This window comes from Mycobacteriales bacterium (genome assembly GCA_036497565.1).
In the GTDB taxonomy this organism is placed as follows: domain Bacteria; phylum Actinomycetota; class Actinomycetes; order Mycobacteriales; family QHCD01; genus DASXJE01.
Map to the genome: position 1 here is coordinate 1 of DASXJE010000068.1, position 45,085 is coordinate 45,085.

Annotated in this window: 43 protein-coding genes and 1 tRNA gene; 23 read left to right on the plus strand and 21 right to left on the minus strand. The window is 71.1% G+C overall.

From position 1 onward, the window contains the following. Positions 1–666: hypothetical protein (locus VGH85_05760; protein HEY2173303.1), on the plus strand; the 666-nt coding region annotated here is incomplete at its 5' end. Positions 667–766: 100 nt separating this feature from the next. Here the strand turns inward: VGH85_05760 and VGH85_05765 are convergent. Together VGH85_05765 and VGH85_05770 are read right to left on the minus strand one after the other, a co-directional pair. Beyond that, on the minus strand, positions 767–2,890 hold the full coding sequence (locus VGH85_05765) for a RecQ family ATP-dependent DNA helicase (protein ID HEY2173304.1): 2,124 nt from the start codon (positions 2,888–2,890) through the stop codon (positions 767–769). A 94-nt stretch (positions 2,891–2,984) separates the two neighbouring features. Beyond that, a tRNA-Leu gene (locus VGH85_05770) sits at positions 2,985–3,067 on the minus strand. Between the two features lie 192 nt (positions 3,068–3,259). Between VGH85_05770 and VGH85_05775 the strand changes: the two genes are divergently transcribed. The 6 genes from VGH85_05775 to pknB are packed head-to-tail and all read left to right on the plus strand — an operon-like array spanning position 3,260 to position 10,677. Next, positions 3,260–4,096 (plus strand): DUF3662 and FHA domain-containing protein, encoded by an 837-nt coding sequence (locus VGH85_05775; protein HEY2173305.1) that lies wholly within the window; start codon positions 3,260–3,262, stop codon positions 4,094–4,096. Positions 4,097–4,118: 22 nt separating this feature from the next. Beyond that, positions 4,119–4,592: an FHA domain-containing protein gene (locus VGH85_05780; GenBank protein ID HEY2173306.1), complete on the plus strand. Its 474-nt coding sequence runs from the start codon at positions 4,119–4,121 to the stop codon at positions 4,590–4,592. A 40-nt stretch (positions 4,593–4,632) separates the two neighbouring features. Next, entirely contained in the window at positions 4,633–6,030 is a 1,398-nt protein-coding gene (locus tag VGH85_05785) for a protein phosphatase 2C domain-containing protein (GenBank protein ID HEY2173307.1), read from the plus strand. Beyond that, positions 6,027–7,424 (plus strand): FtsW/RodA/SpoVE family cell cycle protein, encoded by a 1,398-nt coding sequence (locus VGH85_05790; GenBank protein HEY2173308.1) that lies wholly within the window; start codon positions 6,027–6,029, stop codon positions 7,422–7,424. Before VGH85_05785 ends, VGH85_05790 begins: the two co-directional genes overlap by 4 nt. Next, positions 7,421–8,884 carry a penicillin-binding protein 2 gene (locus VGH85_05795; protein ID HEY2173309.1) on the plus strand — a complete coding sequence of 488 codons (1,464 nt, stop codon included), beginning with the start codon at positions 7,421–7,423 and terminating at the stop codon, positions 8,882–8,884. The genes VGH85_05790 and VGH85_05795 overlap by 4 nt, the downstream gene beginning before the upstream one ends. Beyond that, a complete protein-coding gene (gene pknB / locus VGH85_05800; protein ID HEY2173310.1) occupies positions 8,884–10,677 on the plus strand; it encodes a Stk1 family PASTA domain-containing Ser/Thr kinase in 1,794 nt (597 codons plus the stop codon). The genes VGH85_05795 and pknB overlap by 1 nt, the downstream gene beginning before the upstream one ends. 9 nt (positions 10,678–10,686) lie before the next feature. Here pknB and VGH85_05805 read toward each other — a convergent pair whose 3' ends face one another. From VGH85_05805 to VGH85_05820, 4 genes are all read right to left on the minus strand, one after another. Continuing rightward, positions 10,687–11,265, minus strand: a complete 579-nt coding sequence (locus VGH85_05805) for a hypothetical protein (GenBank protein HEY2173311.1) — start codon at positions 11,263–11,265, stop codon at positions 10,687–10,689. Between the two features lie 4 nt (positions 11,266–11,269). Further along, a complete protein-coding gene (locus VGH85_05810; GenBank protein HEY2173312.1) occupies positions 11,270–12,733 on the minus strand; it encodes an alkaline phosphatase family protein in 1,464 nt (487 codons plus the stop codon). 175 nt (positions 12,734–12,908) lie between these two features. Beyond that, on the minus strand, positions 12,909–13,565 hold the full coding sequence (locus VGH85_05815) for an aminodeoxychorismate/anthranilate synthase component II (protein ID HEY2173313.1): 657 nt from the start codon (positions 13,563–13,565) through the stop codon (positions 12,909–12,911). A gap of 9 nt (positions 13,566–13,574) precedes the next feature. Beyond that, entirely contained in the window at positions 13,575–14,561 is a 987-nt protein-coding gene (locus VGH85_05820) for a Gfo/Idh/MocA family oxidoreductase (GenBank protein ID HEY2173314.1), read from the minus strand. A gap of 87 nt (positions 14,562–14,648) precedes the next feature. On the opposite strand from VGH85_05820, the gene VGH85_05825 reads away from it, so the two are divergent. After that, positions 14,649–15,560 (plus strand): polyphosphate kinase 2 family protein, encoded by a 912-nt coding sequence (locus VGH85_05825; GenBank protein HEY2173315.1) that lies wholly within the window; start codon positions 14,649–14,651, stop codon positions 15,558–15,560. Here the strand turns inward: VGH85_05825 and VGH85_05830 are convergent. Together VGH85_05830 and VGH85_05835 are read right to left on the minus strand one after the other, a co-directional pair. Continuing rightward, the gene (locus tag VGH85_05830; protein HEY2173316.1) at positions 15,550–16,497 is read right to left on the minus strand and encodes an NADP-dependent oxidoreductase; all 948 of its coding nucleotides are present in this window, start codon (positions 16,495–16,497) and stop codon (positions 15,550–15,552) included. The genes VGH85_05825 and VGH85_05830 overlap by 11 nt on opposite strands. A gap of 37 nt (positions 16,498–16,534) precedes the next feature. Next, the gene (locus VGH85_05835) at positions 16,535–17,329 is read right to left on the minus strand and encodes a DUF881 domain-containing protein (GenBank protein HEY2173317.1); all 795 of its coding nucleotides are present in this window, start codon (positions 17,327–17,329) and stop codon (positions 16,535–16,537) included. Between the two features lie 92 nt (positions 17,330–17,421). Here VGH85_05835 and VGH85_05840 point away from each other — a divergent pair, with 92 nt between their 5' ends. Both VGH85_05840 and VGH85_05845 read left to right on the plus strand, forming a co-directional pair. After that, positions 17,422–17,691 carry a cell division protein CrgA gene (locus tag VGH85_05840; GenBank protein HEY2173318.1) on the plus strand — a complete coding sequence of 90 codons (270 nt, stop codon included), beginning with the start codon at positions 17,422–17,424 and terminating at the stop codon, positions 17,689–17,691. Positions 17,692–17,800: 109 nt separating this feature from the next. Beyond that, positions 17,801–18,217: a PH domain-containing protein gene (locus tag VGH85_05845; protein ID HEY2173319.1), complete on the plus strand. Its 417-nt coding sequence runs from the start codon at positions 17,801–17,803 to the stop codon at positions 18,215–18,217. Between the two features lie 8 nt (positions 18,218–18,225). On the opposite strand, the gene VGH85_05850 is transcribed toward VGH85_05845, so the two are convergent. Continuing rightward, a complete protein-coding gene (locus VGH85_05850) occupies positions 18,226–19,113 on the minus strand; it encodes a rhomboid family intramembrane serine protease (protein ID HEY2173320.1) in 888 nt (295 codons plus the stop codon). Between the two features lie 71 nt (positions 19,114–19,184). Continuing rightward, the gene (locus VGH85_05855; protein ID HEY2173321.1) at positions 19,185–19,715 is read right to left on the minus strand and encodes a peptidylprolyl isomerase; all 531 of its coding nucleotides are present in this window, start codon (positions 19,713–19,715) and stop codon (positions 19,185–19,187) included. Between the two features lie 171 nt (positions 19,716–19,886). On the opposite strand from VGH85_05855, the gene VGH85_05860 reads away from it, so the two are divergent. Continuing rightward, positions 19,887–20,510: a hypothetical protein gene (locus VGH85_05860; GenBank protein HEY2173322.1), complete on the plus strand. Its 624-nt coding sequence runs from the start codon at positions 19,887–19,889 to the stop codon at positions 20,508–20,510. A gap of 8 nt (positions 20,511–20,518) precedes the next feature. Here the strand turns inward: VGH85_05860 and VGH85_05865 are convergent, their stop codons facing one another. Beyond that, a complete protein-coding gene (locus VGH85_05865) occupies positions 20,519–21,628 on the minus strand; it encodes a LacI family DNA-binding transcriptional regulator (protein ID HEY2173323.1) in 1,110 nt (369 codons plus the stop codon). Between the two features lie 96 nt (positions 21,629–21,724). Here VGH85_05865 and VGH85_05870 point away from each other — a divergent pair, with 96 nt between their 5' ends. The 5 genes from VGH85_05870 to VGH85_05890 all read left to right on the plus strand — a co-directional run bounded on the left by VGH85_05870 (position 21,725) and on the right by VGH85_05890 (position 27,236). After that, entirely contained in the window at positions 21,725–22,876 is a 1,152-nt protein-coding gene (locus VGH85_05870) for a Gfo/Idh/MocA family oxidoreductase (protein HEY2173324.1), read from the plus strand. Further along, entirely contained in the window at positions 22,873–24,033 is a 1,161-nt protein-coding gene (locus VGH85_05875; GenBank protein HEY2173325.1) for a dihydrodipicolinate synthase family protein, read from the plus strand. The genes VGH85_05870 and VGH85_05875 overlap by 4 nt, the downstream gene beginning before the upstream one ends. Continuing rightward, complete coding sequence (locus VGH85_05880) at positions 24,030–24,866, plus strand: sugar phosphate isomerase/epimerase (GenBank protein ID HEY2173326.1); 837 nt, start codon at positions 24,030–24,032, stop codon at positions 24,864–24,866. The genes VGH85_05875 and VGH85_05880 overlap by 4 nt, the downstream gene beginning before the upstream one ends. Before the next feature lie 72 nt (positions 24,867–24,938). Next, complete coding sequence (locus VGH85_05885) at positions 24,939–25,964, plus strand: aldo/keto reductase (GenBank protein HEY2173327.1); 1,026 nt, start codon at positions 24,939–24,941, stop codon at positions 25,962–25,964. A 60-nt stretch (positions 25,965–26,024) separates the two neighbouring features. After that, complete coding sequence (locus VGH85_05890; protein ID HEY2173328.1) at positions 26,025–27,236, plus strand: MFS transporter; 1,212 nt, start codon at positions 26,025–26,027, stop codon at positions 27,234–27,236. On the opposite strand, the gene VGH85_05895 is transcribed toward VGH85_05890, so the two are convergent. Further along, entirely contained in the window at positions 27,237–27,446 is a 210-nt protein-coding gene (locus tag VGH85_05895) for a TOBE domain-containing protein (protein HEY2173329.1), read from the minus strand. A gap of 124 nt (positions 27,447–27,570) precedes the next feature. Between VGH85_05895 and VGH85_05900 the strand changes: the two genes are divergently transcribed. After that, positions 27,571–28,890, plus strand: coding sequence for an aromatic acid exporter family protein (locus tag VGH85_05900; GenBank protein HEY2173330.1), 1,320 nt, complete (start codon positions 27,571–27,573; stop codon positions 28,888–28,890). A 240-nt stretch (positions 28,891–29,130) separates the two neighbouring features. Next, positions 29,131–29,505, plus strand: coding sequence for a hypothetical protein (locus VGH85_05905; protein ID HEY2173331.1), 375 nt, complete (start codon positions 29,131–29,133; stop codon positions 29,503–29,505). On the opposite strand, the gene VGH85_05910 is transcribed toward VGH85_05905, so the two are convergent. From VGH85_05910 to VGH85_05935, 6 genes are all read right to left on the minus strand, one after another. Next, the gene (locus tag VGH85_05910; GenBank protein ID HEY2173332.1) at positions 29,502–29,750 is read right to left on the minus strand and encodes a hypothetical protein; all 249 of its coding nucleotides are present in this window, start codon (positions 29,748–29,750) and stop codon (positions 29,502–29,504) included. The two genes, VGH85_05905 and VGH85_05910, sit on opposite strands and share 4 nt — an antisense overlap. 342 nt (positions 29,751–30,092) lie before the next feature. Then, positions 30,093–30,638, minus strand: coding sequence for a pyridoxamine 5'-phosphate oxidase family protein (locus tag VGH85_05915; GenBank protein ID HEY2173333.1), 546 nt, complete (start codon positions 30,636–30,638; stop codon positions 30,093–30,095). Positions 30,639–30,672: 34 nt separating this feature from the next. After that, on the minus strand, positions 30,673–32,340 hold the full coding sequence (locus tag VGH85_05920; protein HEY2173334.1) for a SpoIIE family protein phosphatase: 1,668 nt from the start codon (positions 32,338–32,340) through the stop codon (positions 30,673–30,675). 63 nt (positions 32,341–32,403) lie between these two features. Beyond that, positions 32,404–33,408 carry a hypothetical protein gene (locus VGH85_05925; GenBank protein HEY2173335.1) on the minus strand — a complete coding sequence of 335 codons (1,005 nt, stop codon included), beginning with the start codon at positions 33,406–33,408 and terminating at the stop codon, positions 32,404–32,406. Between the two features lie 212 nt (positions 33,409–33,620). Continuing rightward, a complete protein-coding gene (locus VGH85_05930) occupies positions 33,621–34,868 on the minus strand; it encodes an ROK family transcriptional regulator (GenBank protein HEY2173336.1) in 1,248 nt (415 codons plus the stop codon). A 107-nt stretch (positions 34,869–34,975) separates the two neighbouring features. After that, complete coding sequence (locus tag VGH85_05935; GenBank protein ID HEY2173337.1) at positions 34,976–35,875, minus strand: helix-turn-helix transcriptional regulator; 900 nt, start codon at positions 35,873–35,875, stop codon at positions 34,976–34,978. A gap of 67 nt (positions 35,876–35,942) precedes the next feature. Here VGH85_05935 and VGH85_05940 point away from each other — a divergent pair, with 67 nt between their 5' ends. The 4 genes from VGH85_05940 (at position 35,943) to VGH85_05955 (ending at position 41,484) form a co-directional block, all read left to right on the plus strand. Beyond that, entirely contained in the window at positions 35,943–38,066 is a 2,124-nt protein-coding gene (locus VGH85_05940) for an ABC transporter substrate-binding protein (GenBank protein ID HEY2173338.1), read from the plus strand. Positions 38,067–38,098: 32 nt separating this feature from the next. After that, positions 38,099–39,127 (plus strand): Gfo/Idh/MocA family oxidoreductase, encoded by a 1,029-nt coding sequence (locus VGH85_05945; protein HEY2173339.1) that lies wholly within the window; start codon positions 38,099–38,101, stop codon positions 39,125–39,127. After that, positions 39,124–39,972 carry a phytanoyl-CoA dioxygenase family protein gene (locus VGH85_05950; protein ID HEY2173340.1) on the plus strand — a complete coding sequence of 283 codons (849 nt, stop codon included), beginning with the start codon at positions 39,124–39,126 and terminating at the stop codon, positions 39,970–39,972. Before VGH85_05945 ends, VGH85_05950 begins: the two co-directional genes overlap by 4 nt. 120 nt (positions 39,973–40,092) lie before the next feature. Beyond that, a complete protein-coding gene (locus tag VGH85_05955; protein ID HEY2173341.1) occupies positions 40,093–41,484 on the plus strand; it encodes an MFS transporter in 1,392 nt (463 codons plus the stop codon). On the opposite strand, the gene VGH85_05960 is transcribed toward VGH85_05955, so the two are convergent. From VGH85_05960 to VGH85_05970, 3 genes are all read right to left on the minus strand, one after another. Then, a complete protein-coding gene (locus VGH85_05960) occupies positions 41,471–43,177 on the minus strand; it encodes a helix-turn-helix domain-containing protein (protein HEY2173342.1) in 1,707 nt (568 codons plus the stop codon). The two genes, VGH85_05955 and VGH85_05960, sit on opposite strands and share 14 nt — an antisense overlap. 201 nt (positions 43,178–43,378) lie before the next feature. Next, positions 43,379–43,813 (minus strand): PaaI family thioesterase, encoded by a 435-nt coding sequence (locus VGH85_05965; GenBank protein HEY2173343.1) that lies wholly within the window; start codon positions 43,811–43,813, stop codon positions 43,379–43,381. Positions 43,814–43,857: 44 nt separating this feature from the next. Then, a complete protein-coding gene (locus tag VGH85_05970; GenBank protein HEY2173344.1) occupies positions 43,858–44,637 on the minus strand; it encodes a helix-turn-helix domain-containing protein in 780 nt (259 codons plus the stop codon). 115 nt (positions 44,638–44,752) lie between these two features. Between VGH85_05970 and VGH85_05975 the strand changes: the two genes are divergently transcribed. Further along, positions 44,753–45,085 (plus strand): enolase (locus tag VGH85_05975; GenBank protein HEY2173345.1); only part of this gene is annotated, 333 nt, incomplete at its 3' end.

Consider the following 45,085-nt stretch of genomic DNA (forward strand, 5'->3'; position numbering starts at 1 on the left):
TTCGACAGCATCACCCTGCTGCTGCTCATCCTGGCGCCGGTGCTCTTCCTGTTGACGCTCGCGCTGTCCCGGACCCGGCGGCGCACGCTGCTGCAGCTCACCTTCGCCAGCGCTTTCACCCTGGTCGTCGTACGGCGGCTCACTTACTACATGGAGGGCCGGCTCGCCGGCGCGGCCAAACCGCAGAACCGCCCCGCGGTACGCGAGATCATCAGCACCGTGCTCGGCGGATACTTCACCCTCACCGCGTGGCTGCTGGCCGGTGCGCTGATCATCGCGGCCATCGCCCTGGTGACCGGTCCCTACCGGTGGGCCCGCGCCCTCCGGCACTGGATCTACGTCGCCGCAGTGGCGGTCGGCCACGCCGTCGCGGGGGTCTCCCGCGCCCTCTCCGGCCGGGCCAAAGACGACGGCACCCGCCGGTGGGTGGCCGCGCACAAAGGCTGGCTCTACGCCGGCGGCGCTGTCCTCGGGCTCATCCTGCTCCTCGCGATCGATATGACGCCGGTGTGGATCCTCGTCACCGTCGTCCTGGTCGGCGCCTACGAGTTCGGGGTCTACTGGCTCGCGAAGAGCCCGCCACCGGTGCCCGCGGAGCACAACGGCCACGGCGGGCCACCGCCGACGGTGGGGGTCGGCGCCCACCGGGGTGACGGGCAGCCGTAGCGGGAGCACCTCCGCCCGCCTTCGCGACCTTGATCGTGATCGGAAAGAGCCGCGGAACGCCGTACAAATCCGATCACGATCATGGAAATCGGGGCGGCGGTCAGCCTTCGACGCCGAGCACGAGCGGATAGACCCGCCCGGCGCCGGCGCGCCGTAACTGCCGGGCGATCACCGCGAGCGTCCAGCCGGTGGATCGGTAGTCGTCCACGAGCAGGACCGGCGCGCCGTCGAGACCACCGACCGCGCGCGCCAGATCGTCGGGCAGCTCGTAGGCGTCGTGGACGGCACGTAGCCTCTGCGCGCTGTTGGACCGGGTCGGCGCGGAGGCACCGACATGCGCGACGGTGCCGAGGTACGGCAGCCGGCCGATCTCGGCGATCCGGCCGGCGAGGCTCGCGACGAGCTGGGGCCGGGTGTGCGAGCCGACGCCGACGACCGCGGCCGGGCGCTCCTCCCATCCCCAGGCGGCGAGCACCTGCACCGCCGCGCCGAGCAGGTCCGCGGACAGGTCGCCGTCGGGACGGTCGGCGGCGAGGGCGTCGCGGACCCGGGGGCCGTAGCCGAGATCGGTGAAGCGGGCGACTGCGCGGCCCGGTTCGGTCGTCTCCTCGGCCGGGATCTTGCCCTTGAGGTCGATCCCCAGGGCCGTCATGGCCGTCGGCCATTGCCGTCGCGGGTCGATCGTGACGCCCGGGCGGGCCAGCCGGTCGGCCGCGGCCTGCACCGTGACGTCGGTGACGCCGGTGGGGAGCGCGATCCCGCCACAGTTGTCGCACCGCCCACACGCCTGCGCGTAGGGGTCGTCCAACTGCTCACGCAGGAAGAGCATCCGGCACCGGTCGGTACGCAGGTAGGCGCGCATCGCGGCCTGTTCGTCCCGGCGGACCTGCGCCACCTTCGCGTAGCGATCGGCGTCGTATTGCCAGGTCTCTCCGGTCGGCTCCCAGCCGCCACGCACCCGGCGGACCGCACCATCGACGTCGAGCACCTTCAACATCGTCTCGAGCCGCGTCCGCGATAGGTCGACGTAGGTCTCCAGCGCGGCGGTCGAAAGCGGCCCGCCGGCGTCGGCGAGCGCGGAGAGGGCGACGCGTACCTGACCCTCCTGCGGGAAGCCGGCCGAGGCGAAGTAGTCCCAGATCGCCTGGTCCTCGTGGCCCGGCAGCAGGATCACGTCGGCGCTGGCCACACCCCGGCCGGCCCGGCCGACCTGCTGGTAGTAGGCGATCGGCGATGCGGGCGCGCCGAGGTGGATGACGAATCCGAGGTCGGGCTTGTCGAAGCCCATCCCCAGCGCGGACGTGGCGACGAGCGCCTTGACCCGGTTGTTGACGAGGTCGTCCTCGGCGGCCAGCCGCTCGGTCTGCTCGGTCTGCCCCGAGTAGGCGGCGACGTCGTAGCCGTGGCCGCGCAACTGGTCGGCGACCTCCTGCGACGCGGCGACGGTCAGCGTGTAGATGATCCCGGATCCCGGCAGCTCGCCCAAGTGATCGGCCAGCCAGGCCAGCCGGGTCGGCTCGTCGGGCAGGTCGAGCACCGCGAGGCGCAGCGACTCGCGGTCGAGCGCGCCGCGCAGCACGAGCACATCGGCGTCCTCCTGGCCGAGGCCGAGCACGTCGGCGACGTCGTCGACGACCCGGCTGTTGGCCGTCGCGGTCGTCGCGAGCACCGGGATGCCGTCCGGGAGCTCGGTCAGCAGGGTGCGCAGCCGCCGGAAGTCGGGACGGAAGTCATGCCCCCAGTCGCTGATGCAGTGTGCCTCGTCGACGACCAGGAGCCCGCAGGTGGCGGCCAGCTGCGGGAGCACGTTGTCCCGGAAATCCGGGTTGTTCAGCCGCTCGGGGGACAGCAGCAGCACGTCGATGTCGCCGCGGCGTACGGCGTCGTAGGTCTCGTGCCACTGCTCGGTGTTGGTCGAGTTGATCGTCGCGGCGTGGATTCCGGCCCGCTCGGCCGCCGCGATCTGGTTACGCATCAGCGCCAGCAACGGGCTGATGATCACGGTCGGTCCGGCGCCGGCGTCGCGAAGGAGCCCGGTCGCCACGAAGTAGACGGCGCTCTTGCCCCATCCGGTGCGCTGCACGACCAGCGCCCGCCGGCGGTCCGCGACCAGCGCCTCGATCGCGGTCCACTGGTCGGACCGCAGCGTCGCGTCGTCGCCTGCAAGCGCCCGCAGCAGCGTCTCGGCCTGAGGTCGCGACGCAGTGCTGCTGTGAACCGGCATACGACCATCGTCCCAGCCGGCGCCGACAACCCAACACCGGCGGCCGGCACCGGCGGCATTCCGAGGGGGAGAACCCGAAAGGTGCGACCCGGAGTGGGCGAGGGGGGAGTTGAACCCCCACGTCCTTGCGGACACACGGACCTGAACCGTGCGCGTCTGCCATTCCGCCACTCGCCCGAGCGGTCTCCGACACTAGCATGCAGCGACCGGACGCCCGGACCCGCGATCGGTCGCCGATACCCCCGCTGACCTGGCGTCGAGCACCCGCCCGGGTCCGCCTCGGGGTCCCCGGCACCGGCCAGGGCGACGCGCAGAGAGCCCGGCCCGACCGGCCCGGATACGATCAGCCCGAGGAAACGGAGGACGACCGTGGGTGTGCTGCAGCGCTTCGAGCAACGGCTCGAAGGCCTCGTGGGTGGCACCTTCGCGCGCCTGTTCAAGGGCCAGGTCGAGCCGGTCGAGGTCGCGAAGGCGCTCCAGCGTGAGGCCGAGGACAAGAAGGCCATCCTCGGCGCCAACCGGGTCCTCGTGCCCAACCGCTACACCGTCGAGCTCGGCCCGGCCGATCACGACCGGCTCTCCCCATGGGCCGGGCAGCTGACCCGCACCCTCGCCGAGATGGTCCAGGAGTACGTCGACGACGAGGGCTGGTCGGCCTACGGCGACATCGAGGTGGCCTTCGCCCGCAACGATGCGCTGCGCACCGGGGTGTTCCGCGTGAGCAGCGACGTCGACGTCGACGTCGGCCCCCGCCGGCGTCCGCACGACTCACTCTCCATGCCGGCCGTGCCGAGCGAATCCCCGAGCCAGCCCGCCGGCACGCCGCGCAGCGCACCCGGTCCGGCACCCACCCAGGCCGTGCCGCCCGTGCCGGCCCAGACACCGGCCGCGGCGACCGCCGCTCCCCGCCGGCCGACCCCGTCGCCCGTGCTGATCGTCGATGACTCCGGCCGGCGGTTTCCGGTGCGGCCCGGCTCGACCCTCATCGGCCGCGGGCAGGACGCCGACATCCGGCTCGCCGACACCGGCGTCTCCCGCCGCCACGCGGTGGTCCGGTACGACGGCCAGGCGGTGCTGATCGAGGACCTCGGCTCCACCAACGGGACGCTGGTCAACGGCCAGCGGGTGCGCACCTCCCGGCTCCAGCAGGGCGACGTGATCCGGGCCGGTCACAGCGTCATCGTCTTCCGGATCGAACCGTCGTGACCCCGCCGAGGCAGGGGCCGCGATGAACGCCCCCATCGTCATCCAGGCCATGCGCTTCGGCTTCCTCGTGCTGCTCTGGCTCTTCGTCTACGCGGCACTGCGGGTGGTCCGGTCCGACGTCTTCGGCCACTCCCGGCCGCGGCCGGCACCGAGTACGGCGCGGACGACGCAGGCCAGCAAGGCCAAGCCGAAGAAGCGCGGGCGGGCCGCGCGCCAGCTCATCGTGACGGCCGGTTCGCTGCAGGGCACCAAGATCCGCCTCGACGAGCAGCCGGTCACGATCGGGCGTGCCAACGACTCCACCCTGGTCCTGACCGACGACTACACGAGTTCCCGGCACGCCCGGCTCACCGCCCGCGACAACGACTGGTACGTCGAGGATCTCGGCTCGACCAACGGCACCTACCTCGACCGGACGAAGGTGGCCGGGCCGACCCTGGTGCGCCCCGGCGTACCGATCCGGATCGGCAAAACGGTCCTCGAGTTGCGCTCATGATCTCGACGGCCCCGTCGTCCGAGCCGTCCCGGAGTGCCCAGTGACCCTGGCACTGCGATACGCGGTGCGGTCCGATCGCGGCCTCACCCGCAGCAACAACGAGGATTCGGTCTACGCCGGTCCGCGGCTGCTCGCCGTGGCCGACGGCATGGGCGGCCACGTCGGCGGGGCGGAGGCGAGCCGCACGGTGATCGCGGCGATCACCCCGCTGGACGACGACAACCCGCACGGCGATCTCATCTCGCAGCTGCGCGATGCGGTCGACGGCGCCAACGCCGACCTGCGCCAGGTCGTCGCGGCGAAGCCCGAGCTCGACGGCATGGGCACCACCTTGACCGCCATCCTCTTCGCCGGCAGCCGTCTCGGTCTGGTGCACGTCGGCGACTCCCGCGGCTATCTGCTGCGCGGCGACCAGCTCGCGCCCATCACCCGCGACCACACGTTCGTGCAGTCGCTGGTCGACGAGGGCCGGCTCACGGCCGAGGAGGCGAGCACCCACCCGCAGCGCTCACTCATCCTGCAGGCCCTGACCGGCCGCGAGGTGGAGCCCGACCTGTCCATCCGCGAGGCCCGCCTCGGCGACCGCTACCTGATCTGCAGCGACGGCCTGTCCGACGTCGTCTCGGCCGAGACCATGGTCGAGGCGCTGCGGATCGAAGACCCGCATGGGGCCGCCGACCGGCTGGTCGAGCTCGCCCTGCGCGGCGGCGGCCCCGACAACATCACCTGCATCGTGGCCGACGTGATCGACGTCGAGTACGGCGACGACGAGCCGGTCGTCGACGGCGCGGCCGGCACCGGCGGACGCCGACGCCCACTGAGGCCCGACAGCGCAGCGGCGCGGGCCGCGATGACCGAGGCGGCGGCCGCCCCGCCGGACGACGACGGGCCCTCGGGTCCGGACGACGACGCGGACGACGAAGATGAGCCGCCGCGCCGGAGTCGCGCCCGGCGCAGGGTCGTGATCGGCTTGGCCGTGCTCATCGTCCTCGCCGGAGGCCTCTTCGGCTTCTACCGGTGGACCCAGACGCAGTATTTCGTCGGCGTGCAGGGCAACCGGGTCGCGGTCTACCGCGGTCTGCACGTCTCGCTCGCCGGGCTGCGGCTCTACCACCGGGTGGACACCAGCGCCCTGCGCCGCCAGGACCTGGTGCCGGTGGCCCGCAACCAGGTCGACAGTGGCATCAGCGCCGACAGTCGCGGGCAGGCCGACGCGATCCTCGCCAACCTGGTCAGCAACCAGACGCTCCCGCCCTGTCCGAAGCCGACCCCGAGTCCCACACCCACGCCGCGGCCGACACCGAGCGCGCGGTCCACCAAGCACACCCCGCCGGCCCGGTCGGGCCGACCCACCCCGAAGTCGACACCGACCCGCACCCCCTCGCCCAGCCCCGCGGTGCCGCTCCCCACCCAGGTGCGCGGGAGGGATTGCCGATGACCACGGCGATCCGCCAGGTGCCCCAGCGGCGCGGGGTCGAGTTGGCGATGCTGCTCTTCGCGGTCCTCGCCGTCGTGGCCGCCGACGCGATCGTGGATGAAAACACCCGGGGCCACCTCGAGAAGGACATCGTCTATTACGGCGTCGGGTTCGCGGTCATCTGGCTGATCGCCCACGTCGTGGTGCGCCTCGTCGCGCCGTACGCCGATCCGTTGCTGCTGCCCGCCGTCGCGCTGCTCAACGGTCTGGGTCTGGTGCTCATCCACCGGCTCGACTTCGCTGCCGAGGAGCAGGCGAGGCAGAGTGGTCAGCCGGTGCCGTCGTCGGACGCCCGGCTGCAGATCGTGTGGACCTGCATCGGATTGGCGTTGTTCATCCTCGTCCTGGTCGTCGTCCGCAACCACCGGGTGCTCTCCCGCTACGCCTACACCCTGGCCCTGGCCGGCCTCCTGCTTCTGGTGCTGCCCGCCGTGCTGCCGGCCCGGTTCAGCGAAGTCAACGGCGCCCGGGTCTGGATCCGGGTGGCCGGCTTCTCGATCCAGCCGGGCGAGTTCGCCAAGCTGACGTTGATCATCTTCTTCGCCAGCTACCTCGTGGCCAAACGCGACGTGCTGTCCCTGGCCAGCCGCCGGGTCCTCGGCATCGACCTGCCGCGCGGCCGCGACCTCGGCCCGGTCCTGGTCGGCTGGGTGATCAGCCTGCTGATCCTGGTGCGGGAAAACGACCTGGGTCAGTCACTGCTGCTCTTCGGCCTGTTCGTCGTGATGCTCTACGTCGCCACCGAACGCACCTCCTGGCTGCTGATCGGTATCGTGCTGTTCGTCGGCGGCGCCTACACGGCGTACATCGCATTCGCACACGTGCAGGAGCGGGTCGAGATCTGGCTGCACCCGTTCAAGTACCAGGCCGACCAGGGCTACCAGATCGTGCAGGCGTTGTTCGGTCTGGGCACCGGCGGTCTCTTCGGGACCGGTCTGGGTGCCGGACGTCCGGAGACCGTGCCGTTCGCGGCGACCGACTTCATCGTGTCCACGGTCGGAGAGGAGCTCGGGATGTTCGGCCTGGTCGCGATCCTGGTGCTCTACGCCGTGATCTCGATCCGCGGCTTCCGGATCGGCCTCGCCGTGCGCGACCCGTTCGGCAAGCTGCTCGCCACCGGGCTGGCCTTCTCCTTCGGCCTGCAGGTCTTCATCATCGTCGGCGGGGTCACCAAGCTGATCCCGCTCACCGGCCTGACGACCCCGTTCCTCTCCTACGGCGGGTCGTCGCTGGTGGCCAACTTCGCGCTCATCGCCCTGCTGCTGCGCATCTCCGACGCGGCCCGCCGGCCCGGGTCCGAGCCGGCCCCGCGGACGCCGACCGCGGAGGCGGCGACCGAGGTGGTGCGTCGATGAACAAGCCGATCCGCCGCATCGTGGTCGCCGTCCTCGTCCTGTTCGGCGCGCTCATCGCCAACCTCACCTACGTTCAGTTCGTCGAGGCCAACTCGCTGGCCACCAACCCGGCCAACTCCCGGGTGCTGCTCGGCGAATACGAGCACCCGCGCGGCAACATCGTCGCCGACCAGGTCGCGATCGCCTCGTCGAAGGCGACCAACGACCGGCTGAAGTATCTGCGTACCTACTCCCAGGGCCAGGTCTTCGCGCCGACGACCGGCTTCTATTCGCTGGTCTACGGACCGGCCGGCATCGAACGGGCCGAGAACAGCGTGCTGGCCGGCACCGACGACCGGCTCGCGCTGCGCCGGCTCTCCGACCTCTTCACCGGCCGCGACCCCAAGGGCGGCAACGTCGTCCTGACGATCTCGCGCAAGGCGCAGGAGACGGCCTACGAGGCGATGGCCAAACAGACCGGCGCGGTGGTCGCACTCGACCCGCGCACCGGTGCGATCCTGGCCATGGTGAGTACGCCGTCCTACAACCCCAACCTGCTGTCGTCGCACGATCCGGACAAGATCCGGGCGGCGTACAACCGGTTGATCAACGCACCGGGCGACCCGCTGCTCGACAAGGCGATCGCGCAGACCTACCCGCCGGGATCGACGTTCAAGACCGTGATCGCCGCGGCCGCCTTGAAGGCGGGCCGCACCCCGCAGACCCAGCTCCAGGCGCCTACCGCGCTGACACTGCCGCAGACCAGCCACCAGCTGCACAACTTCGACGGCGAGCAGTGCGGCAACGGCCAGACCGACAGCATGATCGACGCGCTGACGATCTCCTGCAACACCGCCTTCGCCAAGCTCGGCATGGACCTCGGCGAGAAGGCGGTCCGGCAGCAGGCGGAGGCCTTCGGCATCGACGATCAGAGCTTCCAGATGCCGCTGACCGTCGCGGGGAGCAGCATCGGCGACATCCCGAGCGCCGCCGCGTTGGCGCTGTCCTCGATCGGCCAGCAGGACGTGCGACTCACCCCGCTCCAGGCGGCGATGATCGCGTCGGCGATCGCCAACAAGGGCGAGCTGATGTCGCCGTACCTGGTCAAGCAGATCCAGGCCCCGGACCTCACCGTCGTCGACACCACCAAGCCGCAGTCCAAGGGCCAGGCGGTGTCGCCGAAGGTGGCCGGTGAGCTGACCACGATGATGAAGAGCGTCGTCGACAACGGCACCGGCAAGCCGGCGCAGATCCCCGGCGTGCAGGTCGCCGGCAAGACCGGCACCGCCGACAACGCGCCCGGCAAGGCGCCGCACGCCTGGTTCATCGGCTTCGCACCGGCCAACAACCCGAAGGTGGCGGTCGCGGTCATCATCGAGCACGGTGGTGTCGCCGGCAACGAGACCACCGGTGGTCTGGCGGCCGCTCCGGTCGGCAAGGCCGTCATGCAGGCGGTCCTCTCGCAGCGGGGTGGTCACTGATGACCACTCCTCGCCGGCTCGGTGAGCGCTACGAACTCGGCGACCCGCTCGGGCACGGGGGCATGGCCGAGGTCCTGCACGGCCGCGACGTCCGACTCGGCCGCGAGGTCGCGATCAAGCTGCTGCGCGCCGATCTGGCCCGCGACCCGTCGTTCCAGACCCGGTTCCGTCGGGAGGCGCAGGCCTCGGCCGCGCTGAACCACCCGTCGATCGTCGCGGTCTACGACACCGGCGAGGACCGCAGCGGCCCGAACGGCGCGACGCCGTTCATCGTCATGGAATACGTCCAGGGCCGGACGCTCCGCGAGATCCTGGCCGACGAGGGCCGGCTCATGCCGGACCGCGCCATGGAGGTGACCGCCGACATCTGCGCGGCGCTCGATTTCAGCCACCGCAACGGCATCATTCACCGCGACGTCAAGCCCGGCAACGTGATGATCACCCGCACCGGCGCCGTGAAGGTGATGGATTTCGGCATCGCCCGTGCCGTCACCGACAGCGCGGCGACCGTGACCTCGACCGCGCAGGTCATCGGTACGGCGCAGTACCTTTCCCCGGAGCAGGCCCGCGGCGAGAACGTCGATGCCCGCTCGGACGTCTACTCCGCGGGTTGTCTGCTCTACGAATTGCTCAGCGGCTCGCCGCCGTTCACCGGCGACTCCCCGGTCGCGGTCGCCTACCAGCACGTGCGTGAGAACCCGAACCCGCCCAGCTCGCTCAACCCCGACGTGTCCGCGGCGGCAGACGCCATCGTGCTCAAGGCGATGGCGAAGAACCCGGCCAACCGCTACCAGAGCGCCGGCGAGATGCGCGCCGACCTGCTGCGGGCGACCTCCGGCCGCCCGGTGCTCGCCGAACCGGTGCTCTCCGACGACGACCGCACCACCGTTCTCGGTGACACCGACACCGAGTCCGCGGCCGCCGCGGCGGGGCGGCGACGACGGCGCACCATCGGCTTCGCGCTGCTCGCGCTGCTGGTGATCGGGGTGATCGTCGCCGGCGCGCTGCTCATCCCGAAGCTGCTGGGCAGCGACGCCGACCAGTCCACCGTCCCGTCGCTGACCTCGCTCACCCGCAGCCAGGCGCAGGACCGGCTCAAGGCCAACGGCCTCAAGCTCGGCAAGGTCACCCCGCTCGCCTCCGACCCGACCCAGAAGGGCAAGGTCCTGACGCAGAGCGTGTCGCCCGGCACCAACGTCAACCGGGGCAGCGCGGTCAACGTGCAGATCGGGAGCGGTCCGGCGACCACCGCCGTACCGCCGCTCAAGGGCCTCTCGCTGGCTGCCGCGCGACGTGCCCTGGCCGCCGCACATCTCAAGGTCGGCGGCCCGATCTCCCAGGCGAGTACGCAGGCCCAGGGCACCGTGCTGGACAGCCAGCCGCCGCAGGGTCAGAACGTCGCGCCGGGCAGCACCATCACGCTGATCGTGTCCAGCGGCAAGGTCAACGTGCCCAGCGTCCTCGGCAAGACCGACGCGCAGGCGCACCAGATCCTCGCCAACCGCGGCTTCACCAACGTCAACAGCGTCACCCAGGTGGGCAGCGGCACCCCCGGCACCGTGATCAACCAGAACCCGGCCGGTGGCACCAATGCCGGCCCGGCCACCGCGATCACGCTGACCATCGACCAGGCACCGCCCAGCCCCACGCCGAGCCCCACGCCCAGTCCCACCCCGAGCCAGGGGCCGAGCCCGACGCCCTCCCCGACCGCGACATCGACCACGAGCGCGCCGGCGAGTCAGTCGGCCAGCCCGAGTGCGGGCTCCTCGGCGAGCCAGAGTCCGGCCGGCTGACCGGTCGGCTCAGTCGAGCTCGATGTTGAAGGTCCAGACGGCGAGCACGTGGCTGCCCGACCGCCAGGTGACCTGAGCGGCTCCGGTCGGGAAGGTCCCGCCGACGGTCAGCGTCTGTGCCAGGCCCGGGCGCGCGTGCACCCGGGTGGCGCCCCGCGGGGTCAACGCGACGGCCTTGCCGGTCTCGTCGCGGGAGGAGAGTTGGCCGGCATCGGCGATCAGGTCGCCCCGAACTGCCTGCAGCCGCAGGGTGATCGTGGCCTTGGTGGAATCCGGCGGACGCCGTCGGGTGGCGGACCGGGTCGGCGCGGTGTGGACCTGCCGGGGGCCGAGCGCCGTGGCCAGCACGGTCGACCCGCCGGGCAGCGTGACCCGCACCGGGCCGCCGATCGCGAGGACGGCCGGGCGGCCCGGAACGGCGGTCGGGGTGGTGACGGCGGGCCCGGCCGACGGGATCGGCACAGCCCCGAGTGACGCGACCACCTGCGCGGGGCTCGGGTCGTGCGGCGCCGGCGGGTCGCTGCACCCGGCGACCCCGGCGATCGCGACCGCGGCGACCGCCAGGACGAGGAGCCGGCGTGCGGTCAACTGATCAGTGCCCGCCCACCGGGACGGGAACCGACGCGTGCTCGACCTTCGGTGTGGGTGTGGAGTTGATGCTCCCGGTAGCCGGGTAGACCGAGCTTCCGCTCGGGGCCGGCTCGAGCGCCTGCCCGGTCGGGTTGTTGTAGATGTCGGGCCCGAACGGACGCAACCCGTCGGCGCCGGCGTACCCGAGGTGGCCCCGGCCGTCGACACCACCGGTCGTGATGCCGAACAGGTTCTCCATGCTGCGCAACCAGCTGTAGTGGTTGTAGGGCTGGTCGCTGATCGACCCGGGCTTGATGAACCGGCTGATGAAGACCGCGCCGGTGATCCCGCCGCCTGGGGTGGTGTCCTGGCCGAAGGCCTGATCCCCCGGCTGGGTGGTGTTCGGCCCGGGCAGCTCGTTGCAGCAGGCGACGATCGACTGGGCCGTGTCCGTCGGGACGTTCAAGGACGGATCGCTGTTGCCCATGTAGTCCGCGATCGAGTTGCCGTACATCTTGTACGGCGGGAACGCCTCGTCGAACACGATCTGGATCTCGCCGTCCTTCTGGAAGGCGGGCGAGGCCATGATCTGCGGAATCCACTTCTTCAGGAACAGGTCGGCGGCGAACAGGCCACCCTGATGGTCGTGCGGGTTGCCCGTGCCGTTGGGCCCGACGCACGTCGCGTCGTGCGCGTTCGAGCAGTTGTTCGGCGTGATCCAGGAGAACTCCGGCGTCGAGGCGACCGTCTTCAGGTCGTCGCCCAGCGACGGAATCCGCGGGTGTCCGGGGATCGCCTTCAACCCGTCGAGCGGGACGACATTGCGGCAGTCCGCCGGGCTGTCGAAGACCCGGTGGAAGAACGCGGCCGGATTGTGCTTCGCCACGTACTGGTCGGTGGGTGTCGCGCTCCCCGGGTCGACGACCCCGGTCCCGGCCGGGTCGCCGGGGATCCCGCAGTGGTAGACCTCCTCGCGGGCCGGATCATTGCCCATGTCCTGGGCATAGATCTTCCAGCTCTTGTGCACCCGGTCGAGTTGGTTGAACAGGGTCCGGACCGAATGCGGATAGACGCACCCGGTGGAGGCGTAGGTCTGCCCGTCCGGCGCGGGGAATCCGGGCCGGGCGTTGGCGTAGATCGGGCAGTCCGCCTGGTTGTCCGGCGCGGGCGACTGGCCGCCGACCAGGCTGAGGTAGTTGTCCAGCGAGAAGTGGCCGGTGCCGTAGTACTGCCGCAGCAGTTCCCCGTAGCTGGGCAGCGTCTTCCACAGATAGCTGTTCTGGTTCAGCCCCGTGAACGTCGCCTCGTAGGACTTGTTCTCGAAAATGATCGTCCAGACGTGGCCGATCTTCGGCGGCTGGAAGGCCGCGGCGCTCGCCGGACTCGCCGCCGCTCCGCCCGCACCCGAGACCAACGCGGTGATCGCGGCGACCGCCGCGACTCCCACCGCTGCCCACCGCCCGCGCCGCCCCACCCGTGCCGTCATGCCAACTCCCCGTGTCGGTGTGACATCGACCCGCAGCACCTGCGCGGCCCATCCGCAATGGAGGGCCGCTTGGTGAAGAATTGGGGGTACGGAGTCCCGGTGTCAATGGTTTGCGCCGATTACGCCGCCGCCGATCGCTTTGTGCAGAGTGGGGCGCGAGGGGAAGAAGTGGCGCTCAGGCGGGCCGGAGCGAGGCCAGCCGCAGCCGCTCGACCTTCGCGGCGAGGTCCGGAGCGCGGTTGCGCGCCGTGGGAAGGCCGCAGGAGGCCAGCCAGGTCCCGAGCAGGAGATGCCCGCCCTGGGTCAGGACCGACTCGGGATGGAACTGCACGCCCTCGATCGGCAGGTCGCGGTGTCGCAACGCCATGACGACACCGGATTCGGTCCGGGCGGTGACCACCAACTCAGCGGGCAGGGTCGACTCGACCGCGGCGAGCGAGTGGTAGCGCGTCGCGGTGAACGGGTCCGGGAGATCGGCGAGGACCCCCGCACCGGCGTGCCGCACCTCGCTCGTCTTGCCGTGCAGCAGCTCGGGCGCCTGGATCACCCGCCCGCCGTAGGCGACCGCGATCGCCTGGTGCCCCAGGCAGACACCGAGCAGCGGCGTACCGCGCTCCGCGCAGGCGTGCACCATCGGCACGCTCACCCCGGCCCGCTCCGGCACGCCGGGTCCGGGGCTGAGCAGCACCGCGTCGACACCGAGGGCGTCGAGCTCGTCCGGACCGACCTCGTCGTTTCGCCGTACGACGCACTCGGCCCCCAGCTGCGCCAGGTAGTGGACGAGGTTGTAGACGAAGCTGTCGTAGTTGTCGACGACGAGGACGCGGGTCATGGGGTCACGTCACGAGCCGTCGAGGCGCACCGACGTTCCGGAGGCGGCGGAGGCGTTGGCGGCCTCCATCAACCGGGTCAGATCGGCACCGATGTCGACGTTGTGACCAGCCCAGCTCCCGTCGGCGGAATGCCGCACCCACTGGACGAACGCCGTCGGCTGGTCGTCGGGGATCGGCAGCTCCGACCACCCGGAGTCGTCACCGGCGCGGACCTTGAGCGTCGACGCGGACGTGTCGAAGAGCAGGCTGCCTGCGGTGCCGTAGATCTCGATCGTGAACGGCGACTGCGCGGCGGCGAATCCGGCCTCCACCACCGCGAGCTTGCCGTTCGGGTAGCTGAGCACCGCCACGGCGTTGTCCTCGACCGCGTGGCCGGTCACGCTGCCGTAGCTGGCGGTGAGGCTCTCCGGCATCCCACCGGCGAACAGCCGGGCGAGGTACATCGGGTGACAGCCCAGGTCGACCATCGCGCCCCCGCCGCAGGCCTTGGGGTCGAAGAAGCGGTCCGGCAGCCAGGCCTTCCCGACCGCTCCGTTGTGGGCGAGGCGGGTGCGGACCAGGGTGATCTCCCCCAGCCGACCGCTCGCCACCACGTCGGCGATGGCCTGGGTGTAGCCGTGGTAGAGCCGCGGCAACGACAGCACCAGGGCGACCCCGGCGTCGCGGGCGGCGGCGATGAGCGCGTCGGCGTCGGCGGTCGAGAGGGCCAGGACCTTCTCGGTGAAGACGTGCTTGCCGGCCCGGATGGCGGCCCCGATCACCTCGGGATGGAGGTTGGTAGGGGTATCGACGATCACGCCGTCCAGGTCGGGGGTCGCGAGAAGCTCGGCGAGGTCGTCGTAGTACTTCACGCCGAGCTTCTCCGCCCCGGCCCGGCCGCGCTCCGCGTCGTCGTCCCAGGCCCCGACGATCTCGACGTCGGGGTGCTCGGTGGCCTGGCGGGCGTAGTCGCCGGCGTGGACGTGCCAGAAGCTGAGCATCGCGACGCGCAACATGCGGGAGCCTTCCGTCGGGGAGCCGGTATCGGCATTACGACCCTACCCAGCGCCCGGCACCACCCGGCATGGGCCACAGTGATCGACATGGACAAGCGAGTGCGGTTCGTCCGCGACCTGGTCGAGCCACTTCGGGTGCCGGCGGGATCGCGGGTCACCCTCCGGCGCGATCACGACGCGGGCTACACGGGCGGGATGCGCAGCAAGACAGAGGCCAAGGCCCGCCTGGCCGAGGGTGTCAAGCTCATCGCCCACCACCAGGACAGGCTGGCGGCCCAGGACACCGTCGGCGTACTCCTGGTGCTGCAGGGCCTCGACGCGGCGGGCAAGGACAGCACCATCAAGCACACGATGCACGGGATCAACCCGCAGGGCGTCGAGGTCACGAGCTTCAAAGAGCCGTCAGTGGAAGAACTCCAGCACGACTTCCTCTGGCGCTACCAGCGGTCGATCCCGGAACGCGGCCGGATCGGGATCTTCAACCGGTCCCACTATGAAGAGGTGCTCGTGGTCCGCGTGCACCCTGAGCTGCTCGCGGCCGAGCGGATCCCTGCCGAGGCCAGGGCGAGCGGCGTATGGAAGCGGCGCTACCGGGACATCAACGACTGGGAGCACCATCTCGTCGACAACGGCATCCGCGTCGTCAAGGTGTTCCTCAACCTCTCCCGCGAGGAGCAGGCCAGACGCTTCCTCAAGCGGATCGACCGCCCGGAGAAGAACTGGAAGTTCTCCCCGAGCGACGTGCGGGAGCGCCGGTTCTGGGACGACTACCAGGTCGCCTACGACCACATGCTCAGCCACACCAGCACACCGTGGGCGCCGTGGTACGTCGTCCCCGCCGACCACAAGTGGTTCGCCCGGCTGGCGACCGCGGCGGTCCTCCTCCGCGAGCTCGCCGACATCGACCCGCGGTACCCGAAGCCCTCTCCCGAGGCGGTCCAGGAGATGGCGACCGCCCGCGCCGAACTGCTCACGGAGATGGGAGCCCTCAGACGGTGAAGTCGAGCACGAGCCGCCCGCGTATCCCACCGGCCTCGAGCAGCTTGTGTGCCTCGGCGGCTTCTGCGGCGGGGAGCACCTGCGCCACCCGAAGGGTGAGGACCCCCTCCTCGGCCTGTCGGCGGAGCTGGTCCAACCGCACGGTGTCCTCCGCGGAGGCGGCGACCTGGATCTCGTGGACGCGGATCGCTCGCTCACCGGCGCTCTTCCAGCCACGGACGACGGCGAGACCGCCACCGTCCGCGATCGCCGGAAGTGTGCGCGCGAGCTGCACCGCCCCGTCGGCCACTCCGGCGACGCCCGCCGGTGCCACGGCGCGGATGGCAGCGGAGATCCCGTCGCCGCGGGGCACGATCTCGTCGGCGCCGAGCGTCCGCACCAGATCCCGGTCGGCGTCCGAGCCATCGGCGATCACCCGCAGGCCGTCGGCTTTCGCGAGTTGGATGACGTATCCGCCGTAAGCGCCGGCGGATCCGGTGACTCCCACCGCCTGTCCAGGCCGAAGTGCCAGGGCGTCGAGCGTCAGTCGCGCGGTGAGGGCGTTCATGAGGAGGGTGGACGCGGCCGGGAGATCGAACCCGGCCGGCGCGGGGACGACCGACGCGGCGGGCGCGACGATCTGCTCGGCATATGCGCCGCCGTGCGGGCCCCTCGGCACCATCACCACGATCACGCGGTCTCCGACCGCCAACCGACCGTCCCCGTCCGGGCCGATCCGATCGACGATGCCCGCGGCGTCCATGCCGGGGACGAACGGCGGGCGCCTCCCGGCGAGCCGGGACGCCTGCGCTCCGGCGCGGAACAGGGTGTCGGTCGGATTCACCGCCGCTGCGTGGACCCTGATCCGGACCTCGCCCGGTCCCGGCTGCGGCTCGGGCAGCTCCACGGTCTGCAACGCATCGGGACCACCGAATTCGCGTACTCCGATTGCTCTCATGCCGCCGCAACCACACCGGGCGGCCGGGTCATTCCGGCTAGCGGGCGACCCGGGCATAGCCGAGCTGCACCGATCCGTCGTACGCCGGCATCTGCACCCGGCGGCTGCGGCTGACCTGGTAGCCGAGCCCGAAGGCGGCGGCCGCCTCGCGGTAGACCACGACGCCGCGTTCCCGGCCGAGCGCCCGGCTCATGCCGGCGACGTCGCCGATCGCGGTGATCCGGTAGGGCGGGGAGTAGGTGCGTCCGTAGAGCAGCAGGACGTTGCCGACGCAGCGGATCGCCCCGGTCGTGATCAACCGCTGCCCCATGATCGTCATCGCCTCGGCGCCGCCGGCCCACATGGCGTTGACGACGGACTGCACGTCCTGCTGGTGCACGACGACGTCGTCGGCACTGCGGGCGCCGGGCGGCAGTCCGCCGCCGGCCTGCCGCGGCGCGTCGTCGAGGGTCACGGTGAGCGCGGGGCCGTGGACCGCGCGCAGACCCACCGGCAGCTCGAGTGAGTCGGCCGCGTTCCCCGCGGCCGTGGCCCGCCGGTCGCCGCGCCCGTCCGCGGCCTCGAGCCGGCCCACCTGGCGCTGCAGCCGGGTCACCTGGGCGGACAACCCCGCCACGGTGCGCTCCTCGGCCGGGATGAGCTGGGCGAGATCGAGTCGGCGGCCGGCCCGCAGGTCGGTGCCCCGCGCGGTCTCGGCACTCGTGGCGAAGAGGACCCCCGCGAGCAGGCACGCCACCGGCACCAGGACCCGCCAGACCGGCGAACGCCGCACCGTGCCGCCGCCCCCGGACGGCGCGAACCATCGCCGTACGACGTTCCTTACTCGCTCCAACGCTCCCACTCCGGTACAGCCAGCCGACCGCGGGCCTGCGCGACCGGTCAGTCGCGTCTACGCTAACCGGCAGGAGCCGCAGGAGGAGAGCCGTGCCGAAGTCTCGAGTTCGCAAGAAGAACGTCTACACGGCGCCGTCGGACGTCCTGCCGTCCGCAGCGACCCGCGAGAAGCGCAAGGGCCCGAGCCCTACGTGGTATCCGATCGTGATGGTCTCGCTGATGGTCATCGGCCTGATCTACATCGTGATGAACTACCTCGCGCCCGACGCGCTGTTCTTCCCGTCACTGGGCAACTGGAACTTCGCGGTCGGATTCGGCCTGATGGTCGGCGGACTCGTGATGGCCGTCCGCTGGCGCTGAACGACACCCGTGTGATTCGTCCCCAGGGGTTGTCCACAGTGTGGATAACCCGGTTCGACGGATAGCCGATCCGACCGTCCGCTCCACCCCGTTCTGTCATGCTGCCGACATGCGATGGGCACCACGGACCCCAGAGGTGGTCGCGGTGTCGGTGCTCGGGGTGATCGCCCTGGCGCTGGCCGCGACGACCGACGCGGCCGGCGCCCTGCTCGGAGTCGTCGCCGGGGTGGGCCTGCTGGCGTTCGCGGCGGTCGATGCGATCGTTCGCCCGCGGTTGGCCGCCGACGACGCCGGCCTGTCGGTGCGCTCGCCCAGCTACCGGGTGCGACTGGACTGGTCCGACATCGACCGGCTGAGGGTCGACGAGCGGAGCCGGTTCGGCGTACGGGTCCGGACCTTGGAGATCGACGCGGGCGAGACGCTGCTGCTGCTCGGGCGGCACGCGCTCGGCGCCGACCCGCGCGACGTACACGCCGCCCTGCTGGGCATTCGCGGCATGCCCGGTGCCCGCGACTCCGCGAGCTGAGGATCCGGCTAGCTGAGCATCCGGTCGAGCGCCCCGGTGCGCCAGACCGTGAGCCCCACCATGATCGCGACGAGCAACGCGACCCCGCCGACCTGGTAGAGCGCGCGGTGCATCCGCGGCGCGTAGACGAAGATCACGGCGGCGACCGCGCCGGCCACCAGGCCGCCGAGGTGACCGAGCCACGAGATCCCCGGGACGCTGAGCGTGATGTAGACGTTGATCAGGATCGTCGGGACGAGCGCCCAGATGTTGAGGCCCATCTTGCGGTAGACGACGATCAGCGCCCCGAACAGCCCGAAGATCGCCCCGGACGCTCCGGCGACGTTGTTGAACCTGTTGTCGAAGAGGTAGACCGACAGCGCGCCGCCGAGCGCGCCGAGCAGGTAGATGGACAGGTAGCGCCAGGCACCGAACACCCGCTCCAACGCCGGGCCGAGCACGAACAGCGAGAACATGTTGACGGCCAGGTGCAGCACCCCGAAGTGCAGGAACGCCGATCCGAGGAATCGCCAGAACTCGTTGTTCTCGGCGATGACGGTGGGGTTGAGGACCAGTTTGCCGAAGATCCGGGACGACTCGTTGTGGCTGAAGCCGGCCGGCGAGGTGACCGCGGTGGCGATGAACGCGACGACGTTGAGCCCGATCAGCACCAGCGTCATCAGCCCGGCCCGCGCGACGACCTTGCCGCCGTAGGGCAGGGTCGGCGTACGGACCCGAGACGACGATCGCCGGCCTACGCAGTCAGGACACTGGAAGCCGACCGGCGCGTCCCGCAGGCAGGTCGGGCAGATGGGACGGTCGCAGCGGGTGCAGCTGACGAACGTCTGGCGGTCGGGGTGGCGGTAGCAGCGCGGCGCGAAGTCGGCATCGGCAGGTTGCTGGTGCGGCTGACTCATCGCACCCGCTCCGAATACCGACTACCTGTCGTACCGTCCATCCCGCTCGTGCTCGCCGGCGGCGCCGGGCGCTAGCCCTCCGGCCGTTCGATCGTGACCGATTCGATGACCACGTCGGTGGTCGGCCGGTCGTTGCGTCCGGTCGGGGCCGCGGCGATCGTGTCGACCACGGCCCGGCCGGCGTCGTCGGTCACCTGACCGAAGATGGTGTGCTTGCCGGTCAGCCACGGGGTCGGGTCGACCGTGATGAAGAACTGCGACCCGTTGGTGCCCGGGCCGGCGTTGGCCATCGCGAGCAGGTAGGGCCGGGTGAAGGCGAGCTCGGGGTGGATCTCGTCGCCGAACTCGTAGCCCGGGCCGCCGGTCCCGGTGCCGAGCGGGTCGCCGCCCTGCACCATGAATCCCGGGATGACCCGGTGGAAGATCGTGCCGGCGTAGAGCGAGTCCTGCCGCTTCGCGCCGGTGGTCGGGTCGGTCCACTCCCGGTCACCCTGGGCCAACTCGACGAAGTTCCGGACCGTCTTCGGCGCCTGGTCGGGGAAGAGCTCGAGCCGGACATCTCCGGCACTCGTGTGCAGGGTCGCGTAATGCTGCGTGGCCACCGGTGCGGCTCCTTCGACGGGGATGGCAGTTCGCTCATGGTCTCACGCGCGGGTTACCGTGCCTCGTGAAGGGTACGAGCGTCTACTAGACCGCGACGGCAGATAATCCGGCCGCCGTCGACAGTGCTTCCGGGAGGGACCCTGATGTCAGGTTCAAAGGTGAGTGCACGTATGACTCCGGCGGTGCGTACGGCGGGCGATGCGACCGGGACCGCGGCGAGTGAGGTGGCGCACGCCGTCGAGGTGCTGCGCGAGCAGGCCGGCCCCGCCGTCTCCAGCGCGGTAGACGCAGTGCGGGAGAAGGGTCTGCCGGCGGCCGTCGCCGCCGTCGAGACGGTTCGGGAAAAGGCCGGACCCGCCGCGGTGGTCGCGGTCGAGGTCGTCCGCGAGAGGGGCCTGCCGGCGGCCGTCGCCGCCGCGGACACCGTCCGGCACCGGGCCGGCCCCGCGGCCAGCGCCGCAGTGGACGCGGTCCGTGACCACGCACCGGTGGTCGCCGCCGCCGCCGGCACCGTGCGTTCGCGCGCCCGGACGGTGGAGAAGCAGACCCGCGGACAGCGCCGCGAGGCGCGTCGCCGGGCGCGTCGGATCGGTGCCGCCGCACGCGGCGAGCAGCCCCGCCGCTGGCCGTTCATCCTCGGCGCCTTCCTGCTCGGCGCGGCGCTCGGAACGACCGCCGGGCTGGCCCGCCGTCGCGCCGCGCAGAGTTCCGCGCCGGCCTACGGCGAGGATCTCAACGGCTCGGGTACGCAGGACACCACCCGCCTCACCGAGGAGCAGAACTCCGAGCACTGAGGCGCCGGTCAGCGCCGGCGCTTCGCCCGCCGTGGTGCGCGAGCGGCTGACTTGCGGCCGGACGGGGGACGGGCGGTGCTGTCCCGCTCGATGAGCTCTGCCGCGACCCGGACGGTGCGCGGCGGCCCGGGCGAGCCGAGGACCAGGTCCATCGCGCGCTCGCCTATCTCGCGCAGCGGCAGCCGGACCGTCGTCAGGGCGGGCGTGATGTCGCGAGCCAGCTCGATGTCGTCGTACCCGACGATGGAGACGTCGTCCGGGACGCGTCGGCCGGACTCCCGCAGGTAGGAGATCGCGCCGGTGGCCATGAGGTCGTTGGCGGCGAAAATCGCCGTGAGCTGGGGGCGACGCTCGAGCAGCGCCGCCGCGGCGGCCGCGCCGCCCTCGCGGCTGAAGCCGCCCTCCTCGATGGCGTCGTCGGGGATGGGGGCGCCGAGCCGCCCCATTTCGCTGCTGAAGCCGGTCAGCCGCTCCCGCACCGTCGTCAGGCCGAGCGGGCCGCAGGCGATGCCGACCGAGCGGTGCCCGAGCGCGCGCAGGTGCCGGGCAGCCTCCTTCGCGCCGGCCCGGTGCGCCGGGGCGACGGTGTCGCCGGACATCCCGTGCCGGCCGATGCCCACGACCCGACCGCCGGTGCCGAGGTAGGAGTCGACGGCCCGGGCGACCCGCCCGGACTGGTCACGATCGGCGAAGCCGCTCCCGGCGAGGACGATCGCGCGGGCCCGCTGGGCGCGGAGCCGGTTGATGTATTCGACCTCCAGCTCCGGATCGCGGGAGGTGCTGGTGACGAGCAGGAGCAGGCCGTTGGCCCGGGCGACCGCCATCGCACCCGAGGCGATCGCGGAGAAGTACGGGTCGTCGACGTCGTGGATGACCAGCCCGACGATGTCGGTCGCCGCCCGCGCCAGCGCCTGAGCCGGGCCATTGGACACGTAACCGACCTGGTCGGCCACGGCGAGGACCTTCTCCCGCAGGGCCTCGCCGACCACCCGCTCGCTGCCATTGAGCACCCGGGACGCGGTCGCCAGCGACACACCGGCGAGGTCGGCGACGTCCTTGAGCGTGGCCGACGCCGAGCGAACCGGTGCCGAGGTCCGTGTTGACGAGGAGGCGCGCACGCAGCGACTATATGGTGTCAGAGGCGGGCAAGCGTTTTCCCACACGCTCCCGGCCGGATCTGCGCAGCATGACGGACCACGCTCGGAGGGCCATAGATGAGCCGCAGGACCATCGGTATCGCGATGAACGGTGTCACCGGCCGGATGGGCTACCGACAGCATCTGCTCCGCTCGATCCTGGCGATCCGGGAGCAGGGCGGCCTCACGTTGCCCGACGGCACCGTGGTGTGGCCGGAGCCGCTGCTGGTCGGCCGCAACGCCGAGCGCCTCGCGCCGATCGCCGAGCGTCACGGCCTGACCCGCTGGACAACGTCGTTGGACGAGGCACTCGGCGATCCGGACATCGAGATCTACTTCGACACGCAAGTGACCGCGGCGCGCGAGAAGGCCCTGCTGCAGGCCATCGAGGCCGGCAAGCACATCTACACCGAAAAGCCGGTCGCCGATGCGCTCGAGGGCGCGCTCCGGCTGCTGCGCGCCGCCGAGGCGGCCGGCGTCCGGCACGGCGTCGTCCAGGACAAGCTGTTCCTGCCCGGCCTCATCAAGCTCCGGCGTCTCGTGGAGGGCGGATTCTTCGGCCGGATCCTCTCTGTTCGGGGTGAGTTCGGCTATTGGGTGTTCGAGGGCGACTGGCAGCCGGCGCAGCGGCCGTCGTGGAACTACCGCGCCGAGGACGGCGGCGGCATCGTCGCGGACATGTTCTGTCACTGGCGCTACGTGCTCGACCAGGTGATCGCGCCGGTCCAGGCCGTCACGGCGCATGCGGTGACCCACATCCCGGACCGCTGGGACGAGCACGGCGAGCACTACCGGGCCACCGCCGACGACGCGGCGTACGCGATCTTCGAGTTGGCCGGCGGCGTGGTCGCGCAGGTCAATTCCTCGTGGGCGACCCGGGTGCACCGCGACGAACTGGTGGAGTTCCACGTCGACGGGACCGAGGGCAGTGCAGTAGCCGGGCTGCGGTCGTGCATCGTGCAGCACCGCGCCGGCACGCCGATGGCCGAGTGGAACCCGGATCTGCCGGTGCCGGTCGACTTCCGCTCGCAATGGCAGGACGTCCCGGACAACGCGGCGTTGGACAACGGCTTCAAGCGGGAGTGGGAGCTCTTCCTCTCCCATGTCGTGGCCGATACGCCCTTTCCGTGGAACCTGCTCGAGGGCGCGAAGGGCGTGCAGCTCGCCGAGCTCGGTCTGCGGTCCTCGGCAGAGGGCCGTCGACTGGAGGTCCCGGAGCTGCGCCCGTGAGCGTCTCGCTGCGCCTGCCCGCTCCCGCGGGCGTCGTCCGCACCATCACGCTCGACGAACCGCCGAAGTGGCCGACCGGCGGGGCGCTCCGCTCCCGGTCCGTCTACGCCGCCGCGCATGTGGTCGCCGATCCGCTGGCCGACAACGCGCCGGGCGCCCCGGCGGTCGTCGACTGGGACGCGACCCTCGCCTTCCGTCGCCACCTGTGGTCGCTGGGGCTCGGCGTCGCCGACGCCATGGACACCGCGCAACGCGGCGCCGGGCTGGACTGGCCGGCGGTGCAGGAGCTGATCCGACGGTCCGGCAAGGAGGCGGCGGCGGTCGGCGGTCGGCTCGTGTGCGGTGCCGGCACCGACCAGTTGACCGGGCCGGCGCGCGACCTGGACGAGGTCCGGGCGGCGTACGAGGAACAGCTCGCGCTCGTCGAAGACGTCGGATCCCGCGTCGTGCTGATGTGCTCGCGCGAGCTCGCCGCGCTCGCCCGGTCGGCCGAGGACTACCACGCGGTCTACGCGCCGCTGCTCCGGCAATCGCGGGACCCGGTGATCCTGCACTGGCTCGGGCCGATGTTCGACCCGGCCCTGACCGGCTACTGGGGATCGACCGACCTCGACGTCGCGATCGCATCGCTGCTGACGCTGATCGCGGACCATCGCGACAAGATCGACGGGATCAAGCTCTCGCTGCTCGACTCCGACCGGGAGATCGCGCTGCGCCGTGCGCTTCCGGACGGCGTACGGCTCTACACCGGCGACGACTACCACTACCCGCAGCTGATGGCCGGCGACCAGCACGGCCACAGCGACGCCCTGCTCGGCATCTTCGACCCGATCGCACCGGCCGCTTCGGCCGCGGTGCGGGCGTTGGACGACGGTGATCCGGCCCGGTTCCGCAAGATCCTCGACCCGACGGTGCCGTTGGCGCGGCACCTGTTCGGCCCGCCGACCTACCACTACAAGACCGGCGTGGTCTTCCTGGCGTGGCTGGCCGGACACCAGGATCATCCGCTGATGGTCGGCGGTGCCCAGGCCGGGCGGTCCGTTCCGCACCTCGTCGAACTCGTCGCCCTAGCTGCCGCGGCGCACATCCTGCCGGACCCCGAGCTCGCCGCGGACCGGATGCGTCGCTTCCTGGCGATCGCCGGGTTCGGGCCGTGACCGCCCACCCCCGCCTGTCGTTGAACCAGGCGACGACCAAGCGCTGGACGTTGCCCGAGACGGTGGCCGGCTGCGTCGAGGCGGGGATCGGCGGGATCGGGCTGTGGCGTGACCGGGTGGCCGAGGTCGGCGCCGGACGCGCGGCCCGGATCGTCGCCGATGCTGGGCTCACGGTGACCAGCCTGTGCCGGGGCGGCTTCCTCAGCGACGGTGAGCCGGCGGCGCGCAAGGCGGCGTACGACGACAACCGGCGCGCGATCGACGAGGCGGCCCTGGTCGGCGCGCCGGAACTACTGCTCGTGGTCGGCGGACTGCCCGCGGGCAGCCGCGACCTGGCCGGCGCGCGGGCGGCGGTGGCCGATGCCCTGACCGAGCTGGCGCCGCATGCGCGCGCAGCCGGGGTCCGGCTGGTGCTGGAGCCGCTGCACCCGATGTTCTGTGCCGATCGCGCGGTCGTCTCGACGCTGGGTCAGGCGCTCGACATGGCCGATGCGTTCGAGCCGCGCGAGGTCGCGGTGTGCGTCGACACCTATCACGTCTGGTGGGATCCGACGTTGGCCGCACAGCTGGCCCGGGGCGGTGAGCGGATCGCCCTCTACCAGGTGTCGGACTGGGTGCTGCCGCTCGCGGCCGATGCGCTGCTCTCCCGCGGGCACCTCGGCGACGGTTCTATCGACACCGCTTCCATCACCGACCTGGTCACTGCCGCCGGCTACACCGGGTGGATCGAGGTCGAGATCTTCCGGCAGGACGTCTGGGACGCGCCGGGACGGGACACCGTCGCGCGAGTGGTGTCGACGTTCGACGCGATGATGCGTTCCACACATTCCTGAGAGCGCTCTCACCCCCGGCTCGACGGCGACGCGGATGTGTGCCGATTCTGGGACGGGACTAGGGTTTGCAACATGGATTACAGAGTGCTTGGAAAGACAGGTGTAAAGGTCAGCCCGTTGTGTCTGGGCGCGATGATGTTCGGCGCCACAGGCAATCGCGACCACGACGACTCGGTGCGGATCATCCGGCGCGCCCTCGACGCCGGCATCAACTTTGTCGACACCGCGGATGTCTATTCGCACGGGGAATCCGAGGAGATTGTCGGGAAGGCGCTCTCCGGCGGCCGCCGCGACAATGTCGTGCTGGCGACGAAGGCGCACGGCAGCATGGGGGACGACCCCAACGCGCAGGGCAACTCGCGGCGCTGGATCGTGCAGGAGGTCGAGAACAGCCTGCGGCGCCTCGGGACGGACTGGATCGACCTCTACCAGATCCACCGGCCGGACGCGACGACGGACATCGACGAGACGCTCGGCGCGCTGACCGACCTGGTCCGGGACGGGAAGATCCGCTACTTCGGCTCGTCCACCTTCCCGGCGTACCAGATCGTCGAGGCACAGTGGACGGCCGAGCGCCGCGGGCGTGAGCGGTTCATGTGTGAGCAGCCGCCGTATTCGATCCTTGTCCGAGGGATCGAAGCCGACGTGCTGCCGGTCTGTGAGAACTACGGCATGGGCGTCATCCCGTGGAGCCCGCTGGCCGGTGGTTGGCTCAGCGGCCGCTATCGCAAGGGTCAGGACGCTCCGAACACCCACCGCGCGCAGCGGCTCCCCGAGCGCTTCGACCTCTCCGTGCCGGTCAACCAGCGCAAGCTGGACGCCGTCGAGGACCTCGCGCAGCTCGCGGAGAAGGCCGGCATCAGCCTGGTCGAGCTCGCGGTCGCGTTCGTGATCCGGCACCCGGCGGTCACCTCCGCGATCATCGGGCCGCGGACGATGGAGCAGTTGGAGACGCAGCTCGGTGCGGCCGACGTCACGTTGAGCGACGAGCTGCTCGACGCGATCGATGAGATCGTGCCGCCCGGCACCAACGTCAACCCCGGTGACGCCGGCTGGAAGCCGCCGGCGCTGACGGAGTCGGGCCTGCGGCGGCGCTGACCGTCACACGACGCTGAGGCGGCTCGGCGGCGAGGCGTTTGGCATGCTGTCCGCGTGCCGATGATGACCCTCGCCGCCGCGCCGTACCCGGTCCTGCGCCGGTCGGCCATGGCGACCGGGCTCGTCTTCGCGCTGTCCGGGCTGGTCCAGGCCAGCTGGGTGTCGCGGCTGCCGGAGGTTCGCACCCGGTTGCACGCCGACCCGGGATCGCTCGGTCTGGCCCTGTTGGGGATCGCCGTCGGGTCGATCCTCGCGACGCCGATGACCGGCAGACTGGTCCGGCGTTTCGGGAGCCGGACGGTGGTCGCCGCGAGCTGCGGGCTGTCCACACTCGCTCTGGTCGGCGCCTCCCTGGTCCAGTCGGTGGTCGAGCTCGGACTCGTGCTGTTCGTGTTCGGCGTCGGCTACGGGTCGTGGGACGTCGCGATGAACATCCACGGACACGGCGTGGAGGCGTCGGCGGGTAAGGCGTGGATGCCCCGCTATCACGCCGCCTGGAGCGTCGGCAGCTTCCTCGGCGCCGGTCTCGGCGCGCTCGCGGTCGCGATCGGTGTCCCGGTCGCGGCGCACTTCTCGGTCGCCTCGGCCGGCGTGTTCGCGGCGGTACTCGGTCTGCTGATGCTCTTCCTCGCCGACGACGACGCGACGAGTGGCTCCGAACTCGACGACGCGGCCACCGCGGCCCGGCAGGAGCAACGCGCGGGTCGGCTCTTCAGCCTCTCCCTGCTCCTGCTCGGCGTCGTACTCGGCTGCTCGACGCTCATCGAAGGCGCCGCGTCGGACTGGCTGGCGATCTATTTCGACGATGTCCGGCACGTGACGCCCGCGGCCGGGGCGGCGGCGTTCACGACCTTCGCGGTAGCGATGGCCGCGAGCCGCGGTGCCGGCACCTGGACCATCAACTGGCTCGGGCGGGCGGGCGCCGTACGCGCGAGTTCGGCGGTGGCGCTGGTCGGCGTCGGCATGCTGCTGCTCTCCCCCGTCGTCGCCCTCGCTTACGTCGGAGCGGCGCTGTGGGGCCTGGGTACGGCGATCGTCTTCCCGGCCGTGATCAGTGCGGCCGGCGACACCCCCGGCCGCTCGGCCGAGGCGATTTCGATGGTCGCGCCGATCGGCTACAGCGGATTCCTGCTGGGGCCGCCGCTGATCGGACTGCTCGCCCGGTCGATCGGGATCGGGCATGCGCTGTGGGTGGTCGGCGGGCTCGCCGCCATCATGGTCGCCTTCGCCGGAGCGACCCGTGAGCGCCAGCGCGACGAAGCGATGCCGTAGTCAGTCGACGGCGAGCATCACCTCGGTGGCCTTCACCAGCGTCGTGACGGGCTTGCCGGGACCCAGATCGAGGTCGTCGGCGGCGTCCCGGGTGATCGCCGCGGTGACGGTCTGGCCGCCGTCGAGGATGACCTTCACCACGGCCATGGCCTCGCCGTAGGTGACCGACTCCACGGTTCCGGGCAGCTGGTTGCGGGTCGACAGACGCATGCGGACCTCCATGGCGGGTGGGATCGTCAGCTGCCGACACTAGCCAGCGCGAGCCGCCGACCGCACGAGCCGGGACATCGACCCGGGCTACGGTGGACGGCATCTCCGAGTCACGGGAGCCGGCATGTGGGGCGGTGACTGGCGGACGACGCTGACTGCGGTCGAGTCGGCCACCCGCGCACGGGCGCTGCGACTCGTCCGGCGTGGCCGCACCCCGGGGCTGCGTACGGCGAAGACCACTCTCGCCGCTGTCCTGTCCTACGTCATCGCCAAGCAGCTGGGGACCAGTGCGCAGCCGGTGCTCGCGCCGCTGACCGCGATCCTGGTGGTCCAGCTGACCATGTACGAGACGGTCACCCACGGCCTGGGCCGGGTCGCCAGCGTCCTCGCCGGGGTGCTCGTCGCCGTCGGTGTCGCGTCGTTCGTCGGCCTGACCTGGTGGAGCCTCGGCATCGTCGTCGCGGTGTCCCTCGTCGTCGGACGGCTGTTGCGGCTGGGACCGAACCTGCTCGAGGTGCCCATCTCGGCGATGCTGGTGCTCGCGGTGGGCGGGGCGGAGACGGTGGCGGCCGGGCGGGTCTACGAGACGGTGATCGGTGCGGCCGTCGGCGTCGCCGTCAACGTCGTGATCGCCCCGCCGCTCTACGTGCAACCTGCCGGCGACGCCGTGAGCGAGCTGGCCGACCGGATGGCGGAGTTCGTCCGCGGCCTCGCCGGAGAGCTCCGGTCCGGCTGGTCGCGGGATGCTGCGGATCGCTGGCTCAACGCCGCCCGGGCTCTCGACCAGGAGGTGGCCCGCGCGGACCGGACGCTGGGCCGGGCCGAGGAGAGCGCCCGGCTCAATCCCCGCGGCGCCAAGGCCCGCGAGGCGCAACCGCCGCTGCGCACCGCGCTCACCGGCCTCGAGCTCAGTCAGGCGGGGCTGCGCAGCCTCGCCCGGGCGCTGCTCGACCGCACCTATTTCGTGCCCGGCGACGAGGAGGGGACGGCGTACGGCGAAGAGGTGCGGATGGCCCTCGCCGACGTCCTGGACGCCGCCGCCAGCGCACTGCAGCACGTCACCGGGGTCACCTCACCGACCGGATCGCCGGACGACGCCCGCCGGGAGGTCGACGCCGCGCTGACCGAATTTCATCGGCGCCGGAACCGGCTCGCCGAACTGCTGCTCGTCGACCCGTATGCAGACCAGGGTGCCTGGCAGCAGCACGGCGCCCTGCTCGCCGCCGTCGACCGGCTGCGGATCGACATCGAGGCGGCGGTCCGGCCGCCGAACCGGTCCTGGCGGCCGACGCCGGTCACCGACCGGCAGCGTCAGGCGGTCCGCCGGATGTTCGACGCCCGCGCCGCCCGGCAGGAGGCCCGACAGGAGGCGCGGGAAGAGGCCCGCGAAGTAACGCGCGACGAGGAGCGGCGAGACGACCGCCGGCCACCCCCGGTCCCCTGACCAAAACGCACTAGGAGTGCGTTGTGGGGGCCGGCACCGGCGTGTCGCGGACCAAAACGCACTCCGAGTGCGTTTTGGGCGCGCCCGGCGGGAGGTGCCCACCACGCCCGCGGCCCTGCTGGACAAAACCCACTAGTAGTGGGTTTTGTCCACGCGGGCGGACGGGGACGGCGGACGGGGCGGACGGGGGCGGGCGGCAGGTGGCGGCGGCACGCGGTGGCGTTGGGTAGCTTGGGACGGGTGGAAGAGAACCGGGCCCGGCACGTCGTCGACGCACTGCGTGAGCGCGGCGTCGACGCGGACATGTCCAAGCAGGGCGTCTACCAGTTCGGCATCAGCATCCGGCTGTCCGGCGGCCGTGAGGCGATCTGGGACTCCGACGACACCGCCGGGCTCGAGGCGCAAGTCATGCGGGACGGGATGCTGGTCGGCTACGTGCCGGTCATCGACGGGTCCGAGGACTTCAACGAGCCGCAGGTGATCGACGCGATCGTCCGCACCGACTACGACCAGCCGGTCGCCCGGCGGCGGAGCACCGCGCCCGCTCCGGCACCGGCGCTGCCCCGCAAGGGCGGGGTCTTCCGCCGGTTCCTCGACGGCTTCCGCTACCGCTAGTCGTCAGCCGGCCGGCGTACGACGTTGATGTTGAAGTCCGGGTGGCCGAGCGTCTGCATCAGCGAGAGCCACAGCGGCATGTACATCTCGGTTGCGCGAGCGGCCCGGATCCCGCCGAGGTCGACGATGCTGTCCGCGGGCCAGCCGAAGGTCTGCACCAGATCGGTGACCGTCCGCTTCGCCGACTCGTCCTCGCCGGCGACGAAGACCTGGTGATCGCCGGGCACCCGGGACGGCTCGACCATGACCAGGCAGTTGACCGTGTTGAGGCTCTTGACGACTTGCCCTCGAGGTTGTCGGCTCCGGCCGCGTCGAGGGCGGCGAGCGTCGCCGCACCGGCCGTGGCGTTGATGACCAGTTCGGCGGCCGCCGCAGCGCCGGCATAGGTGTCGAGGGCCACCGACTCGTGCTCGGACCGCCACTGGGCGAAGGGCGGGTTGCCCATCTGATCGGGTTCGGTGCGGTCGAGTGTGGCCTGCGGATCGCGGGTGCCGACTGTGACGTCGTGCCCGAGGCCGGTGAGCTTGGCAGCGAGGACGCAGCCGACCATGCCGGTGCCGAATACCGCGATCCTCATGGCTTGCTCCTTAGCCGGGCATCCCCGGTAGTCCGTCGATGCTGACGGCGTTCTTGTCCGCACGGTAGCCCGCCATCCACTCCGGTCCGCGCCGTTCCGCCTGCTGCGCGAGCAGGTCGCGCTCGCCCACCATCTCCATCACGGGTACGCCGAAGCCGCACGAGTCGCTGACGCGCAGGACGTCGACGATCACCGCCGCACGGGTCCCGGGATGCTGCGGGTGGCGGGCCACGAGGTCTTCGTAGTCGGCGTCACCGGGGAGGGCGACCCGGCCGCTGCCGTGGAAGCGCACGATCCGGGGCCGCGGCCCGAAGGAGCAGAACATCAGGCAGATCCGGCCGTTCTCGCGCAGGTGCGAGATCGTCTCGATGCCGCTTCCGGTGTAGTCGACCCAGCCGACCCGGCGCGGGCCGAGGACGGAGAAGGTGTCGTGGCCGCGCGGGCTCACGTTGACCAGACCGTCGCCCGCGAGCGGCGCGGTGGCAACGAAGAACATCGGCTGTTCGCCGACCCACTTCGTCAACGCGTCGTCGATCCCGTCGTAGATCTTTCCCATCGGCTCAGGTTATCGGGCCGCCGACCCGCCGCGATCAGCGTGACGGCAGCGGCCGGTCCACGTCCGCATCGGCGACGGCACGACGGCAGGCGAGCAGTGCCGTGTCGTCGCCCGCGCGGCCGCCGGAGAATTCCCGCACCCGGGCGAACACCTGGCTCAGCACCTCGTCGAGGAGTTCGTCCGCGTCGACCGCGAGTAGGGAGTTGAGCAGCCGGTCGAGGCCGAACTGTTCGCCGGTGTCATCGCGGGACTCGACCAGCCCGTCGGTGTAGGCGACCAGCATGTCGCCGGCCAGGAACGGGTGTTCCATAGTGCTCCAGCTCCAGGTGCTGACCACCGGTGACAGCAGCGGACCGGTCGCCGGGAGCTCGATGACCTGAAGGCCGGACGGCGTCGTCCGAATGGGTCGTTCGCCGTTCCGTGGCGGCGTGCCGGCGCCCATCGACCGGGCGATGATCAGTGAGGCCGGGTGACCGGCGTTGGCGTAACTCACCGCCTGGGCGCGGACGTCGATGATCGCGATGAAGATGGTGGCGAACTGGTCATCCGGTACGTCGACGAGGTGTTGGTGGGCGGCCCACGACAGGGCCTCTCCGGGGCTTCGGCCCGCCTCCAGGCCGGCGACCAGCAGCTCCTTCAGTTGAAGAGCGAACACGGCGGGGACGGGGCCGTGGCCGGACACATCGCCGAGCAGCAGGCCGAGCCGGCCGCCGTCGAGCTCGACGGTGTCGTAGAAGTCGCCCGCCAGCACGCCTTCTGCAGGGTCCAGCCGGCCCGCCACCTCCGCCCCGGGGACACTGATGAGGGTCGGGGTGAGGGCGTGACGCAGCGCCGCCACCGCCGGACCGCGCTGCTCCAACGCCTCCAGCGCGGCTTGGGCGCTGTCGATCTCGGCGACCAACTGACGGCGCATCCCCTCGACGTCGTGCCCGAGTGCGCGGAACTCCGGCGGCCCGCTGGCGGCCACCGGCCGATTCAATTCGCCGTCGGCGACGGCTCGGGCGTATCGCTGCACCGCACGCAACGGCTCGAGGACGTCGCGGTGCAGTGTCCACCACAGCACCCCGACCAACAACGCCAGCAGCACCAGCGAGACGATGACGAGGATCGTGAGCCGGTTGGTCAGCGTCCGCACTTCACTCGTCGCCGACCTGTCCAGCTGCGCGAGGGTGGCCTGCGCGGCCGCCACGCGGTGGCGGAGAGCGTCGAAGAGCACCTTCGCGCGAGCAGTACGGACCAGCGTCTGGGCCTGCTTGAAATGGCCGGCCATGGCGGCCGCAAGCTCCGGTCCGATGCCCGACCGCAGCCAGGTGTCGTGCGCCGTCCGCACCCGGTCGATCTGGGTGGAGGCCGACGGCAACGAAGCCACCTGCCGTTGCAGATCGCTCAACACCGCGGGTAGCTGCTTGGACGCCTGCTGATACGGCTGAAGGAAGGCCGGGTCGCCAGTGATGATATAGCCGCGCCCCCCGGACTCCTGGTCGACGAAGAGGGCAAGGGCCCGACCGAGCTCGACGGTCGCCGGGCTCAACTGGTGCTGCTGGCGGTCCTCGGCATGGCGCAGTGAGACGACGGTCACGGACAGCGCCGCTGCGGCGGCGATGACCACCACGACCACGATGGAAAGCAGCACCTGCACCCGGCGCCGCAACGACCAGCCGGCCGTCGTACGCGCGCCGTCGCCTGCCCCCCGACCCACCATCAACCGATCCTTGCTGTCGGGCGAGCCCACGGCAAGGAAACGGCTCCACGCGCCGCGACCGGGTCAGTCATGGAGCCACCGATCGCGGCCGTCGGAGGCAACTGCGCAGATCAGCTTGCCGTAGCGGGTGACGACAGTTTGATCTTCGGTCGCGCAGAATTCCCCTGGACGGACCGCGGAGGTGCTGGACGGAGGTGCGGAATCGGTCTGCTGGATGCTCGCGTCGACAATTGTCGAGCCGCTGACCGTATATGTGCCGGAAAAGTGCTGCGACGACCCGTCGGAGTGGTACGCCGTCAGATCGACGCGCACAGTCTCGCCGGTTACGCCGACAACCTGCAGAATGTCATGATCAGTGCCTGCGAAGCCCTGCACGAAAGCGGCATACGACGCGGCGAAATGATCACCGCCGAGGCGCCATGCGGTCGCGTAGTCGCGCGAATTGATCGCGGCGTAGTAGGACTCGACGACGGTTGACGCGTCCGCGGTAGGCGTGCGCACCGGCGCGGGTGTCGACGCCGCCACGGATTCGTAGCGATCCCACGCGGTCACCCAGTTGTTCGCGATCGCCTGTTGCGCGGTCCGCAGCGGGAGCCGGCCGGAGCAGACGAGCGCGTGCAGGTGATTCTCCAGCGCGTCCTTGTCGGGGCCGGAGGTGTCGTTCTCCGTCTGCGGCTCCGGCCACAGGTTGGTCGTGCTGTTGTCGCCGCCCACCTCCAGCGGGACGAGGTGGTCCAACTCGTACGCCGAGTGCTGGGCATAGGGGATGCCGTAGGCCGCGAAGACCGCGTGGCGCTCGCTCGTGGTGACGTCGCGGTGCGCCGACGACCAGCCCGGGGTGCACACCTGGGCCGCCGTCGCGGCGAGGAAGACCGCGCCCGGGGTGAGGTGCCGGTCCGGCAGCGGGAGCCCGGCCGATGCCGGCCGCGGCGGTCTCGCGGTCCGATGTGGCCGGGCCGGAGCCGGCGGCCGGGAGGTGTGCGGCGCCGAGGTCGGCGGCTGCGTCGTCCTGGACGGTACGGCGGACGGCGACGTCGACTGAGAGGCAGCCGGCGACTGCGTCGCCACGCCGCTCGGTGTAGGACTCGGTTCGGACGCGGTCGTCGCCGCGGTTGAGCATCCCGACACCACGAGGGCGCACGCGAGCCCGATAACTGCCTTCTTCATTGGTCCCCCGCAGCCGACGCTAGTGGCCCTGCCGATCGGGCGCGGACATTCGCCGTTTCGCGGGGCCGACGAGCGATGTCTCTGTCGCTGCGTGGTTGACCGGTGACTTTCGGTCAGGCGTTGCTGCGGAACACCGTCCGGAAGTGGTCGTCGGCGTACTGCCGGGCGAGGAGTACGGCGCCGCGGATCGGTGCGTCGGCGCCGAGTGCGGCCGGCCGGAGGCTCAGCCCCCGAACCGCCTGGGGAAGGGCGTCACGGCGCATCGCCGCCTCCATCGGCTCGAGCAGCAGCGGGCCGACGTCGGCGAGGCCGCCGGTGACGATCACGATTCCGGGGTTGACGATGTTGACCAGCCACGAGGTCGCCGTACCGAGGATCTCGGCCGCCTGCTCGATCAACGTCAGCGCGAGGCGATCGCCGGTCGCGGCCGCCGCGGCGACGTCCCGGGTGGTCACCGGCCGGGATAGCTCGCCGAGGGTCGAGCGACGACCGGCCGCGAGAGCGCGGGCGGCGGCACGTTCGATGGCCGGGCCGGACGCGACGGTTTCCAGGCACCCGACCTTCCCGCAGTTGCAGGTCTCCGTCGCGCCCGGGACGGTGCAGTGGCCGAGTTCGCCGGCGACTCCCGCTCCGCCGAGGACGACCCGGCCGCCCCGGAGCATGCCCGCGCCCACGCCGGTCGAGGCGTAGACGCAGACCACGTCGTCGTAGCCCCGGGCGGCGCCGTCCTCGGCCTCGGCGACCACCACTGCCTGCGCGGTGTTGTGCACGAAGATCGGCGCCGAAAACTCCTGGCCGAGCAGGTCGGCGACGGCGACGTCGTGCCAGCCGAGGTTGGGCGCGAGCAGGCAGACCGACGTCGTCGGGTCGACGATCCCGGGGACGACGACGCCGACGGCCGCCACCGAGGAGTCCTGCGCGCCGGCTTCGTGGAGCAGGTCATGGATCAGCCCGGCGGCCGCCCCGATCGTCGACCGCGGCGGGCCACCGGGTGTCGTCGCGCTGCATCGGGCGAGCGTGTCCCCGAGCGCGTCGGTGACCACCACCGTGGTGGTCCGGGCTCCGATCGCGACACCGACGAGGTGCCGCGAGGACGGGTCGACGCTGAGCAGCCGCGGGGGGCGCCCGCCGGCGGGAGCGCTCGCGCCCTGGCCGCTCTCGTGGACCACGCCGGCGGCGATGAGCTCCTCGACGACGCTGGAGACGGTCGCCTTCGCCAGACCCACCTGACGCGACAGGGCGGCACGGGACAGCGGTCCGTCCGTCCGCAACAGGGACAGCACGGCCTCGGAGTTGATCCGCCGGGTGACGTCCTGGCGGGCGCCCCTGCCGCCGGTCACACCCTCGCCGGTGCGCGTCATCGTGGCCTGCCCGGGACTCGACGGGTGCGGGGATCGAAGACCGGGCGATGCCACGACCAGGCATCCCAGGTTCGGTCGGTGACCTTACTTACCGCGGCGCTCATCGGCTAGCCGGAGTCCGGCCAGATTCGCGCGGCCAGGGCGGTCAGGTTGTGCCGGCCGAATACCGCGTCGATGCGGCTGGTGTCCGACGTCGCCCGGAAGACCGACGGTGGCGCCCCGAAGGCGGCGCTGAAGCTGCGGGAGAAGTGATAGGGACTCGCGTACCCGCACGCCTCCGCCGCCTGCACGACGGTGACGTTGCTGTGCACGAGCAGGCTCGCCGCGTGCGCGAGACGGAGCAGTTCGAAGGCCTTGGCCGGCCCGAGCGCGAAGGCGGCGCGGAACTGCCGGGACAGATGACCCTTCGACGTACCTGCGGCGGAGGCCATCTCATCGAGTGGGATCGGGCGCATGCCACGCGGCCACAGTCGATGCACGTAGGCCGCGAGCCGCTCGATGGAGTCGGGTAGTACGTCGGCCGGGCCGAGCTCGACGAGCGTGCCCGAGGCGACCAGGCGGACCACTGCCTCGAGGGCGGCCTCGGCCGGTTCCCGCCATCCGGCCGGGCGGAGCTGACCGAGCTGGAGGAGGTAGCGCAACAGCGCGTGCCGCACGTCCGAACCGGGTATCGCGATGACGGTTGGCCGGCCCTCAGGCACGCCGCCGTCGCGCAGCTCGAAGTCGACGTAGGCGTGCGCGCAGCGCCGACCGGCCGCCGGACGCGGGCCGGCATCCGACTCGTCCTCCCAGTACACCGTCGCGGCGACGCCCGCAGGCGCGAGCAACAAGTGGCCGGGCGTGAGCACCGCCGAGCGACCGGCACAGATCCACCGGGCGGCGCCCGACTGCATCCACACCAGCTCGTGACACGGCAGGATGCGCGGCCCGTAGACGCTGCCCACCGGCGCCTCGCCGCGTCCGATCGCGCGCACGCAGACCTGCGAGCGGTAGCCGGTCGATGACACGATCAGTCATCATCATGCGTCCGGCGGGTATGGGCAAGCGCTGCCCCGTCGGTCGAGAGTGTCGGCCGTGACCGATCGCGGCAGCATGTCCCGGCGGACGTTCCTCTACGGCTCGGCGCTCGTCGCCGGGTCGGCGATGCTGAGTGCCTGCACGTCGGGGACGAGCAACGCCGGGAAGGACGTCGGCAGCACCGCACGCGGCTCCGCGCGCACTCCCCTGACCGCGCCGAAGTCCCTCCGCGAGTCCCCGACCCTGGCCGGCCAAGTCAAGGCCGGCACGCTGCCGGCGGTGGCGAAGCGGCTGCCCGGCCATCCCTACGTCGTCCCGCACCACTGGGTCGAGCGCGGCCGGTACGGCGGCGTACTCAACATGATCGCGTTCTCGAGCGAGGGCGCGGCGGCGACCGACTCCAACCGCGAGTTCTACTACGGCAACTCGCTGCTCCGCTGGCTGAACGACGGCCTCGACGTCGGTCCTGGCCTGGTCGAGAAGTGGTCGACCAACTCCGACACGTCGGAGTGGGTGCTGCACCTGCGGGCGGGCGTGAAGTGGTCCGACGGCCACCCGTTCGGCACCGACGACATCCTCTTCTGGTGGGACGACCTGGTGCTGCCGGCCCACTACGCGCAGGTCCCGCCCGACGAGTGCCGGTCCGGCAAGGGCACTCTCGTCAAGATCACGGCCGTCGACGACGTCACCCTGAAGATGACCTTCGACGCACCGGCGCCGCTCACGGCCGACCGGCTCGCCGAGTGGGCCAAGGGGGCGATCGGGCACAACGGCCCGATCTGGGTGATCCCCAAGCACTACGCCAAGCAGTTCCACCCGAAGTACAACAAGAGCGTCCCCAAGAACTGGGACATCGTCGGCGGGCTGTGGGAACAGAAGACCGACTGGATGCGCAATCCGGCCTGTCCGACCCTGATCGGCTACCGGTGCAAGTCGTTCAACAACAACACCGGTGTCGTCCTCGAACGCAACCCCTACTACTGGGCGGTCACCAGGGACGGTGACCAGCTGCCCTACATCGACGAGGTCGTCATCAAGACGACGCAGGACGCGCAGGTCGGTCAGCTGCAGGTGCGGCAGGGCTCGGTCGACTTCTGCCACGGTCCGTACAACCAGATCGACCTGTCCGACGTGTCGACGCTGAGCCAGTCGACGAAGAAGGCGGGCACCCGGATCGTGCTGTGGGACAGCGGATCGGGCACCGGGTCGATGTTCTTCCTCAACTACGACTATCCCGACCCGAAGCTGCGCAAGCTCTTTCGCGAGCCGAAGTTCCGCCAGGCGATCTCGCACGCCTTCAACCGCGCGGAGGCGCAGCGCGCACTCTACTTCCAGACCGGCGAACTGACGACCGGGACGATGAGCCCCAAGGCCTCCGAGTTCCGCGGCGCCAAAGGGCAGCAGATCTACGCCCGGTGGCGCGACTCCTACAAGTCACACGACCCGGCGAAGGCGAAGGCACTGCTCGCCGAACTCGGCCTGAAGGACACCGACAACGACGGCTACGTGGAGTTGCCCGACGGGTCGAAGCTCACGATCCGGATCGACTACTCGGCCGACATCAGTCCGACGGAAGGGGCGAAGGACGATCAGCTCGTCCGCGACTGCAAGGCGATCGGTCTGCACATGGTGCGCAACCCCATCTCTCCGCAGACCTACGGCGACCTGTGGGCCGCGGGACAGCTCATGGTCCACACCAACTGGGAGGTGAGCAACGACCCGAGCTGTCTCATCTATCCGCAGTGGCTGGTGCCGATCGAGAACGCGCGCTGGGCACCGCTCGAGGGTCAGCTCTACGCGCTGCGCGGCACGGCCGCCGAGCACGAACAGCAGAACGTCGATCCGTGGAAGCGCAACCCGCCGCGGCTCGAGCCCGAAGCGGGCGGGCCGATCGCCGCGCTGTGGGATCTCTACGATCGCAGCAAGGTCGAACCGGACGAGCAGAAGCGGACCGAGCTGGTCTGGGAGATGATCAAGATCCACATCGACCAGGGCCCGTTCTTCATGGGCACCGTCGCCGGGTATCCCCAGGTCGTGGTGACCAAGACGGATCTGAAGAATGTCCCGGGCCGGGAAAACCTCGCGCAGGGCGGCTTCACCAACACGTGGGGCCTCCCGACGCCGGCCGTCTACGACCCGGAGGTCTTCTACTGGCAGAACCCGGCCGAGCACACCGCCTGAGCGCGCCATTCACCCGGAGGAAGCACGTACCGATGCCCACTGTCGATGACCAACCCCTCGGCGTACTGCAGATCGGCGCCGGCGCCGCCGGTATGGCGCACCTGCGCGTGGCCGGAAACCATCCCCGGTGCCGGCTGATCGCGGCCGCCGACGTGTCGCCGCCGGCACGTGCGGCCGCCACGGCGGAGTTCGCGGTCCCGGCGTACGCCGACTACCGGGAGCTGCTCGACCGGCACGCGGCTGAGGCGCAGATCGCCATCGTCGTCGTCCCCCATCACATCTACCCGGACGTGATCGATGCGCTTGCCGGCACCGACCTGCACATCCTGAAGGAGAAGCCGTTCGCCCGGAATCTCGACGACGCCCGACGGATGGCGGAGCGGCTCCGCGACCGCGGTCGGGTGTACATGACGTCGGGGCAGCGGCTGCTCGACCCGGCGTACCGCCGAGCGCTCGACCTCGTGCGCAAGGGCGAGCTCGGCGACATCTACCTCGCCGAGGGCCGGATCCTCTACGCGTGGAATCCGGACGGGCAGAACTGGGGTTGGCGAGGCGATCGCGACCTGTCCGGCGGGACGGCGATCCTCGACGCGGGTTGGCACATGCTTGGTGCGCTGACCGCGTGCAAGGGTCTGCCGGAGCGGGTGTTCGCCACGATCGGTTCGATGCGGGCCTGCCCCGGGGACTGGACGTCGGACGACAAGGGTGCGATGACGCTCGAGTACGCCGACGGCTCGATCGCCACCGTTGTCAGCAGCCACGTCGCGCTCCCGGACCGGTTCGAGCTGTTGCTGCACGGGACGTCGGGAAACCTCGAGGTCAACCTCTCGCGCCTTGTCCGCTACGACCGCACCGCCGCTGCCGGCGCAGCCGAGGAGTGGACGCGCAGTAATCTCCTCGCCGAGCAGCTCGACCATTTCCTCGCCTGTGTCGACGGGCGGGAGACCCCGGAATCCGGCCTGAACGAATCGCTGGACCTGCAGCGCATCGTCGAAGCGGCCTACCGTTCGGCGGCGACCCGGCAACCCGTCGATCTGGGTGACACGGAGGTATCGGTATGAGCAGCGAGCGGCGCCAGTCCGTGGAGGAACGGGCGGACCTCGGCCCGGAACTGGACGGCGTGCACCCCGTGACCGAGGCGGAGGTCGGCACGTTCCAGCGGGACGGACAGGTCATCATCCGCGGCCTGGCCTCCCCCACCGAGGTGGCGGCGTACCGCACGCTGATCGAGGAGGCGGCGCTCGGCACGCCGAAGCACGCCGCGTCGGCGGATGAGGGTGAGGTCTACGCCCAGGCCTTCGACCAGTACATCAACCTGTGGCAGCGGGATGCGCGGGTCGCTGCCTTCACCCTGTCCCGCCGGTTCGCCCGGGTGGCCGCCGCGTTGCTCGAGGCGTCCGGTGTGCGGCTCTACCACGATCAGGCGCTGTTCAAGCAGGCGGGCGGTGGCCGTACGCCGTGGCACCAGGACATGCACTACTGGCCGCTGTCCACCGACCATGCACTGACGATGTGGATGCCGTTGGTCGACCTGACCCCTGACATGGGTGAGCTGATCTTCGCGGCCGGTTCGCACCACGACGGGGCGATGGCCGACGTACCGATCTCCGGATCGTCCGACGCCATCCTCGAGAAGGAACTCGCGACCCGCGGCTATCCGCTGAAGGCCACCGGCACGATGGCCGCCGGTGACGCGTCGTTCCATGCCTCCTGGACGCTGCACTCGGCCAGCGCGAACCGAACCGGAACCCAGCGGGAGGTCATGACGCTGATCTGGTTCGAGGACGGTGCCCGGCTGATCGCGCCGACCAACGACGGTCAGCGCGCCGATCTCGAAAACTGGTTCCCGGGACTCATGCCCGGCGATCTCGCCGCCAGCCCGTTGAACCCGAATCCGCTCGACTAGGGCCGGTAACGCCTACGGACGGCGGGCCAGCAGGTCGACGACGGGGCTGTTCCGACGGCGCGGCCGTACGTCGAGTTACCTCAGTGCCCGACCCCGAAATGACACCGGAGGCGTGGAGCCGTGACGACCGTGTTACGGCGCGCGCCGACGACCCGACGACTGACCCTGCCGACGCTGCTTGCGGTCACGTTGATGGGCACGTTGATCAACAACATCCTCAACGTGCCGCTCCGGGCGATCAGCAGCGACTTCCATGTCGCCCCGTCCTCGGGTGTACTGGTGGTGAGCGGGTTCGTACTGGTCCTCGCGGCGGCCATGCCGCTCTCGGGATGGGTCGGGGACCGCTTCGGGCGACGCCGGACGATCATCGTCGCGCTCGCACTCATGGCGGCGGCCATGGTCGGCGCGGCCCTCGCACCGTCCCTCCCGGTGTTGATCGCGCTGCGCGCCGTGCAGGGCCTCGCGTGCGCCGCGTTCCCGCCGGCAGTGATGGGAATGCTGTCCAGCATCTACGGCCCCGGGCAACGGGGCCGGATGATGAGCGCCTGGGCCGGTGCGAACGGTCTCGGCCAAGCGATCGGCCCCCCGGTCGGCGGACTGCTCGCCGGCCTCGCTGGGTGGCGGTCGATCTTCTGGCTGCTCGCGCCGCTCGCCGTCGGCGTACTGATCGCGACGGTCCGCACAGTCCCGGACGACCGAGGCCGGCCCACGCCGCTGCACCTGCCGGGAGCGGTATCGCTGACGGTCGGCGGTGCGCTGCTGATGACCGCCGCGACGGCCATACCGCAGGAGGTCGTACCGCGCTGGCTCGTGGTCGCGCTGGCGCTCGCCGGGGTCGGCTTCGTCGCGCTGTTCGTCCTCCTGTCGACGCGGGCGGCGGACCCGATCATTCGGCCGAGGCTCATCATCGAGTCGCGGTTCATGCGCAGCGCGGTCGCGGCGTTCGCCCAGATGTTCTGCCTCGCGACCGTGCTCGTCGGAGTTCCGCTTTACGTCACGGGTGCGCTCGGGCGCACGACCACCGTGACCGGATTGCTGGTCTTCGCATTGCCCGCCACGATGGCTGCGGGCGCGCCCGTGGTCGGGCTGGTCAGCGAACGGATACATCCCCGGCGGGTGCTGCGGGCCGGGCTGGTGCTGCTGGCCACGGTCGAGCTGGCCCTCGGCTGGTGGGTCGGCACCGGCCATCGCAGCCTGCCGGGGCTCGTGGTGCTGCTGATCGCGGTCGGCGTCGGTGTGGCGCTCGTGCAGACGCCGTCGGCGACCGGTGCCACCCGATCGCCGGCCGGGCGGGCCGGCGTCGCGCTCGGGTTGTTCAACATGATGCGGTTCGCCGGGACGGCACTCGCCGCGGCCTGGGTGGCGGTGACCTACCCGCAGGGCGACCTCTTCCTGCTGTTCGCCGGCTGCGCCGCCGTCGCCGCGATCGGCCTGCTGGTCAGTTTCGCCGGCCCCGATCCGGTCGACCGCGCGATCACGGAGCAACCGGACCGGGCGGTCATCTCGGGTTGAGGTCGCGGTCGACGGCCTCGGTCGTCTCCGCGAGCAGGTCGAGCTTGTAGGCCAGCCACACGGTGAACTGGTGCTCGGCCTTACGGAGATCGAGGCGCAATGCGCGGGACGCGCGGTCGAGCTTGTAGAGCATCGTGTTGCGGTGGATGTGCAGCTCGCGGGCGGCGGCGTTGAGGTTGCCGCCGGACTCGATGTAGGTCATCACCGACGCCTCGATGTCGCTCGCGCCGGCCCGGGGGCTGCGCAGCGGGGCGAGCACGTCGCGGGCGAACGACCGGCCCTGCTCGCTGGCGGCGAGTTCGGCGAGCGTGGTGTAGACCCGAAGGTCGTCGAAGCCGCAGGCCCGGTCGAGGCCCAGCCGGCCGCGGAGGCCGAGCGCCAGGCGCGCATCACGGTAGCTGTCGACGATGCGGGTCGCGCCGATGGCGGGGCGGCCGTAGGCGAGCGCGACCGGATGGTCGACGCGACGGACCAACTCCTGTTCGAGCGCGGCTGCGTAGTCGGCCAGTGCGCTGCCCGCGGCCTCCGCCGGGTCGTCGCGGCCGTCGACGGCGAGCCGCCGGACCACGGCGACCACCTCGCCGACGACGGTGGCCAAGGTCTGGCAGTTCGGCCGCGGCACCAGCCGGGCGGTCTGCTTGGCGAGCTGGGAGAGCGCGGTCACCGCCTCGTCGCCGGCCTCGACGAGGTCACGCACCACGATCACGCCGTAGCTGCCGTCGGTCGGGAAGTCGTAGTGCGCCGCGCGCGCCTCCAGGTCACGCGCGGTCGCGAACCTCCCGTGCAGCAGGGCATGCACGAAGTCGCCCCGGGTGCGCTCCTCGGCCTGCTCGACGCTGCGCATCCGCAGCATCTCCGTCCCGACGATTGTGGCACCTTGATCGACCACGACCCGGTGCTCGGCGATGTCGCGCGGATGCGGCGTGGCGTCGCACTCGACCAGCACCACCCAGCCGTCGTGCCGGCCGGCGAGCAGGATCGGGTTGACCACGCAGGTCGCGTCGACGCCGTCGAGCCGCAGCGGCCACACCGCCGGGTCGCCGTGCTCCGGCTCCATGCCGATCGGCGAGATCTCGGCCTCGGTCCGCACCGCGGCAGCGACCGCGGCGGGCTCGAGGACCCGGTCGCGGCTCTGCTCGAAGGCGAGCACGTGGTACTGCGGATCGAGGATCGCCACCGCGCAGCCGGACAGCCGGGCCATCTGATCACACAGCGCCGCGATCCCGGAGCCGCGGTAGAGCAGCTCGACCAGAGACCGGTGCACGGTGAGCCCGTAGCGCAGCACGTGGGTCTCGCGGGCCAGCGTGAGGTCGGCGACCAGGTGGCTGAGCTCCCGGAACCCGACCCGCCCGCCGACCAGCACCAGCGGTACGCCGGTGGCCGGCGCGACGGCGTCCTCCTCGGCCCCCGCGACGATCACCGCCGCAGCCGCCCGGCGCTCCAACAGCTTCAGCTCGGCGTCGTCGAGCTGGCCGGACCGGGCGTAGATCACGACGCCGTCGAGTTGGTCGTCGGTCGACAGCGCCTGCTCCCACGGCAGGCACCAGGTGACCGGCGTGCACAGCAGGTCGGTCTCGACCGTCGTACGGGCCTGGCGTAGCAGCCGCTCCTGCAGCAGGCGACCGACGGTGAGCTGGTCGTCGGCCACCTCGGCGACCCCGCCGTCGTACGCCGCCCCCGTGACGTCTTCCATGGCGACTCCTTGGACACCGCGCACAACCGTGGCGACTGCCGCCACTGCAGACTCGCCATTGTTGCCGCGCGACGCACCCGGCAGGCTGGAATCGCTCAAAAACTGCCCGGCCCCAACAACTAACTTTCATGATCGTGATCGGATAAAGCCGCGAAACGCCGTCCAGATCCGATCACGATCATGAAAGGTAATCGCGGACCGTCAGCCGCGCGCGTCCAACGGGATGACCCGCGCCGTCGCCGTACCCGTCGCGACCGTCACTCCGTCGGCGTCGGTGAGCGTCGCGTCCAGGAAGGCGAAGTCGTCGACGCGGGCGACGACCCGGCCGGTTCCCACGATGCGTCCGGGCCGCGTGGGTCGCAGGAACGAGCAGGTGAGGTCGAGCGTCTCCTGGAATTCGTCCGGGCCGAGGCTGGCCAGCAGGGCCGGCCCCACCGTGTCGAACAACATCGCGGCGAGGAACCCGCCGAGTACCTCGCCCATCGGATTGGTGAAGTCCTCGGTGGCGACGAAGGCCATCTCGATCCGAACCGCGACCTCGTCGTACACGACGACCTCGGCGCCCAGTGTCGCCGCCGCGCGCGGGATCGGGCGACGTCCTTCGACCGCGTCCCAGAACGGACCAGTTCTGTTCATTCGCCGACCGTACGGCGCCGTCATGCCGGCAGATTGAACGAAATTCACCCCGCTGCGCGCGGCGGGCCGGGAAGCCGACCGGGGGACGTCCCGGCGAACTCGCCGAAATCGCGGATCAGGTGAGCCTGGTCGGCGTAGCCGGTCTCGAACGCGAGCCGCGCCCAGTCCGGCCGTGGCTCGCGGCTCATCCGGCCCAGCACCCGTTCGAACCGCATCATCCGTGCGGCGAGCTTCGGGGTGACACCGACCTGCTCGGTGAATCTCCTGATGAGGTGCTTGTGGCTCCAGCCGATCTCCCGCTGCAGCCCGCCGATCGTCAGGGTGCCACCGGTAGCGACCAGCCGGTCCCACGCGAACTCCACCTCGCGAGCGACGGCCGGGCCGGTGTCGAGGCGGTCGAGCAGGAACCGGTCGAGCACCGCGAAGCGTCGTGACCACGTCGGCTGCTTGCGCACCATCTCCCCGAGGCGAGCGACTTCGCGACCGAGCACGTCGTTCATATCGACGAGCTGATCGCGCAACCGGTGCATCGGCAGACCGAGCAACCGATAGGCGCCCAGCGGCGAGAGCGCCACCTCGACGTATTGCGGCGCGCACCCCCCGTCGATGACCGCGTAGGTGCTCTGTACGCCGTTCACGAACTCCGGCGGCCGCACGGCCGAGTCCTCGATCTTCAGCACCAGCTGCACCGAGAGCGACGCGGGCAGCACGAACCGTCCGGCACGATCGGGGGGACGCACCGTCCAGCCGCGATAACCGCGCGGAACCGACCCGCGCAGGCCCGGATGGGGCGGTCGCGAGACCGGAGCGTGCGGTGACCGCATGTGGTCAGGATGGCGGATCGACCTCGAAGGTTCCACCCATCTCAGCGGTCCGGGCGGGTGGGCAGGCCGGGCTTGCGGCGCTGAGTTATCGCGTAAGCGTTAGCCTTGATCCCCCATGGAAACCGCCGCGCACCCCCTTGATGCCACAGGTTCGGGAGACCTGTCCGCAGGCCCACGTGATCGCATCAGCTGGGTCAGGATCGCGCACATCAACCTCCCGCTCGAGACGCCGGTCAGCGATGCCAAGGTCCTGACGGGTGTGCAGCGGCCGCTCACCCACGTGGCCATGTTGTTCGCCGAAATCGTGACGGCCGACGGATCTGAAGGACTCGGCTTCAGCTACGCGAAGCGTGCCGGCGGCCCCGGTTTGTACGCACACGCTAAGCAGATTGCCGCCGAGCTCCTCGACGAGGATCCGAACGATATCGGCCGCCTGTGGCGCAAACTC

Coding starts and splice junctions, on each gene's coding strand:
- VGH85_05765 (HEY2173304.1), bottom strand. CDS start 2,890: ATGCCGGTTCACAGCAGCACTGCGTCGCGACCTCAGGCCGAGACGCTG.
- VGH85_05780 (HEY2173306.1), top strand. CDS start 4,119: ATGAACGCCCCCATCGTCATCCAGGCCATGCGCTTCGGCTTCCTCGTG.
- VGH85_05790 (HEY2173308.1), top strand. CDS start 6,027: ATGACCACGGCGATCCGCCAGGTGCCCCAGCGGCGCGGGGTCGAGTTG.
- VGH85_05795 (HEY2173309.1), top strand. CDS start 7,421: ATGAACAAGCCGATCCGCCGCATCGTGGTCGCCGTCCTCGTCCTGTTC.
- pknB (HEY2173310.1), top strand. CDS start 8,884: ATGACCACTCCTCGCCGGCTCGGTGAGCGCTACGAACTCGGCGACCCG.
- VGH85_05810 (HEY2173312.1), bottom strand. CDS start 12,733: ATGACGGCACGGGTGGGGCGGCGCGGGCGGTGGGCAGCGGTGGGAGTC.
- VGH85_05815 (HEY2173313.1), bottom strand. CDS start 13,565: ATGACCCGCGTCCTCGTCGTCGACAACTACGACAGCTTCGTCTACAAC.
- VGH85_05820 (HEY2173314.1), bottom strand. CDS start 14,561: ATGTTGCGCGTCGCGATGCTCAGCTTCTGGCACGTCCACGCCGGCGAC.
- VGH85_05825 (HEY2173315.1), top strand. CDS start 14,649: ATGGACAAGCGAGTGCGGTTCGTCCGCGACCTGGTCGAGCCACTTCGG.
- VGH85_05830 (HEY2173316.1), bottom strand. CDS start 16,497: ATGAGAGCAATCGGAGTACGCGAATTCGGTGGTCCCGATGCGTTGCAG.
- VGH85_05845 (HEY2173319.1), top strand. CDS start 17,801: ATGCGATGGGCACCACGGACCCCAGAGGTGGTCGCGGTGTCGGTGCTC.
- VGH85_05850 (HEY2173320.1), bottom strand. CDS start 19,113: ATGAGTCAGCCGCACCAGCAACCTGCCGATGCCGACTTCGCGCCGCGC.
- VGH85_05860 (HEY2173322.1), top strand. CDS start 19,887: ATGACTCCGGCGGTGCGTACGGCGGGCGATGCGACCGGGACCGCGGCG.
- VGH85_05870 (HEY2173324.1), top strand. CDS start 21,725: ATGAGCCGCAGGACCATCGGTATCGCGATGAACGGTGTCACCGGCCGG.
- VGH85_05885 (HEY2173327.1), top strand. CDS start 24,939: ATGGATTACAGAGTGCTTGGAAAGACAGGTGTAAAGGTCAGCCCGTTG.
- VGH85_05890 (HEY2173328.1), top strand. CDS start 26,025: ATGATGACCCTCGCCGCCGCGCCGTACCCGGTCCTGCGCCGGTCGGCC.
- VGH85_05895 (HEY2173329.1), bottom strand. CDS start 27,446: ATGCGTCTGTCGACCCGCAACCAGCTGCCCGGAACCGTGGAGTCGGTC.
- VGH85_05900 (HEY2173330.1), top strand. CDS start 27,571: ATGTGGGGCGGTGACTGGCGGACGACGCTGACTGCGGTCGAGTCGGCC.
- VGH85_05910 (HEY2173332.1), bottom strand. CDS start 29,750: ATGGTCGAGCCGTCCCGGGTGCCCGGCGATCACCAGGTCTTCGTCGCC.
- VGH85_05915 (HEY2173333.1), bottom strand. CDS start 30,638: ATGGGAAAGATCTACGACGGGATCGACGACGCGTTGACGAAGTGGGTC.
- VGH85_05920 (HEY2173334.1), bottom strand. CDS start 32,340: ATGGTGGGTCGGGGGGCAGGCGACGGCGCGCGTACGACGGCCGGCTGG.
- VGH85_05930 (HEY2173336.1), bottom strand. CDS start 34,868: ATGACGCGCACCGGCGAGGGTGTGACCGGCGGCAGGGGCGCCCGCCAG.
- VGH85_05945 (HEY2173339.1), top strand. CDS start 38,099: ATGCCCACTGTCGATGACCAACCCCTCGGCGTACTGCAGATCGGCGCC.
- VGH85_05950 (HEY2173340.1), top strand. CDS start 39,124: ATGAGCAGCGAGCGGCGCCAGTCCGTGGAGGAACGGGCGGACCTCGGC.
- VGH85_05960 (HEY2173342.1), bottom strand. CDS start 43,177: ATGGAAGACGTCACGGGGGCGGCGTACGACGGCGGGGTCGCCGAGGTG.
- VGH85_05965 (HEY2173343.1), bottom strand. CDS start 43,813: ATGAACAGAACTGGTCCGTTCTGGGACGCGGTCGAAGGACGTCGCCCG.
- VGH85_05970 (HEY2173344.1), bottom strand. CDS start 44,637: ATGCGGTCACCGCACGCTCCGGTCTCGCGACCGCCCCATCCGGGCCTG.